The sequence below is a fragment of the Pantoea sp. Lu_F5_004 genome (assembly GCF_051136245.1).
Lineage (GTDB): Bacteria > Pseudomonadota > Gammaproteobacteria > Enterobacterales > Enterobacteriaceae > Pantoea > Pantoea agglomerans.
Genome location: NZ_CP194946.1, coordinates 1 through 57,671, shown reverse-complemented (window position 1 = coordinate 57,671; position 57,671 = coordinate 1). Strand labels below are relative to the sequence as shown.

Below are 57,671 nucleotides of genomic sequence, written 5' to 3'. Positions count from 1 at the left end.
GATTCAGGTACCCGTCGGTAAAGCGACCCTGGGCCGTATCATGAACGTTCTCGGCGAGCCAATCGATATGAAAGGCGAGCTGAAAGAAGAAGATGGCAGCGCAGTAGAGATCGCCTCTATTCACCGCGCCGCCCCTTCTTATGAAGATCAGTCTAACTCGCAGGAACTGCTGGAAACCGGCATCAAGGTTATCGACCTGATGTGTCCGTTTGCCAAAGGCGGTAAAGTCGGTCTGTTCGGTGGTGCGGGTGTAGGTAAAACCGTCAACATGATGGAACTGATCCGTAACATCGCGGCTGAACACTCAGGTTACTCAGTGTTTGCCGGTGTGGGTGAGCGTACTCGTGAGGGTAACGACTTCTACCACGAAATGACTGACTCTAACGTTATCGATAAAGTTGCACTGGTCTATGGCCAGATGAATGAGCCGCCGGGTAACCGTCTGCGCGTAGCACTGACCGGTCTGACCATGGCGGAAAAATTCCGTGATGAAGGCCGCGACGTTCTGCTGTTCATCGATAACATCTACCGTTATACCCTGGCCGGTACAGAAGTTTCTGCACTGCTGGGTCGTATGCCATCTGCGGTAGGTTACCAGCCAACGCTGGCAGAAGAGATGGGTGTGTTGCAGGAGCGTATTACCTCCACCAAGACCGGTTCAATCACCTCCGTACAGGCCGTTTACGTCCCTGCGGATGACCTGACTGACCCATCACCAGCAACCACCTTTGCGCACTTAGACTCAACGGTAACGCTGAGCCGTCAGATCGCCTCTCTGGGTATCTACCCGGCCGTTGACCCGCTGGACTCTACCAGCCGTCAGCTGGATCCGCTGGTTGTCGGTCAGGAGCACTATGATGTTGCACGTGGCGTTCAGTCACTGCTGCAGCGTTATCAGGAACTGAAAGACATCATCGCCATCCTCGGTATGGATGAGCTGTCTGAAGAAGACAAACTGCTGGTGGCACGTGCGCGTAAGATTCAGCGCTTCCTGTCTCAGCCGTTCTTCGTTGCAGAAGTATTCACCGGTTCACCGGGCAAATACGTGACGCTGAAAGACACTATCCGTGGCTTTAAAGGCATCATGGAAGGTGAGTTTGACCACCTGCCAGAGCAGGCCTTCTACATGGTTGGCGCCATCGAAGAAGCCGTGGAAAAAGCGAAGAAACTGTAATAACGGTTTCCCGGGAGGAAGATTATGGCTATGACTTATCACCTGGATGTGGTCAGCGCAGAGGAGCAGTTGTTCTCTGGTCTGGTACAGAAAATTCAGGTGTCAGGTAGCGAAGGTGAACTGGGGATTTTCCCTGGCCATGCGCCGCTGCTGACTGCCATTAAGCCTGGAATGATCCGTATCGTGAAACAGCATGGCGAAGAGGAGTATATCTACCTCTCTGGCGGCGTGCTGGAAGTGCAACCGGGCAGCAGCACCGTTCTGGCCGATACCGCTATCCGCGGTACCGATCTGGATGAAGCGCGCGCTCTGGAAGCAAAACGCAAAGCAGAAGACCATATGAACAGCAGCCACGGCGACGTGGACTATGCTCAGGCCTCTGCCGAGCTGGCGAAAGCCATTGCTAAACTGCGCGTGATCGAACTGACCAAAAAAGCGATGTAATCCAGCTTTATGCGTCATGAAATGCCAGCCCTCGGGCTGGCATTTTTTTTGTCTGCTGCGCCTGATCTGCCTGTCCGCCTAATTTCGGCCTGAGAAAAATGTAGTAATCTCAATCCCAAACCGTTTTACTTTCACCCGTAAAAATTCACTCAGGATAGTTATGTCTAACAGTGCGATGAGTGTGGTGATCCTTGCTGCTGGCAAGGGCACCCGTATGTATTCCGATCTGCCTAAAGTTCTGCATACGCTGGCAGGCAAACCCATGGTTCAGCATGTGATTGACGCGGCTAAGGGGCTGGGTGCACAGCAGGTTCATCTGGTTTATGGTCACGGCGGCGATCGCCTGAAGGCGACCCTCACTGACAGCACGCTCAACTGGGTGCTGCAGGCCGAGCAGCTCGGCACTGGCCATGCGATGCAGCAGGCAGCGCCCGCATTCGCTGATGATGAAGATATCATGATGCTTTACGGCGACGTGCCGCTCATCTCTCAGGCGACACTACAGCGACTGCGCGAAGCCAAACCGCAGGGCGGCATTGGCTTACTTACCGTGGTACTGGACGACCCAACCGGTTATGGCCGCATTGTGCGTGAGAACGACACCATCACCGGTATTATCGAACAGAAAGATGCCAGCCCGGCACAGCTCACCATTAAAGAGATTAACACCGGCATTCTGATCGCCAACGGCGGCGATTTAAAACGCTGGCTGGCGCAGCTCACCAACAATAATGCGCAGGGTGAGTATTACATCACCGATATTATCGCGCTGGCGCATCAGGAAGGTCGTGTGATCAACGCGGTTCATCCTGCACGCATCAGTGAAACTGATGGCGTCAATAACCGGCTGCAGCTGGCGACATTAGAGCGCACTTACCAGGCTGAACAGGCGGAAAAACTGCTGCTGGCTGGCGTGATGCTGCGCGATCCGGCCCGTTTTGACCTGCGCGGGACGCTGACGCACGGGCGGGATGTTGAAATTGACACCAACGTCATTATTGAAGGCCAGGTCACGCTGGGTGCACGCGTCAGAATCGGCGCAGGCTGCATTATCAAAAACAGCGTGATTGGAGATGACTGTGAAATCAGTCCCTATTCGGTGATCGAGGATGCGAATCTCGCCACTGCCTGCACCGTCGGACCTTTTGCCCGTCTGCGTCCTGGCAGCGAACTGGCCGATGCCGCCCACGTGGGCAACTTCGTCGAAATGAAGAAAGCGCGTCTGGGCAGAGGATCGAAAGCGGGGCACCTCTCCTATCTCGGTGATGCGGAGATTGGCGACAACGTAAATATCGGTGCAGGCACCATTACCTGCAACTACGACGGTGCGAACAAATTCAAAACCGTGATTGGCGATGATGTGTTTGTGGGCTCAGATACCCAGCTGGTGGCGCCGGTCAGCATCGCGGCAGGGACCACCATTGCGGCGGGCACGACCATCATGAAAGATGTGACCCAGGCCGGTCTGGTCTATAACCGTAAAGAGCAGAATCATAAAGCGGACTGGCAGCGTCCGGTGAAGAAAAAATAAATTTTTAACGGCCCGCTTTAATGCGGGCCGATGCAGTGCAGTGCCAAAACTATAATCCCCACTCTCTACAAGGCTCGGGGAACCGGCAAAGCCGGATATCAGGTCGCATGACAACAGAAGTGGCGAAAAGCCATGTAGTCAGGAAAACATCATTATGTGTGGAATTGTTGGTGCAGTAGCGCAACGTGATATCGCAGAGATTCTGCTGGAAGGTCTGCGTCGTCTTGAATATCGCGGATATGATTCGGCCGGTCTGGCCGTGGTCGATCGTCAGGGGCACGTCACGCGCCTGCGGCGTTTAGGGAAAGTGCAGAAACTGGCGGAAGCCGCTGAGCAGCAACCGCTGATTGGTGGCACCGGCATCGCGCACACGCGCTGGGCTACCCATGGCGAACCGTCGGAAGCGAACGCGCATCCGCACGTCTCAGAGCACATCATCATCGTGCACAACGGCATCATTGAAAACCATGAGCCATTGCGCGCTGAACTGATCGCGCGCGGTTACGTCTTTGCCTCTGAAACGGACACCGAAGTGGTGGCGCATCTGGTTCACTGGGAGCAGAAGCAGGGCGGTTCGCTGCGTGAAGTGGTGCTGCGTGTGATTCCGCAGCTGCGCGGTGCCTATGGCATGGTGATCATGGACAGCCGCGATCCGTCACTGCTGGTGGCGGCCCGTTCCGGTAGCCCACTGGTGATTGGTCGTGGCATGGGCGAAAACTTTATCGCCTCGGATCAGCTGGCTCTGCTGCCGGTGACCCGTCGGTTCATCTATCTGGAAGAGGGTGATATCGCCGAGATCAGCCGTCGCGATGTCACGGTGATCGACCGTGAAGGCAACACCGTGACCCGTGCCGAGATCGAATCGAACCTGCAATATGACGCCGGTGACAAAGGCATTTACCGTCACTACATGCAGAAAGAGATCTACGAACAGCCCATGGCGCTGAAAAGTACCCTGAGCGGTCGGTTCAGCCAGGGTCAGGTTGATCTCAGCGAACTGGGCGCGGGCGCAGAAGCGCTGCTGAGCCAGGTTGAGCATATCCAGATTATCGCCTGCGGCACCTCCTATAACTCCGGCATGGTGTCACGCTACTGGTTTGAGTCGCTGGCAAACCTGCCCTGTGATGTCGAGATTGCCTCGGAGTTCCGCTATCGCAAATCAGCCGTTCGCAAAAACAGCCTGCTGATCACCCTGTCGCAGTCGGGTGAAACGGCAGATACCCTGGCGGCGCTGCGTCTCTCTAAAGAGCTGGGCTACCTGGGCTCGCTGGCGGTCTGCAACGTGGCCGGTTCGTCACTGGTGCGGGAATCTGACCTGGCACTGATGACCAAAGCGGGCACCGAAATTGGCGTCGCCTCTACCAAAGCGTTCACCACCCAGTTAGCGGTGCTGCTGATGCTGGTGGCGAAACTGGGCCGTCTGAAAGGGATGTCTGCCGAGACTGAACATGAGATCGTTCATGCACTGCAGGCGTTGCCGAACCGGATTGAGCAGATGCTGGCGCAGGATAAGCTGATTGAAAATCTGGCAGAAGGCTTCTCTGACAAGCATCACGCACTGTTCCTGGGTCGTGGCGATCAATATCCGATTGCCATGGAAGGGGCGCTGAAGCTCAAGGAGATCTCCTACATTCATGCGGAAGCCTACGCCGCAGGCGAGCTGAAACATGGCCCGCTGGCGCTGATTGATGCGGACATGCCGGTGATCGTGGTGGCACCTAACAACGAACTGCTGGAGAAGCTCAAATCCAACATCGAAGAGGTACGCGCACGCGGTGGCCTGCTTTATGTCTTTGCCGATCAGGATGCGGGCTTCAGCGACAGTGACGGAATGAAGATTATCCCGTTGCCGCATGTCGAAGAGGTCATTGCGCCCATCTTCTACACGGTGCCGCTACAGCTACTCTCCTATCACGTCGCCCTGATCAAAGGGACCGACGTCGATCAGCCACGTAACCTGGCAAAATCGGTTACTGTGGAATAACCGGGTGGGCCCCGTCGCGGGCCCACTTTGCTCCGGCCCTTTGTCATATAACTGTCATATTTCGTACATTTCACTGTCATCAAACTGTCCTATTTTCCCTCCTGCAGCAATCACAGATTCTTACTAAAACGGCCCCAAGCCTGACTTTTCTCCCCTGGAGGGAATATGACACTGATGCGTAGCACCGTAGCCCGAATCCTCGCCACCACCTTCGCCGTAAGCGCGGTATCTGCTTTTGCGGCAACCGATCTCACTGGCGCAGGCGGGACGTTCCCGGCGCCGGTTTATGCCAAGTGGGCAGCAGAATATCAAAAAGCCACCGGTAGCAAAGTTAACTACCAGGGTATCGGTTCATCTGGCGGCGTGAAACAGATCATCGCCAAAACCGTCGATTTCGGTGCATCCGATGCGCCAATGAAAGATGAAGATCTGCAGAAAAATGGCCTGTTCCAGTTCCCGACCGTGATCGGTGGCGTGGTACTGGCGGTTAACCTGCCGGGTATCAAGTCAGGTCAGCTGACGCTGGATGGCAAAACCGTCGGTGATATCTACCTTGGCACCATCAAAAAGTGGAACGACCCGGCGATTGCCAAACTTAACCCAGGCGTGAAACTGCCAGAGACCAACATCAACGTGGTACGTCGCGCTGATGGTTCAGGCACCTCGTTCGTCTTCACCAGCTATCTGGCGAAAGTGAACCCGGACTGGAACAGCAAAATTGGTAAAGGTAACACCGTTAACTGGCCGGTCGGTCTGGGCGGTAAAGGCAACGACGGCGTCGCCGCCTTTGTTCAGCGTCTGCCGGGTTCAATCGGCTACGTGGAGTACGCCTACGCTAAACAGAACAACCTGACCTACACCAAACTGATCGATGCTGATGGCAAAGCGGTTGCCCCAAGCGAAACCAGCTTCAGTAATGCCGCGAAAGGCGCTGACTGGAGTAAATCGTTCGCGCAGGATCTGACCTTCCAGAAGGGCGCTGATGCCTGGCCAATCTCGTCAACCACCTTTATTCTGATCTACAAAGATCAGGCTAATGCGGCCAAAGGCGCTGAAGTACTGAAATTCTTCGACTGGGCTTACAAAAGCGGCAGCAAAACCGCCACAGCGCTGGATTATGCTGCGCTGCCAGAGAGCGTGACTGAACAGATTCGCGCCGCCTGGAAAGCCAACATCAAAGACAGTTCTGGTAAAGCGCTTTATCAGTAATTGACCGACCCTGACCGGACAGCAGTCCGGTCAGACTCAACGGGCGGCGTCATGCCGTCCTGATAACTTCTGAAGACTGAGACTTCTATGGCTGCAACGAAGCCGGCATTCAAAGCCCCAGGCAAACAAGGTGACAGAATTTTTGGCGCGCTGGTCAGGCTGGCTGCGCTGATTGTCCTGTTACTGATGGGCGGCATTATTGTCTCCCTGATCATCTCCTCGTGGCCCAGCATCCAGAAGTTTGGTTTCGCCTTTTTGTGGACCAAAACCTGGGATGCGCCCAACGAACAATTTGGTGCACTGGTACCGATCTACGGCACCCTTGTGACCTCCATTATTGCCCTGATTATCGCAGTACCGGTGAGTTTTGGTATCGCGCTGTTCCTGACCGAACTTGCGCCAGGCTGGCTGCGTCGCCCGCTGGGCACCGCCATTGAGCTGCTGGCGGCCATTCCCAGTATTGTTTATGGCATGTGGGGTTTGTTTGTTTTCGCGCCGCTGTTTGCCGAATACTTCCAGACACCGGTCAATGACGTGCTATCGGGCATTCCGATTGTCGGCGAGCTTTTCTCCGGCCCCGCTTTCGGTATCGGCATCCTTGCGGCGGGTGTGATTCTGGCGATCATGATCATCCCTTACATCGCCTCGGTCATGCGCGACGTCTTTGAGCAGACCCCGGTGATGATGAAAGAGTCAGCCTACGGCATCGGCTGCACCACCTGGGAAGTGATCTGGCGCATCGTACTGCCCTTTACCAAAAATGGCGTGATTGGCGGCGTGATGCTCGGACTGGGTCGTGCGCTGGGTGAAACCATGGCGGTGACTTTTATTATCGGCAACACCTACCAGCTCGACAGCCCGTCGCTGTTTATGCCGGGTAACAGCATCACCTCGGCGCTGGCCAACGAGTTCGCTGAAGCCGAATCGGGCGTGCATGTCGCCGCGCTGATGGAGCTGGGACTGATCCTGTTTGTGATTACCTTTATCGTGCTGGCGATTTCAAAGCTGATGATTATGCGGCTGGCGAAAAGTGAAGGAGCTCGCTCATGACCACAATTGAAATTCAGGCGCGCGCCGAACTGGACGCATCACGCCGCAAAATGCAGTCCTGGCGCAGCACTAAAAATAAAATTGCGCTGACGCTGTCGCTGCTGACCATGGCTTTTGGCCTGTTCTGGCTGGTGTGGATCCTGTTCACCACCGTATCGCGCGGCGTGGATGGGCTCTCCTGGTCACTGTTCACCGAATCAACGCCGCCACCCAATACTGCGGGCGGCGGGCTGGCTAACGCCCTGGCGGGCAGCGGATTACTGATTTTCTGGTCTACCTTCTTCGGCACACCGCTGGGCATCATGGCGGGTATCTATCTGGCGGAATATGGGCGCAAGTCGCCACTGGCAGAAGTGATCCGCTTTATTAACGACATTCTGCTTTCGGCACCCTCGATTGTGGTCGGCCTGTTCGTCTACACCCTTGTGGTGTCGCAGATGCAGCACTTCTCCGGCTGGGCCGGGGTGATTGCGCTGGCGCTGCTGCAGGTGCCGATTGTGATTCGTACCACCGAAAATATGATGCGACTGGTGCCAGACAGCATGCGTGAAGCGGCTTACGCGCTGGGTACGCCCAAGTGGAAGATGATCGCGTCTATCACCCTGAAAGCGTCGGTCTCCGGCATCATCACGGGTGTGCTGCTGGCGATTGCCCGCATTGCAGGTGAAACGGCACCGCTGCTGTTTACGGCGCTCTCGAACCAGTTCTGGAGCACCGACATGATGCAGCCGCTGGCGAACCTGCCGGTCACCATCTTTAAGTTCGCCATGAGCCCGTTCGCAGAATGGCAGAGCCTGGCCTGGGCGGGCGTGCTGATTATTACCCTGTGCGTGCTGGTGCTGAACATCGTGGCGCGGGTGATTTTCGCCAAAGGTAAACACGGTTAATTTCCGGCGCGGCCCTGTGCGGCGCCGTATAAGAGAGATGAATTATGAGTATCGCGACAGCATCAGCCGATAAAATTCAGGTCCGTAATCTGAACTTCTATTACGGCAAATATCATGCGCTGAAGAACATCAATCTGGATATCGCTAAGAATCAGGTGACCGCGTTTATCGGGCCATCGGGCTGTGGTAAGTCGACCCTGCTGCGGACCTTCAACAAAATGTACTCGCTCTATCCTGACCAGCGGGCTGAAGGGGACATTCTGCTGGATGGCGAAAATATTCTGGCGACTCAGCAGGATATCGCGCTGCTGCGCGCCCGGGTCGGCATGGTGTTTCAGAAGCCTACGCCGTTCCCGATGTCGATCTATGACAACATCGCCTTCGGCGTTCGCCTGTTTGAAAAGCTGTCGCGTGCCGATATGGATGCGCGCGTACAGTGGGCACTGACCAAGGCGGCGCTGTGGAATGAAACCAAAGACAAGCTGCATCAGAGCGGTTACAGTCTCTCCGGCGGCCAGCAGCAGCGGCTGTGCATTGCCCGCGGTATCGCGATTCGCCCGGAAGTGTTATTGCTGGATGAGCCCTGCTCTGCGCTTGATCCTATCTCCACCGGCCGTATTGAGGAGCTGATCACCGAGCTGAAACAGGATTACACCGTGGTGATCGTGACGCACAACATGCAACAGGCTGCACGCTGCTCTGACCATACGGCTTTCATGTATCTGGGCGAACTGATTGAGTTCAGCGATACCGACACGCTGTTCACTAAACCCGCCCAGAAGCAAACCGAAGATTATATAACTGGCCGCTACGGCTGATCTGACAGGAGATCGACATGGATAATCTTAATCTGAATAAGCACATCTCCGGTCAGTTCAATGCCGAGCTGGAGCATATCCGTACCCAGGTGATGATTATGGGCGGTATGGTCGAGCAGCAGCTGACTGATGCGATTACCGCCATGCATAATCTGGATGGCGAACTGGCGCAGCGGGTGATCGACGGCGACCAGAAGGTCAATATGATGGAAGTGGAGATTGATGAAGCCTGCGTGCGCATCATCGCCAAACGTCAGCCAACCGCGATCGATTTGCGACTGGTGATGGCGATTATCAAAACCATTTCTGAGCTGGAGCGCATTGGCGACGTGGCGGAGAAGATCAGCCGCACGGCGCTGGAGAAGTTTGGTCAGCAGCATTTGCCGCTGCTGGTCAGCCTTGAGTCACTGGGTCGTCACACCGTGCAGATGCTGCATGATGTGCTGGACGCTTTTGCACGCATGGATCTCAATGAAGCGATCACTATCTACCGTGAAGATAAAAAGGTGGATAAAGAGTATGAAGGCATTGTGCGTCAGCTGATGACCTACATGATGGAAGATCCGCGCACCATTCCCAGCGTGCTGACGGCGCTGTTCTGTGCCCGCGCCATTGAGCGTATCGGCGATCGTTGCCAGAACATCTGCGAAATCATCTTCTATTTCGTCAAAGGTCAGGATTTCCGTCACGTTGGCGGTGACCGGCTCGATGAATTACTGTCGGGCGATGACGGCAGCAACAGACCTTCCTGATAAATCTTCTTCCTGCGCCTGATCGGCGCAGGGATAAGCCTTTTCAATTGGTCACATCCTGAACTCTCTCTATAATTGCGGCACTTTTCATTATGAGGTGCGCAACAATGTCCCCTTCTCCCCAATCTAAGCCCGGCGTAACGCCAGGCAAAGCGATGCTGGCTGCGGTCAGCGGTTATGCCATGGATGGATTTGACCTGCTGATACTCGGCTTTATGCTGCCGGCTATCAGTGTTTCGCTGGCGCTCAATCCATCGCAGGCGGGATCGCTGGTGACCTGGACGCTGATTGGCGCGGTTATCGGTGGCATTGTGTTTGGTCATCTCAGCGATCGCTATGGTCGCATCCGCATGCTCACCGTCACGATTCTGGTCTTCTCGGTCTTTACCGGGCTGTGCGCGGTGGCGCAGGGCTACTGGGATCTGCTCGCCTGGCGAACGCTGGCGGGTGTCGGTCTGGGTGGCGAATTTGGTATCGGTATGGCGCTGATTGCCGAAGCCTGGCCTGCTGAGAAGCGCAACCGCGCATCAGCGTGGGTCGGCATCGGCTGGCAACTCGGGGTGCTGATGGCGGCCTTTATCACACCGCCGCTGCTGACTATCATCGGCTGGCGCGGCATGTTTCTGGTCGGCTTGTTGCCTGCGCTGGTCTCGTTTGCCATTCGTCGCGGCATGGGTGAACCGGAGGCGTATCAAAGGCAGGTTAAACATGTGCCGTCACTCTCTTTTCCGGCGCGCCTGAAACTGCTGGTGCGCGATCGCGCCACCGCCAAAGCCAGCCTGGGCATTTTTATCCTCTGTTCAGTACAGAACTTTGGTTACTACGGGCTGATGATCTGGATGCCGAGTTACCTCTCCTCCAGCTTTGGCTTCAGCCTGACGAAGTCGGGCCTCTGGACCGCGGTGACCGTGGTCGGGATGACCTTTGGCATCTGGCTGTTTGGCATACTGGCCGACCGCTTCGCACGCTGGAAAATCTTCCTGCTCTATCAGTTTGGCGCAGTAGTGATGGTGGTGGTTTATGCTCAGCTGCGCGACCCGAACATCATGTTATTTACCGGCGCGATCATGGGGATGTTTGTTAACGGCATGATTGGCGGCTATGGTGCGCTGATTTCCGATACCTTCCCGCCGCAGGTGCGTGCCACCGCGCAAAACGTCCTGTTCAACCTTGGCCGCGGTGTGGGCGGCTTCGGCCCGGTGGTGATTGGTCTGCTGGCGAGCCAGTTCTCGTTTACGGCGGCAATTACCCTGCTGGCGCTGATTTATCTGCTGGATATTGCGGCGACGCTGTTCCTGCTGCCGAAGAAACAGGGTCAGGAAGATACGCTGGGCGCGATTGGCTGATGCTGCCGTGAGAGTGATGCTGGGATACTCGTGATCCCAGCAATTATGGATCAGTGACACTTCTGCTATTAGCGTTTTCATCACCTGAACGCCTGACTTTATGTGACAGATAAAATCCTGGCATAAATTTAACCTGAAAGCGTTATGCTTTAACGCGATAAAAGTAGACGAGTAGTTTTGCTGAACGCTACTGTTAAGTGATACAGGAGAGGCGTGTTTTGCGTTTCAAGGGCATTTAAAACGGGAAGAATCGACCAGGGATGGAATAGTGTTAAATAATAAATCAGGTTGTTATAGTTAGCTTATAACAACCTTAATTATCAGTGTTACCAATCAGATAATGGTGATAATTTATCTATTATGCTGCTGTGTTAAATGAAGACAGAAAGTTATACAGACCTGTCATATGAACAGAGGCGATGCTCAGGCCAAATTGCTTATGGCTCAGTCCGATGGTCTGACCGGTGCTGGTGGAAGCCTCAAGCGCTGTAGTGGTGTCAGTCAGTGCAGTGTTAACATGACCAATCGCCTTATTCAGGCCAGCCAGAAACTCGGTCAGACCAGCGCCGCTCACCATTTCGATTTCGCTGTTATTTAATTCTTTCATTGTTATATCCTTATTTACGTTATCTCCTGAAGTGGAGTGGCTTATTTATAACGCAATCAAAAAATAAGTAAACATCAAATAAATAAAGCGTAATTTTGTCAGCATTAATTGCTAATTAACGGGATTGTGAGATAGTAAAAAATCCATTTTTAAATTCAGGCTGCACAGATATTTTAAAGTAAGTCAATGTTTGTTGCCTGACGCATTTTGTTCTGCGTGAATAATCTTAAAATATTAAAGATCTCTTAGAGAAAAAGGAAATTTTTTATTATTCTGCCTGCAGGTGAAATAAAGAATATGCCTGTCTCTGAAAGTCTGCCCCACCAGGTTAAGTAGGGAGAACCGGACGCGAAGCCTGTTATCAGGCAGAGCGTCCGGGCTTGTTTACTTCATCAGCGGCAGGAGCTGTTGATACAGCGTTGCAAAGGTCTCCCGACGCGGCTGGTAGTGCGCTACCCGGGCGGGATCCGGCTGGTGTCGCTGCACCAGAACCGGGGGCGGCACGGTGACCTCTGCATCCAGCGCCTGCTGTGCCAGCCTTGCGGCCCCCAGCGCCGGGCCAACCTCCCCACCATGGCAGTAGTCGAGCGTCTGGCCACTGATATCCGCCAGCATCTGACGCCACAGTGCACTGCGTGCGCCGCCGCCGATCAACATAATGCTCTTTGGCTGAACGCCGCAGTCGTGCAGCGCGTCCATGCCCTCCGCCAGCGCAAACCCTACGCCTTCCAGCACCGCTCTGGCCAGCTCGGGACGGCCATGCTGGTGGGTAAAACCAAAGAAAGCACCCCGGGCATTCGGGTTATTGTGTGGCGTGCGCTCACCGGAAAGATAGGGCAGAAACCACAGGCCGGGCACGTCATCGCGTGCGCGTTCAGCTTCAGCCAGCAGCTCAGGAACATCACTGCAACCGGTCAGCGTCGCTGCCCAGTCCAGACAGGAGGCTGCGCTGAGCATCACCGACATCAGATGCCAGCGCTGAGGTAACGCATGGCAGAAGCTATGCACAGCGCGCTCCGGATTGCTGAGATAGCCGTCGCTCACCACGAAATAGACGCCCGACGTACCCAGCGACAGCATGCCCTGGCCCGGTTCAGTCATGCCGACACCAATCGCACCCGCAGCATTGTCGCCGCCGCCCGCCGCCAGCGGCACTGCGTTCATCTTCCAGCGTGTGGCCAGTTCAGCATGTAAGGTGCCGGTCAGGGCATTGCCTTCATAGAGTTGCGGCATCTGATCGCGGCTGAGGTCGCAGGCGTGCAGCATCGCATCGCTCCAGTCACGCTGCGCCACATCCAGCCACATTGTGCCTGCTGCATCTGACATATCAGTGGCGAAGTCGCCACTTAATCGCCAGCGCAGGTAATCTTTGGGCAACAGCACGTGAGCAATCTGACTGAATATTGCCGGTTCATGTTGCTGAACCCACAACAGCTTGGGAGCCGTGAAGCCGGGCATCATCAGGTTGCCGGTGATCGCCCGCGAATCCGGCACTTTCTGTTCCAGCTCCCGGCACTGCGCCTCGCTGCGCCCATCATTCCAGAGCATGGCCGGTCGTAATACCTGGTTTGCACTGCCGAGCAGCGTTGCACCATGCATCTGTCCGCTCAGCCCGATGGCCTGCACCGCGCGCAGATCCTGCTGCGCGCTCAGCGCCTGCATGGCCAAATCCAGCGCCTGCCACCAGCTTTCGGGATCCTGCTCGCTCCACAATGGCTGCGGACGCGAAACCTGCAGCGGCGCTGTTTCTGTCGCCACCACGTTGCCTTGTGCATCCATCAGCACCACTTTGACGCCAGAGGTGCCTAAATCGATCCCGATAAACATGCTCTGCTCCTGAAGGGTTAGAAATCAAACAGGTAGTGATTCACCAGATTTTCCAGCTGCTCCTGACGTCCGCTCTGATGCTGCGGATTGAGCTGCTGCTGCTGAGCATGCGCCGCCAGCGCCTCCAGTGAAAACTCACCTTTCAAAATTTGCTGGCCGAACTCACCATTCCAGCCGCTGTAGCGCTGTGCCACACGCTTATCGAGTTCACCATCGCTGATCATGCGAGCGGCGACTTTCAGCGCCAGCGCCATGGTATCCATCGCGCCAATATGACCGTAAAAGAGATCGTATTTATCAGTGCTCTGACGACGCACTTTGGCATCAAAGTTTAAGCCGCCAGTGGTAAAGCCGCCCGCCTTGAGAATTTCGTACATCACCAGCGCATTCTCTTCCACGCTGACCGGGAACTGATCGGTATCCCAGCCGCACTGCGGATCGCCGCGGTTGGCATCCACTGAACCAAAAATGCCCAGCGCAATGGCCGTCGCAATTTCATGATGGAAAGAGTGACCCGCCAGCGTGGCGTGGTTCGCCTCAACGTTAACCTTGATCTCTTTCTCCAGTCCGAACTGTTTCAGGAAGCCATAAACCGTCGCGACATCATAGTCATACTGATGTTTGGTCGGCTCCTGCGGTTTCGGTTCGATCAGCAGCGTTCCCTGGAAGCCAATTTTGTGTTTGTGCTCGACCACCATCTGCATAAAGCGGCCAATCTGCTCGCGCTCCTGGCGCAGATCGGTATTCAGCAGAGTTTCGTACCCTTCGCGTCCGCCCCACAACACATAGTTTTCGCCGCCCAGGGTTTTGGTCGCCTGCATGGCGCTGCAGACCTGCGTCGCTGCCCAGGCAAAGACTTCAGGATCGGGATTGGTGGCAGCCCCGGCTCCGTAGCGCGGATGGGTAAAGCAGTTGGCCGTGCCCCACAGCAGTTTCACGCCGGTCTCCTGCTGTTTCTCCAGCAGTTTATCGGTCATGGCGGCAAAATTCTCTTTGTAGCTGTGCAGCGAATCGCCTTCTGGAGAGACATCAACATCATGGAAGCAGTACCACGGCACATTCAGCTTGTGGAAAAATTCAAAGGCCACATCCGCTTTCAGTTTTGCCTGCTGCAGTGCATCTCCGCTTTTCTGCCACGGACGATCAAAAGCGCCGACACCAAACATATCCGCGCCATTCCAGCAGAAGGTGTGCCAGTAACAGGCGGCAAAGCGCAGATGCTCCGCCATGGTCTTGCCGAGGATCACCTCATCGGGATTGTAGTGGCGGAAAGCGAGAGGATGAGTCGACTGGGTGCCTTCATAACGAACCCGATCGATCTGATCGAAATAAGCGTGCATGGTTTGCTCCTTAGCATCAGTACCCGGATGGCCTGCGTTGAAGCAATATTTGATATTGGCTGCTGTCTCATCTCAATTACGATATTTCACTACGGGTGTCAGATAATTATTATTTGTGCGCTGGCTCGCAAAATAATGTTATTTACGGGGTGGTTTATCATTATCGCTCTCTTGTCCGAAAAAGATGAAACCTCGATCGCGCTCATAAAAAATGAAATAAACCAAAAAACGTAATAGCCGGATAAAAATCAGTAATTGCTGTAACAGGAAAATAAGGGCAACAATTCATCCGCCTGGTTTATAGGCCTGAAACGACAATAGCCTCAACCTACAGGATGATCACAATGAAGATGAAACATGCACTGCTCGCCGCCTGTGCGGCGCTGGCGCTGTTCAGCCAGACCAGCGTGGCAAAAGAAGTGAAGATCGGCATGGCGATTGACGATTTGCGACTCGAGCGCTGGCAGAAAGACCGCGATATTTTCGTAAAACAGGCTGAGACGCTGGGCGCTAAGGTGTTTGTTCAGTCAGCCAACGGCAACGAAGAGACACAGATGTCGCAGATTGAAAATATGATTAATCGCGGTGTCGATGTGCTGGTGATTATTCCCTACAACGGTCAGGTATTGAGTAACGTTGTCGCTGAAGCGAAACGGGAAGGCATTAAAGTGCTGGCCTATGACCGAATGATAAATAACGCCGATATCGACTTTTATATCTCTTTCGATAATGAAAAAGTGGGCGAGTTGCAGGCCGAAAGCATTGTGAAACAGGTGCCTAAGGGTAACTATTTTTTAATGGGCGGATCGCCTGTGGATAATAACGCACGCCTGTTCCGTGCCGGACAGATGAAGGTGTTAAAACCCTATATTGATAACGGCAGCATTAAAATTGTTGGCGACCAGTGGGTCGATGCCTGGCTGCCGGAAAATGCCCTGAAAATTATGGAAAATGCCCTGACCGCCAACGGCAATCATATTGATGCGGTGGTGGCCTCTAACGATGCCACCGCAGGCGGCGCGATTCAGGCTCTGAGCGCGCAGGGGCTGGCAGGAAAAGTGGCGATCTCCGGTCAGGATGCCGATCTGGCAGCCATAAAGCGTATCAAAGCGGGCACCCAGACCATGACGGTTTACAAACCGATCACTGAGCTCGCCACCGAAGCGGCGAAAATTGCCGTCGAGCTGGGCGAGGGCAAAACACCTGCCAGCAACAGCACGCTGAACAATGGTCTGAAAGAGGTTCCGTCACGGCTGCTGAAGCCGATTCCGGTCAACAAAGACAATATTGAAAGCACCGTGGTGAAAGACGGTTTCCACAAACAGAGCGAACTCTGACTGCGCATAGCGTGAGGGAGAACAGTCGATGCTGCTGGAAATGAAAAATATCACCAAACGTTTCGGTGCCGTGAAGGCGCTGAATGATGTCAGCCTGCAACTTGAGGCGGGCGAAGTGATGTCGTTGTGTGGTGAGAATGGATCGGGCAAATCGACGCTGATGAAAATCCTGTGCGGACTCTATCCGCACGGCGATTTTGAAGGGCAGATTCACTTCTCTGGCGACGACATTCAGGCGCAGACCATTCGCGATACCGAGCGTAAAGGCATTGTGATTATTCATCAGGAGCTGGCGCTGGTGCGGCAACTGACGGTGATGGAGAACATCTTCCTCGGTGCCGAACTGAGCCGTTTCGGCATGGTGGATGATGAAACCATGACCCTGCGCTGCCAGCAACTGCTGGCGCGGGTCGGGCTGAACGTCTCTCCCGCCACCCGGGTCGGTGAGTTAGGCCTTGGGCAGCAGCAACTGGTGGAGATTGCCCGCGCACTTAACAAACAGGTCCGGCTGCTGATTCTGGATGAGCCGACCTCTTCCCTGACGGAGCAGGAAACGGACGTGCTGCTCGGCATCATCCGTAATCTGCGTGAACACGGCATCGCCTGCATCTACATCTCGCACAAGCTGAATGAGGTTAAGGCGATCTCCGACACCATCTGCGTGATTCGTGACGGTCAGCATATTGCTACCCGTCCGGCAGCGGGCCTGAGCGAAGATGACATCATCACCATGATGGTGGGGCGTGAGCTGACCGCGCTCTATCCCCACGCGCCGCATCAGATTGGCGACGTGATACTGAAAGTTGAAAACCTCACCGCCTGGCATCCGATCAACCGCCACATTCGCCGCGTTAACAATGTCTCATTCACGCTCAGACGCGGTGAAATCCTCGGCATCGCCGGGCTGGTGGGTGCGGGCAGGACTGAAACGGTGCAGTGTCTGTTTGGCGTCTGGCCGGGGCGCTGGCAGGGCGATATCTGGATCAATGGCAAACCGGTCAACATCACCGATTGCCGCGCCGCCATTGCGCACGGCATCGCTATGGTGCCGGAAGATCGTAAAAAAGATGGCATCGTGCCGCTGATGGCGGTGGGCAAAAATATTACCCTGGCGGCGCTGGACCAGTTCAGCCACCGACTCTCAACGCTGGATGAAGCGCAGGAGCAGCAGGCGATCAACGACGCGATCACCCGCCTGCGGGTGAAAACCTCCTCCTCAGAACTGCCGATTGGTCGTTTGAGCGGCGGCAACCAGCAGAAAGCGATTCTGGCGAAATGTCTGCTGCTCAATCCAAAAATCCTGATCCTCGATGAACCGACGCGCGGCATTGATGTGGGCGCACGTCAGGAGATCTACCTGCTGATCAATGCGCTGGTTCAGCAGGGTATCGCGGTGATTGTGATTTCCTCTGAGCTGCCGGAAGTACTGGGCCTGAGCGATCGGGTGCTGGTGATGCATGAAGGGCAGATCAAAGCCGATTTGATTAACGATAACCTGACTCAGGAGCAGGTGATGGAAGCTGCCCTGCGGAGTGAACATTATGCTTAAAAGTGAAAGTACCCAAAGCCGCCTCGCCGGCACGCCGGGCAAACCGTCACCGGGCAGGTTCACACTGCCCAATCTGCAGGTTCTGGTGATGCTGGGCGCAATTGTGCTGATTGCATTGTTCTTTACCTGGACCACAGACGGCTCGTGGCTCAGCGCGCGTAACGTCTCCAACCTGCTGCGCCAGACTGCCATCACCGGCATTCTGGCCGTGGGTATGGTGTTTGTGATTATCTCGGCGGAGATCGACCTGTCAGTGGGCTCCATGATGGGGTTGCTGGGTGGCGCGGCGGCTATATTCGACGTCTGGCTCGGCTGGCCTCTGCCGCTGACCATCGTGGTAACGCTGGTGATGGGATTACTGCTTGGCACGTGGAATGGCTGGTGGGTGGCCTACCGTAAAGTGCCTTCGTTTATCGTGACGCTGGCGGGGATGCTGGCTTTCCGCGGTGTTCTGGTCGGGATTACTGATGGCACTACGGTTGCGCCGATCACGCCGGGCATGTCGCAGATTGGTCAGAGTTATCTGCCGGGCGGCGTCGGTTTCGGCTTTGGCGTTGCTGGTCTGGCGCTGTTTACGCTGTGGCAGTGGCGGCTGCGGCTGCGTCGTCAGCAGCTCGGACTGGCGCAGGGCGCAGCCAGCGGCACTGTCGGGCGTCAGGCGATCACCGCCATCTTAGTGCTGGGGGCCATCTGGTTGCTCAACGACTATCGCGGCGTGCCGACGCCAGTGTTACTGCTGGCCGTGCTGTTGCTGGCGGGCATGTTTATGGCAACCCGCACCGCGTTTGGCCGTCGTATCTACGCCATCGGCGGCAACATTGATGCTGCGCGCCTGTCTGGCATTAACGTGGCACGTACCAAGCTGGCGGTGTTTGCCATCAACGGTGTGATGGTGGCGATTGCCGGGCTGATCCTCAGTTCACGACTGGGCGCAGGCTCGCCGTCGGCGGGTAACATTGCGGAACTCGACGCTATCGCCGCCTGTGTCATCGGCGGCACCAGCCTGGCGGGCGGCGTGGGTTCGGTTGCGGGCGCAGTCATGGGGGCGTTTATTATGGCCTCGCTGGATAACGGCATGAGCATGATGGATGTGCCGACTTTCTGGCAGTACATCGTTAAAGGCGCGATTCTGCTGCTGGCGGTGTGGATGGATACGGCAACGCGGCGTCGGGTGTAATCGCGCGGGCGATCACATTGTGGCGCAAACAATTTTTTTTGCCCCTTTCAGCCGTGTTATGCAATGCGCTGAGGATTTAAGGGAACGCGCCATCATGCATGAGAAACGCTATCGCATTACCCTGCTGTTTAACGCCAACAAAGTGTATGACCGTCAGGTTGTGGAGGGCGTCGGTGAGTATCTGCAGGCGTCGCAGACTGACTGGGATATCTTCATCGAAGAAGATTTCCGCTGCCGCATCGACAATATCCGGGAGTGGCTGGGCGATGGGGTGATCGCCGATTACGACGATCGCTCCATCGAAACCCTGCTGTCCAATGTCTCCGTGCCGATTGTCGGCGTTGGCGGCTCTTATCACCGGCAGGAGGATTATCCGCCGGTGCACTATATCGCGACTGACAACGCCGCGCTGGTGGAGAAAGCCTTTCTGCATCTGAAAGAGAAGGGCATCAACCGCTTTGCCTTCTATGGTTTACCGGCCTCCAGCGGCAAGCGCTGGGCACAGGAACGTGAACAGGCGTTTCGCCAGCTGGTGGGACGTGAGCGCTATCAGGGCGTGGTCTATCAGGGCATGGAAACCGCGCCGGAAAACTGGCAACACGCCCAGAACCGTCTCGCCGACTGGCTGCAGACGCTGCCGCCGCAAACCGGCATTATCGCCGTCACGGATTCACGGGCGCGACACCTGCTGCAGGCGTGCGAGCATCTGAAAATACCGGTGCCGGAGAAGCTTACGGTGATCGGGATTGATAATGAGGAGCTGACCCGCTATCTGTCACGCGTGGCGCTCTCGTCCGTGGCGCAGGGCTCACGGCAGATGGGCTATCAGGCGGCCAAACTGCTGCATCGGCTGCTGGATAAGCAACCCTTACCGCTTCAGCGCATCCTGGTGCCGCCGGTGAAAGTCATCGCCCGGCGCTCTACCGATTTCCGCTCGCTGCGCGATCCGGCGGTGATTCAGGCGATGCACTACATCCGCTTCAACGCCTGTAAGGGGATTAAAGTGGAGCAGGTGCTGGATGCCGTCGGGCTGTCGCGCTCTAATCTGGAAAAACGCTTTCGGGATGAGACCGGCGACACCCTCCATGCGATGATCCACCGTGAAAAACTGGAAAAAGCGCGCGAGCTGCTGGCCTCTTCATCACTCAACATCAATGAGATCTCGCAGATGTGCGGCTATCCTTCGCTGCAATACTTCTATTCGGTCTTCCGCAAAAGCTACGACACCACGCCAAAAGAGTATCGCCAGCATTTTGGGGAGAATGTGTTGTAAAGAGATTGTTTTCTGTAAGTCTGTTGTGAGTGGGGTGGGGTACGCAGCATAATGATGAGGTTGAAAAATATTAATGTGAGACCAGATTTGACTCCTGTGGTTTTCCGTCACTGTTCTTCCGAAATCATCCTTGTTGATTTTTAATTTCTTTTAAAACAGCTGCATAACGACATGCGTTATCCGTATAAGTCCTAAAGCATCTGCTAGGATCCTGAAAAATATGTTTAATGATGCGTATAGTTTTTATTCACCCTTTAGACTTATACACACGACACTTACAGGCATATAGATTCGACGCGCAAAACCCCAAGAAAAGCCTTAACTCCTTAGCGCCGGCCTCGGGCCGGCTTTACTCATCAACACAGATGGCAGCAAGGGCTGGCGCTTTCGTTACCGATTCAACGCTAAGGCTAAGCTTATGTCGTTTGGTTCTTATAGCCTTGTTTCACTCGCTGAGGCTCGTGAGGAACGCGATATCGCTCAAGCAGGTAGTAAATGGCGTTGACCCCGTTGAGGAAAGCTAGGCTCAAAAGCTTGCGTTTAAAATCTCTACTGAAAACTCTATCAAGTTTATAAACCTTGAATTGCAGGAGAATAAGGCTGATCACTAGATGGTCGCTTATCGCAAAAAGATCATTAAATCTTTGAGCAAGATGTGTTCCCCTTCATCAGTAATCGCCCTATATCGGAAATTAAGCCGATGGTACTGCTTGAAGTGCTTCGTTATGCTATCATTGCCGGTCAAGCTGGGTACAATCCAGAACGTGATTTGTCCATGGCGCTGACCGTTCAAAAACGAAAAAACTATCCTTTTGTATCAGCGGAAGAGTTACCTCATTTTGTTCGAGATCTAGAAGCTTACACTGGCATTGGCAGCATAATTACCAAAAACGCTCCCAAAATAGTTATGCTGACAGGGGTCAAGACTCAGGAGATGGGCTTTGCAATCTGGTCTGAGGTTGACCTTGAGAACGGTATTTGGGTTATACTAGATGAAAGAATGAAGATAAGAAGACCTCATATTGTCTCCCTATTAATCTAAGTAGTTGCTCTTTTCAGGCAATTGAAGCCCATTACCCGTCAATACTCCTATATTTTCATTAATAGAAAAAATCGTAGCAAACCGATCTCTAAGGAGGTAACTTCCCAACTTATTGATTTACTGGGTTATAAAGGCCATGCTACTGGTCACGTCTTGCGACATACGTTGTCGAAAATTTTGCATGAGCAAGCTTGTGATAGTGCTTGTATTCAAATGCAATTAGCCCATGCCGATAAAAATATCATTAGATCTATTTACAATCATGCTACTTATGAGATAAACAGAAGATAAATGTTGCAATGGTATGTGAATTTTCTATTAGGAGAGATTTAAATCATGAGTGAACTAATTGGCTATATAATAAAAAATAAAGAGTGGATTTTCTCTGGAATTGGAATTCCAGTGCTATTGTTTTTGCTTAAAATATTATCATCATCTAAAAGCAGCGGTACCAAAAAAAACAAGCAAAAAACATCCACGCTTATTATAGGTAGCAATAATAAATCCAAAGTAAATCAAAAAAATGGCCAATAGTAATTCTCAACACTCTAAAGTTACTGTTTTAGGAACAAACAATGAAACTGTTGTCAACCAGATTAATATCTCAATTTTTTCAAATGATCACTCATCATTAACTGATGATCTTAAGAAAGAGATAAGAAGTGTCTTAGAAGGTGAGCTTATTAACTCAGAGCTTAGAGTTTTTTTATGTTATCCCAACATAAATAAAGATGAAGAAAGCACTTCATGTATTGAGAACTTGAGAAATGAACTTAACAGTATTAATGCTGTGGTTTTTGAGGGGGAGGAAAGCAGAATTTACCAGATACAGAAAGTGTATACATACACATAGCAGAGCTAGATTTTATAAAAAGAAATTGCGATAGCATAGTAATTTTCGCACTAGATGAGATAACTCTATCTCAAATAACCTTGATTAGTTACTACAAAATAACAAGAGAAGTAAAATCTCCTGACCTAATAGTCATCTATAATAATCATGTAAAAAGTCTCGATAGATTCTTTTCATTAGGTGTATTTCAATATTGCGACGACAACAATATTAAGATATTTGATATAGCTGACGTACAAGATCAAAAAATTGAAGTTCTAATACGAAGAATAAAAAACAAAAAACTAATTTCAAAAGATAAAGGTCTACTAGGAGGCTAAATGTCTATTTCAATAAACTTTCGATTATTGTTGTGGTCAACATCAATTGTACAACCTGCTAACGCCATTGAAATATTAACTTATTTAAAGTTAGTGCTAAAAGATGATGGGACACTTCCTGATGAGGCTTCGATAAAACAATATTTAAAAGAACTTAAGGAAATTGGATATATAGAATTGACATCTGTCAAAGGTGAGCTCTATTCAATCACACCTAGCGGTGATGAAAAACTCACATCCAATTTACGGCACCTTAGAGATAAACTCCGCATTTTTATGCTTGACAAATGTCACAAATATTCTAAATTAATGTTGCTAGCCTCTACTGAAACAAAGAATATGGGCGGCGATTCGCCGTCTTTAAAGTTAAGGCATGATTTAAAAGAGGTTCCGCACCCAGGCCTGTCTTGGGCGTCCGGGACCTTGCCCAGCCGCCCAAGACAGGCCTGGGTGCGGATCTTTGAGCAATTACAAATTGGTTCAATGTCCAGTAGTCAGGCTAGCAATCCTACAGATGATTCAAAAAATCTATTTGCCAATTTTTTATCGGTACCTGCACCAACATTCTATTCTTATAAATCACTAAACAATCCTTTGTTCGAAGAAAATGGTGTTCTATCTATCGCCTCATGCATTGGAATTACCCCACGATTAATCAGCTCAATGATTAAAAATCCCGAAAGATACTATCGTAATTTTGACTTATCAAAAAAAAATGGTGGTATTAGAACAATATCAGCCCCGCGAAAGTTTATGAAAGTAACTCAATATTGGTTAAATGATTACTTACTTAATAGACTAAAAGTTCACTCAGCATGCTTTTCATATAGAAAAGGAGTGAGTATTCATGATAACGCTCTTCAACATGCTAATAAGAAATTCGTAGCCAATATGGACATTGAAAATTATTTTGGTTCTATTAATAAGACAATGATCAAAACTTGTCTTCTTCGAAATAATTTCTCAGAACATTTAGTTAACACTATAGCTGGACTAACTACGCTTTACGGTACGTTACCACAAGGTGCTCCTACAAGCCCCAATATCTCAAATGCAATTTTATATGAATTCGACCAAGCTATGGCCAACCAGGCTATGGTGAGAGAATGTGTGTACACGCGCTACTCTGACGATATCACTATAAGTGGAGATTCCAAAAGTGATGTCGAGGAATTAACAAATATTGCAAGAATAAAAGTATCAGCGATGGGGTTTAGCCTAAACGATCATAAGTTTAGATTATTATCTTATAATAACAGACAATTAGTAACGGGTATTCTAGTTAATGGCGCATTGCGCCCCCCAAGAAAATACCGTAGAAAAGTTAGAGCAGCTTTTCATAAAGCAATAAAAGCCAATGACAATAGCCCCTTGACAATAAATACTTTAAAAGGCCACCTTAACTATTTATCCTCATTTAAAGAGTACGGCTTTCAATTTGAAGAGGAAAAGTATCTTTGTATAATAAAACATCTTAAAAAAACACAATGAAAACACTGCTGTCTAATAGCCAAAATGAATCAATTCCTCATTCTGCTAATTTCCTTTCCGTTTATGCTCTTATTTACTACTTAAACGAAATACTTAGATCACAGTCATCAGTACAACCCTCCGCGCACGTTCGTACCCCGCCACGCCTGTCCGCTTCATGCAGTGGTTTTCATGCGCCTGAATGAATGGCGCCGCACTTGGCATGGCCTGAACGAGCATAAGCGGGGTGCAAAAACTTATGCGTTCTCATGCAGCATAGACATGCACTCAAGAGCAGAGATGCCAGCTAGGAAAAAGAGGCGTGAAAAAACCGGCGCAGTGGCTGGCTTAGGAAAAGATCGGGCGGTTTCAGGCAGATGGCTGCTGCCGGCTGGACAGTGTACTGGCAGAACCATAGCGACCCAGCGTCTGCGGCTGGCGCGCCGCGCTCAGCATTTCCGTTTTGGGTGCCGGCTTGGCAGGCTTCTTGGGCTTCATGATGATTTTCTCAACGCTCTATAGCGCGTTGAACTTGCAGGAGCGGTCAAGGTTGGTGCGCTGATAACAAGTGCGCTTGATGATCGCAGACTTGTAGGCGCTGGTGCGGGGGTGTGCGGTGGTGCCGCACTCAGGGCATTTCATGGCCATTACGTCCCTCCTGCGGCAGCCAGCTAAGGCGCTGCGTAAAGCGCAGGTGCTGTGCGGGCGTGTAGCCGCCCTGACAGTTGCGCAGCATCCGGGCTTTCGGAGAGACGGTTCGTTTCGGCCAGAGCGTCCTTGTAAGCTGTCCCTAACGCCAGACGCGCCCGTTGCAGCTGCCGGGTGGCCACCTCCAGCCTGCCGGGGCCTTTAAGGGAACGAAGTCCGGGATACAGATCAACATCGACCTGACGGACGACTGAAGTGCCAACTGGCTTCCGAGCCGAAGTGTGGCGAACTGACAGTATTCTGGTTAACGCGAACCAGCGAAAGCCGTTTTTTTACATTCATGCATCACCCATTCATCATCACCTAAGTTACTGTTTTTTTTATAAAAAATGAAATCTGAAATAGTGCGAAAATTTTTTATAAAATCTTTTCATTGAGAAATATTTAAGTGTTGAGTATTTATATACTCTACTGAACCTTTACAATCTTGATTTTATTTGAATTAACTAATTTTAGTGGTGATTACATATGGAAAATGCTGTTGGAATAAAAATAGATTATGAAAAGAACAGAAATAATCCAGAGCAAATTTTTTCTGCTATGGCTCTCTACATTTCCGCCTATAAAAAATATTGCAATTTAATCGCAAAGGAGGCTGGGTCAGAATTAAATTACAACTTATGCCTGAAAGATATAGAAAAAGGCTCAATCAAAGCTCTTCTTGGTTCAATCTCGAGCTGTTTTCACTCCCTGATTACTAAGCAGTCAAATGGCCTTTTCGAAGATTTAACAGATGAAGATGACATAATCTCCCCTAATCAAGTAGACTCTTTGGCTCGTAAACAAGAAAATAAAATGGAGAAAATAAACGGAGATATCTCCTTTTACATAGACAGAGTTGAATTTGCTAAAATATTACAAGAAATATCCGCTGCAAATGAAATGCTTTATCGTGATGAGAGAGCTGAGATTGAAACCTTTGGAAATAGTGGTAATAACATTATACTATTAAATACCAAAATGCGTTTTTTTGGTGATCCGGAAACGATGTTTGATGAACATAACATCATGTCATACCGTGGTCGAGATAGTTTAGACATAATAAAGCCAGTAAACTTTGGCGATTCTCAATGGCAAGTCCGTAGCAGAACGACACATAAAACCTTTATGGCTACTATTGGGGATAAAGAATGGCTTAAACTTTACCAAAATGGAGAAATCCCCATAATTACAGCCAAGTATTGCATGTTGGTTGATATGTATTGCGAATTAGACAAGAAAAACAAAAAACCCATCATAAAAAAAGCTTTAATAATCAAAGTAATTAAGGTGATTCCAAGTTCAGAGGCTCAGGATGCTTTACTCTAACCATCTGAAGTCTTTAATGGCATCATATTTATTTGTGCTATTGCCATTTACTATACTTTGCTTCGTTAAATTTATTGATGGAAAATGGCAAGATGTTTTTTTAGCTAGTGATTGGTCAATTGCTAGTTTTATTATTTTTGGTCAGTCATTAACTTCTTTATCTTCTGCACTTGTCCTGTCGCCAAAGAATAAAAAACAATATGGTTGGGAACTGCACGTCGCGAAATTATTCATAACTGGCATCGCTCCAAGTATGGTGTTATATATTTATATGCTCAATCAACCCACTTTAACATTGGGTATATTTCAAATCCTAATGTTTATTTATGCATCTTATAGATTCTTTGTCGATGGGCTAACTGCCAAGCGGCTAACCGATACACAACAGTCCGGCTAAGATTTTAATGTATAAAAATGTGTATACTCAACTGAGAGAATAAAATATTTAATTTATTACAACAGTAAGTTAGATAGCAAATCTCACTCCTGTGATCAACCAACCCGCTGCTCACTCTTCTCCAGCACCGCCAGCGCCAGCCCGTTGGCCGGATCGATCCGCTGCTCAGGAAAGTGCAGCAGGGTATGTGCGGCGGTAAAGGCCAGCGCGTTGCCGTGTGCGGTAGTGCGCACCGCCTTGCAGAAGACTTCACTGGCGTTCCACGGACAATCAATGATGATGGTGGCGGGATTGAGCAGCAGCATAATCTGACTCAGCGCCGCACCCAGATAGCCACCCGCCTGCGCCATCACCTCATCCACCACCCGTGGCGCGCTGTCGCGGTTCTGCCAGCTCAGGCCAGGCTGACGCTGCGCCAGCTGCTGTTTAACCGCAGGCTGGCTGACCAGCGCTTCCAGGCAACCGCGGCGGCCGCAACTGCAACGCGGGCCGTCGGGCTGGACAACCAGATGTCCCGCCTCGCCCGCCGTCCAGCTGTGCCCGGTAAATACTTCGCCATGCTGTACCAGTGCGCCGCCAATTCCCTCGGAAATACGCAGATAAAAGTGACCGCTCTCCACAGATAATCCACGCAGCTGTACCGCCAGCAGCGCAGCGGCTTTGACATTATTCATAATGCGGATGGGGAGACTGACGTGCTTACTCAGCGCGCCCAGCAGGTCAACATCCTGCCATTCGAGGGGCAATGAAATATGCATCCAGCCGCGCCGGGGATCGACGATCCCGGGAAAACCCAGGCCAATGCCGAGCAAATCAGGATAGCTTTTCACCAGTTCCCGGCACAGCATCGCCAGCTCAGCCAGCAGTCGGGTCGGGTTACTGGTATCGGTGCGCAGCGTCTTTTCAGCCAGCACCTGTGAAAAATAGTCGCAGACCCGCCAGTGGATGACGTTGCGTTCCACCATGATGCCTGCGCTCTTGAGCTTTTCCGGCCGCAGGGTAATCCCGATTTTAGGCCGTCCGGCCGCCGCCACGCTGACCGGCCCCAGCTCCTCTATCAGGCCCTGCTCCAGCAGGTCATCAATGATTAAGGATACGGTGTTTTTGCTGAGTGTCAGCGTCTCCGCCAGATCCTGACGCGACGTCACGCGCAGCTTACGCAGCTGAGTCATCACCCGTTTCTGGTTATTCAGTCGCAGTAGTGCAGGGCCTTTGCCGTTCGTTTTCATTACGGGTTCACTCAACAGAGGAGTAAGAATTGAGTGTATCAGCCCATACGTATTCCACATCCCACACTTTTGCGGGCGGTTTCACACAACCCGATCGCCTGTGGCTAAGATCGTGACCGCGATCAGATCGTGGGATTAATACCGGGTTTTCTGCTGCACCAGTGGCCGGGCGTCGGGATGATCCTGACTCAGCGTGTCCGGCTGCGCCGGCATGGGCGGAAGGACAAAAGCGGTGTTGCTCGTCGTTGTGACGAGGGGCTTCAGGCCCGATGAGCGCAGTGACCCGGCGCTGCCGGGTCACTGTTTAATATTCGTCGCCGCGTACCCGGCTACGATAGCTTTCCCAGTCGAAGCGCACCCACAGGCTGTTGCCGAGGCGCATACGATCCATGACACGTTCGCCCAGCAGCGTATTCATGCCCGCATGGTCGAGGTTGGATAACATGCCGGTCGGTCGTTTCGATGAAGAACGGCGATCGACAATCTGGTTAATAATCACTTTTTCGTAGCGCGATTCGCTCTGCATACCGATCTCATCAATCACCAGCAGATCAACACTGCTGAGATCCTGAATCAGCCGCTCTTCGGTAATGCCACTGCTGCCGCTGAAGGTGCCCTTCATGCTCGACATCAGATCGGCAACCGTCACGATCAGCACGCTTTTACCGCGCAGGATAAGGTCATTACCAATCGCGGCTGCAAGATGGTTTTTACCGGTGCCGGGACGGCCTGAAAAGACAAAACTGGCGATGCTGCCATCAAATTCAGCGGCATACTGTCGCGCCAGTTCCAGCGCCTTGCGCTGCCCCTCGTTCTCCACCCGGTAATTATCAAATGAGCAGTTCATATGCAGCTCGCGAATGCCGGAACGGCCCATTACGCGCTGCATTTTCATTGCGCGGTTCTCACGCACAATCGCCTCTGATCGCAGGCGACCCTGCTCCTGATTCCACGCCAGCAGCTCTTCGCCATTGGCAAATTTAGGACGGGTGCCTGCGGGCATCATTTTTTTCAGACGGTTAAAGAGATCGTTTGGCGTTTTCATCATTCACCTCGGAAACCATCGGGAATGGTACGGTCAGGATCGGGCAACTGCGTGATATCACGCTTCGGTTGCCCGCCGTTTGCGGCACGGTTCATCTGAATGCTGCGTGCCAGTTTCTGTTGCCACTGTACATGATGGAACATCCGGCCTTCCGCCTGCCAGTAGGCCACAAAGGCCGCCAGCTCGCTGGGGGTCACCGGTTCACCCAGCGACACACCCCAGATCGCGGCCTGGCGCGTAAAGTCGGCATCCGGCTGCCAGCCCTGATACATGGCGAACTTACCTGCCGGCGTATGGATCGCGGCGGGGGAATCGTCATACAGGCTGTCATCCAGCGCCACATCATTCGGCTGCCGGGCGGCGGCTTCCAGCGCCAGCAGCTCAGCCAGACGCGCCGGGGTGATGGCGTACATCACCGGCGCATAATTATCTAACACCGCCAGCGTGCCCTTTTCCGCCTGCTGCAGGGCAGTCAGCGGATCCTGTCGGAAGGCATCCAGGCCAATGAGCGTTGAAGTTAAGATTTTAGCTGACATGAAAAGACCTGAGGTTAACGAACACCTTGCGCCGGGAACCCGTCGCCGACGCAGAAGTGTTTATTGTACCTTTTTTAATGATGCGGATCGCTTAAAAAGCAAGAGTGCGGATCAGTGCGAGGTGACCGGAGAAGTGGCGTGACGGGCCGGTGCAGATTCGGTGGCCCGCACGCTGACAGCCGCGGCGGCCGGGCGGGTCTGCCATAGATAGCGAACCGAGGCCAGCCAGCACAGGCCGTAACCCAGCAGTTCGGTACCCTCTTCGGCCATGTTTTTCACCACGCGGTTGTAATCCCCCAGCATCAGGTGCTGCCACAGCGCATGAATACCAAACAGTCGTGAAAAGACCAGCACCACTAAAAAGCCGGAGGCCATCACCGGCCAGCTGCGGTGTTGCAGCAGCCTGGCCAGCGCGTGCAGCGTTTTTTTCGGCGTTCGCAGCGCGACGGCCAGGCAACCGGCCGTCACCGCCAGGGCGAACCAGATCCAGCTGCCATGCTGGATGGCATCAAACACAAAGTCGAGCTCACGGATTAGCATACAGCTATAGAAGCCCGCCACTAAGGTCAGCGCGCCGCGCTGAGCCGGACGGCGCTGGGCAGCAATAAAGAACAGGGCGGCAATCACCGCCAGCATGATTTCCTGGGTAGTTTCAGTAAAAGAGGTTTCGTGCAGCGCATCATTCATCCAGGCCACATCAATATAGATGGGCAATATCATCAGAGCGAGAAAGAGTGCTGCCAGTATGAAGACCGTCATTTCGCGGCCAATAATTGTCAAATCGTTGCGCATAGTGTTACCAGTATAATGATTAGCGGACTCATTATATTTTAAACGCCCGATTCCCTTTCTCTTTTCATGCCCCGGTCAGAAGCTGGCGCTGAAGCCAAAGGTGTAAAGTTGCTGCTCCTGGTTATTCAGCGCTTCGCTTTGTGAAAACGCGGCGAAAGCCGCCAGATTATCGTTCAGAGGCATTTGTGCACCGATGCTCAGATCGATGCCTTCGGACTGATCGGTGCCGTTCGTCGCCTCACGCCGGGGATTCTGCGGCGTGTCTGCCAGCAGATAGTGATAACTCAGCTGCGCCCAGGGCGATATCCATCCCTGCTGCGAATCGATGCGCCAGCCGACGCTGGCGCTCTGCTCACGACTCTGTTGATCGCTGTAGTCACATTGCAGACAGTTCATCTGCTGCGGATCAACGGCATACTGCGCCACCGGCCCGGTGGTAAATGACGGGGCAATGGGCAGGTCAACCCCAGCCCGATAGCGTTTTCCCAGCGGGGTAGTGCCTACGCTGCCGGTTTCACTGTGGAGTGCGATGGGGGACGCGGTGGGAGAGTTGATGGCGGCTTCAAACAGGGCGCGGCTCTCATCGCTGAAGGCGAGTGGCGTCAGGGCGATCTTCTCCGCCAGAATCGTATCGTAGTCGGGCAGAAAGTCGGGATGCTGAGGCGCAGAGATGCCGCCGCGCGCAAAAGTCGGTTGCGTTAAGATTAACAGCCATACAGCACAGCAGATCCGCAGACCTTTCCAACCGCTTCTCGGCAACATCGCTTCTCCAGGCAAGGCTGAAGTTATTATCCGGCGTTTAAATTAAATTTCGGCCCGTCTCTGTTATTTAACCGGTGATCGTTTAACTATCAACCGATTAATTCTAAGATCAAGCGGACCGCTAAAATATTCTCGTTATAAAGGAACAGAGCGATGCAACGATGTGGTTGGGTAACGCAGGATCCCCTCTATCTGGCTTATCATGACAGGGAATGGGGTGTGGCGCAGAGAGACAAGCGTTCGCTGTTTGAGATGCTCTGTCTGGAAGGACAGCAGGCGGGGTTATCCTGGATAACCGTGCTGAAAAAGCGCGAAAACTATCGGGCGGCGTTTCACCAGTTTGATCCGCAGGCGATTGCACAGATGGATGCGGCAGAGATCGACACGCTGATGCTCAACAGCGGCATTATCCGCCACGCCGGTAAAATCGCGGCAATTATCGCCAACGCCCGTGCTTATCTCCAGATGGAAGCGCAAGGAGAGGATTTCAGCCACTTCGTCTGGCAATTTGTCGATAACGTACAAATCGTTCACCATTATCCTGACTATAGCCAGGCTCCCACCACCTCAGAGCAGGCCATTGCGCTCTCGAAGGCGCTAAAGCAGCGTGGTTTCAAATTCATCGGCCCCACAATTTGCTACTCCTTTATGCAGGCCTGCGGGCTGATAAACGATCATCAGAGCAACTGTTTTTGCCATCCTGACAATCAAAAGGCGTAATTCCCGCTAAATCAGGATTTTTCCTCACTACATTCCCGGCCACCAGGCGGCATAATCGTGCCACTTATGGGAAAGGTTTTCCCCTGTGTGTCGAATGTAAGGGAACAAAAATGCAGAAGAAATTAATCGCCATCACCTTGTTACTAAGCGGCAGTCTGGCCCTGCCAGGTTGTACCACCAATCCTTACACCGGCGAATCTCAGGCGGGTAAGTCAGGTGTGGGCGCAGGCCTGGGTGCGTTAGTGGGTGCCGGTGTCGGCGTACTCTCCTCGTCGAAGAAAGATCGCCGTAAAGGTGCGCTGATTGGTGCTGCAGGCGGAGCCGCACTGGGCGGTGGCGTGGGCTACTACATGGATGTGCAGGAAGCGAAACTGCGCGACAAGATGCGCGGTACGGGCGTCAGCGTGACCCGTAATGGCGATAACATCGTCCTGAATATGCCAAACAATGTCACCTTCGACTCCAGCAGCAGCAATCTGAAACCTGCCGGCGCGAACACCCTGACGGGTGTTTCAATGGTGCTGAAAGAGTATCCAAAAACCGCGGTAAACGTAGTGGGTTATACCGACAGCACCGGCACCCGCGCACTGAACATGCGTCTGTCACAGCAGCGTGCTGAAAGCGTCGCCAGCGCGTTGATCGTGCAGGGTGTCGCCAGCGATCGCCTGCGCACGCAGGGCGCAGGCCCGGATAACCCGGTTGCCAGCAACAGCACCGAAGCAGGCAAAGCACAAAACCGTCGTGTTGAGATCACGCTCAGCCCGCTGGGATAAACGCGGTCGCCCCCGCCTGGGGGCACCTTTTTTCTGTAAAGCAACGCGTTAAAAGTATCAGTAATGTTTCTGCGAATAGAGCCAGCAGAGGCTTTATGATAGTCTGATCAAAAATCGATCAATGGATGCCTTCCCATGTCTCTTAAAGCCATCGCTGCGGTTTTAGGTCTTTCCGTAACGACCGTCAGTCGCGCCCTCAACGGTTATCAGGATGTCGCTCAGGAGACGCGTAAACGCATCGAAGAAGAAGCGCAGCGGCGTGGCTACCGGCCTAATGCGGCGGCCCGGCGTCTGAAAACCGGCCGTGCTAACGCGGTGGGATTCGTCTACCCGATCAGTGCCTCTCCCCTGAATGGCAGCGACTTCAGCGACATGCTGCTGGCGCTGGAGCATCACCTTGCCCGTTATGACATTAACCTGTTGTTGCTGGCGGATAAGCAGCAGAGTCAGTCGACTCTGACACGCCTGCTGCGCAGTGGCGTAGTTGATGCCCTGATCGTCGGCCACACCACGCCAGAAGACAGTCGGCTTCATGCTTTGCTCCAGACCAATTTTCGTTTTCTGGCGCTGGGCCGCAGCGATCTGCCATCGACCTATGCGTGGTTTGATGTTGATCACCTTGCCGGTTCACAGCTGGCGGTGGGCTGGTCGCTGGCGCAGGGACGGCAGCGGATAGCCTGGCTTGGCAGCAATGAAAACAGTACGCGGGTGCGTGACCGGCGTCAGGGTTATCTGACGGCGCTGGGGGAGGTTACGCCTTATGCGATGGCGGCGGTGGCGCCGTCGCGTCGCGCCGGCTATCAGCAAACCCGGGAGTGGCTGGCAGAGGGGCCAGCACCGGAAGTGATCATCACCGACTGCGCTGCGCTGGCTGAAGGCGCGGCTCTGGCGCTGCAACTGGCCGGGCGTGCAGCGGGCGAGGGTGCCATTCTGCTGGCGGGCTGGGAAGGATTGCCGCGAGATGCGATTCTCGATCATCCCATTGTCGCCATTCGTCAGGCGACGCCGCATCAGGCCGGTGAACAGGTGGCTGAAATGGTCATCCAGCTGATTGATGGCGCACCGCCGGAGACGTTACAGACTCTGTGGCAACCCTGGCTGCAATTACCGGCGTAGCGCTTTTTGCGCCGGGCTTTGCTTGTGCTAGTCTCTGCCTGGTTTCTTATTACGCAGGATATCTCATGAAAATCAGGCCGCCTCGCGCCACCATCAGCGATGTTGCTCACGCGGCACGAACCGGTAAAACCAGCGTTTCACGCTATCTCAATGGTGAACTGCATCTGCTCTCTGCCGGTCTGAAAGCGCGGATCGAACAGGCTATTGCTGATCTCAGCTATCGCCCGAGTCAGATGGCGCGCGGCCTGAAGCGCGGACGTACCCGCCTGATCGGGCTGATTATCGCCGATATCACCAATCCCTATTCTGTTGATGTCATGAGCGGTATTGAAGCCGCCTGCCGCGAGCAGGGCTTCACGCTGCTGATGTGTAACACCAATAACGAAGTGGATCTGGAGCAGCACTATCTGCAATTGCTGAGCAGCTATCAGGTTGAGGGCATTGTGGTTAACGCCGTCGGGATGCGTGAAGAGGTGCTGAACCATCTGCAACAATCCCTGCTGCCGATGGTGCTGATTGACCGTAAAATCCCCGATTTTCCCTGCGATGTGGTGGGCCTGAACAATGCCGAGGCAGCCGAAACGGCAACGCGGCATCTGGTCGACAATGGCTACGATGCGCTGCTGTTTCTTAGCGAGCCGCTGGGCAGCGTCAACACGCGCCGTGAGCGCCTGCAGGCCTTCCGCCAGCTACTGGCGGAGCATCCGCAGGTTGAGCATGAGAATACGGAAGTGGCGCTGCATCAGCCCGCTGCGCTGGATCAGGCGCTGCTGGCCTTTCATCAGCGTCACACCGGCAAACGTTGCGCAGTGATGGTCGCCAACGGGGCGCTGACGTTGCAGGTAGCGCGATCGCTACAGCGACTCAATCTGCACTGGGGCCGCGATATCGGCCTGCTCGGTTTTGACGAACTGGAGTGGGCGGCGCTGGCCGGTGTGGGTATCACCACGCTGAAACAACCCACCTGGCAGATTGGCTTCAGTGCGCTGGAACGGCTGATTGCGCGCATCGAGGGCAGCGGATTACCGGTTGCCGAGCAGGTCTTCTCTGGCGAACTTATCGTTCGCGGCTCCAGTCAGCCTCTTAACTGAATTTCAGATTTAACCTTCCGTTTACGTGCTCGCTTCGTGAGCACGATCATAATTTCACAGTTTGCTGCTTTGCTTTGGAACCGGTTCCATTTAGGGTTTTTGTATTCGTTATGGGCAGAACCCTGCCATGGAGCAGAACATGAAACCTGACATCATCGTGGTGACCGCCGCATATGGCCACGCACAGATCACCGCTCTCGGCGGTCAGCGTGCGCTGCTGCCGATTATCCAGCAGGCGGGCGCAGACGGGGTCGAAATCCGCCGCGAACTGCTTGATGACGCGGCGCTGGCCGATCTGCCGGCGCTGGCCCGGGCGGTGGCGCAGCATCAGCTGCACAGCAGCTATTCGGTGCCCGATACGCTGTTTTGTGACGGCGGCGAAATCAATCCTCGTATAACCCACTACGTTGAAGAAGCACGCCAGTTAAACGCTCAGCGGCTGAAAGTGGCGCTGGGAGCGTTCACCGGTGCGCTGCCTCGCGAAGCGTTGCAGGCGCTGCTGGCGGATCTGCCGTTTCAGCTGACGGTGGAAAACGACCAGACTGAACATGGCCGACTGGCTCCGTCAGTTGCGTTTTTCACGGCGGTGAGGGAAGCGGATCTGTCGATCAGCATGACCTTTGATATGGGTAACTGGTGCTGGACCGGTGAGGATGCCGATCAGGCGGCGCAGCAGCTGGCTGCGCAGGTGGGCTATGTGCATGTCAAAGCTGCCGTGGCGCACCAGGATAGCTACCGCGCGATTGCGCTGGATGAGGCTGATGACCACTGGCGCACACTGCTGCAACAGTTGCCCGCACAGGCACCGCGCGGTATTGAATTTCCGCTGGAAGGCGACGATCTGACTGCGGTGACACGCCACTACGTGTCGCTGCTGCGTAACGTGTAAGGAGTGAAGATGACCACGCATCACACTATGCATCACAACGGTCCGCTTGATGTTGTCACTATCGGTGAAGCGATGGCGATGTTCATCGCCCGTGAAACCGGCGACCTGGCCGCAGCAGAGACCTTTGTTAAACGCGCGGCGGGCGCTGAACTCAATGTGGCGACCGGCCTGGCTCGTCTTGGCCTGAAAGTGGGCTGGGTCAGTCGTATTGGCGATGACGCGTTTGGCCGGTTTATCTGCCAGCAGCTGGAAAAAGAGGGTATCGACCACGCCCGGGTGACGGTCGATAAGCGCTATCCCACCGGTTTTCAGCTCAAGTCCAAAGTCGATGACGGCTCTGATCCGCTGGTGGAATATTTTCGTAAAGGCTCGGCGGCCAGCCATCTGTCGGTCGACGATTTTGACGCGGACTATTTTGGTTCGGCGCGTCATCTGCACCTGAGCGGTGTGGCGGCGGCGCTGTCAGAGAGTTCGCTGGAGCTGCTGAAGCACACGGCCAAAGAGATGCGCGCGCGTGGTAAAACTATCTCGTTTGACCCTAACCTGCGGCCGGTGCTGTGGCGCAGCGAAGAGGAGATGCGTAAGCAGCTCAATCTGCTGGCGGAGTATGCCGACTGGGTACTGCCGGGCGAAAAAGAGGGGCTGATTCTGACCGGCTATCGTCAGCCAGAAGCGATCGCGGATTTCTATCTCGATAAGGGCGTGAAAGCGGTCGTGATTAAAACCGGTTGTGACGGTGCCTGGTATAAAACGGCGCAGGGCGAGCAGGGCCAGGTTGAGGCGATCAAAGTCGACAACGTGGTGGATACCGTGGGCGCCGGAGACGGCTTTGCCGTTGGCGTCATCAGCGCCCTGCTGGAAGGTCAGTCGCTGCCGCAGGCGATTCGTCGCGGCAACAAAATTGGTTCGATGGCGATTCAGGTCATTGGTGACAGCGAAGGTCTGCCGACGCGTCAGCAACTGGGCGACGTGTAGTTCGCGCCCCTCTACAGTCACAGGAGTTCCCGATGAAAAAGCAGACAATCGCGCCAAAACGCTGGTGGTTCATCATGCCCATCGTGTTTATCACCTACAGCCTGGCGTATCTCGATCGTGCAAATTTTAGCTTCGCTTCTGCTGCCGGGATTAATGACGATCTCGGCATCACCAAAGGCATGTCCTCGCTGCTGGGTGCGCTGTTCTTCCTGGGTTACTTCTTTTTCCAGATCCCGGGTGCAATTTACGCCGAACGGCGCAGCGTCAAGAAACTGATCTTCTGGTGCCTGATCCTGTGGGGCGGCTGTGCCTCACTGACCGGCGTGGTCAGCAACATTCCGATGCTGGCGGCCATTCGCTTTATTCTGGGCGTGGTGGAAGCCGCGGTGATGCCCGCGATGCTGATCTACATCAGCAACTGGTTTACCAAATCGGAACGTTCACGCGCCAACACCTTTCTGATTCTGGGTAATCCGGTCACGGTGTTGTGGATGTCGGTCGTGTCAGGCTATCTGATCGAATCGTTTGGCTGGCGTGAGATGTTTATCTTCGAAGGGATTCCGGCGGTGGTCTGGGCGATCGCCTGGTGGTTCCTGGTGCAGGATAAGCCGGCGCAGGCGCGCTGGATGAGCGATGCCGAGAAAGCGGCATTGCAGGCTGAACTGCAGAAAGAGCAGGAAAATATTAAAGCGGTGCGCAACTACAGCGAAGCGTTCCGTAACCGCAACGTGATCATTCTCTGCCTGCAATATTTTGCCTGGAGCATCGGCGTCTATGGCTTTGTGCTGTGGCTGCCGTCGATTCTGCGTAACGGCACGCAGATGGGCATGGTAGAGGCGGGCTGGCTCTCCGCGGTGCCTTATCTGGCGGCGACCATTGCGATGGTGGTGGTCTCCTGGGCGTCGGATAAAACCCAGAACCGTAAGCTGTTCGTCTGGCCGCTGCTGCTGGTGGGCGCGCTGGCGTTCCTCGGCTCTTATCTGGTGGGATCGAACAATTTCTGGATGTCCTACACCCTGTTAGTGATTGCCGGAGCCGCGATGTATGCGCCTTACGGGCCGTTCTTCGCCATTATTCCTGAAATGCTGCCACGCAATGTCGCCGGTGGCGCAATGGCGCTGATCAACAGTATGGGTGCGCTGGGGTCGTTTATCGGTTCATGGATTGTCGGCTATCTTAATGGAGCCACCGGCAGCCCGTCCGCGTCCTACATCTTTATGGGATCGGCCCTGCTGGTTTCGGTGTGGCTGACGCTGATTGTGAAACCGGCGCAGAACAAAGCGCCGCCGCTGCAGGGTGCAAAACCCGCCTGAAAGCGTAAACGTTAGCCTCTATTTCTCCGGGCGGCCTGCAAGCCGCCCGCTACTTATTGACCGGGAGCCACCGAATGAAACCCGCTGTAATTCTCTATAAAAAACTACCCGACGATCTTTATGCTCGCCTGGCTGAACAGTGTGACGTGACGGAAATCAGCGATCTCTCGCCGGAAAGCCAGCAGGAACATGCTGCGGCGTTCCGGCAGGCAGAAGGTCTGCTGGGATCGGGCGGTAAAGTGAATGGCGAACTGCTGGCGAAGATGCCCAATCTGCGCGTCTGCTCCAGCGTCTCTGTAGGTTATGACAATTTTGATGTGGATGCGCTGAATCAGCGTCACGTGGTGCTGATGCACACGCCGACCGTGCTGACCGAAACCGTGGCGGACACCATGATGGCGCTGGTACTGAGCACCGCCCGTCGGGTGCCGGAACTGGATGCCTGGGTCAAAGCGGGCAACTGGCAGAAGAGCATCGGTCCGGCGCAGTTCGGCATCGATGTGCACCATAAAACGCTGGGTATTCTCGGCATGGGACGTATCGGGATGGCGCTGGCGCAGCGCGCCCACTTTGGCTTCGGCATGAAAATCCTCTACAACGCCCGCCGCGAGCATGAAGAGGCACAGTCGCGCTTTAGCGCACAGCGCTGTGAGCTGGAGGCGCTGCTGAAGCAGAGTGATTTCGTCTGCATCAGTTTGCCGCTGACTGAAGAGACGCACCATCTGATCGGTGCCGCCGAGCTTGAACTGATGAAGCCGGATGCGGTGCTGATCAACGCCGGTCGCGGGCCGGTGGTGGATGAGAATGCGCTGATCGCCGCGTTGCAGGCGGGCAAACTGCATGCCGCCGGGCTGGATGTGTTTGAGCAGGAGCCGGTCTCTGCCGACTCTCCGCTGCTGTCGCTACCCAATGTGGTGACGCTGCCGCATATCGGTTCTGCCACCCATGAAACCCGCTACGGCATGATGCAGGATGCGGTAGAAAATCTCCTCGCTGCACTCGGCGGAAGCGTCGAGAAAAACTGCGTGAACCCGCAGGCGCTGAAGTAATCCCCTCGCCTTTCCATTGCGCCCGCCCATGGCGGGCGTTATGGTGGACCCCCGATTCGCTATCACAAATATTTAACCGCTATGTCTTTTTCTCAGTTCGGCGACAAATTTACCCAACATTCCGGCATCTCACGTCTGATGGAAGATATGGGCGCGGGCCTGCGAACGCCCGGCACCATCATGCTGGGCGGCGGTAATCCGGCGCAGATCCCGGCCATGAACGACTACTTTCAGCAACTGCTGCAGCAGATGCATGAGGAAGGCAAACTCAGCGAGGCGCTGTGCAATTACGATGGCCCGCGCGGTAAAGCGACGCTGCTGGCGTCGCTGGCCGGGCTGCTGAGCGATCAGCTTGGCTGGCCCATCACCGCACAGAACATTGCGCTGACTAACGGCAGCCAGAGTGCCTTCTTCTATCTGTTTAACCTGTATGCGGGTCGCCGGGCCGATGGCAGCAAAAAGCGGGTGCTGTTCCCGCTGGCGCCTGAGTATCTTGGCTATGCGGATGCCGGCCTGGAAGAGGGGCTGTTTGTATCGGCGAAGCCGAACATTGAGCTGCTGCCGGAAGGTCAGTTTAAATATCATGTCGATTTCGAGCATCTGCCGATGAACGAGGAGGTCGGGCTGATCTGCGTATCGCGTCCGACCAACCCCACCGGCAACGTGATCACCGATGATGAGCTGATGCAGCTCGATGCGCTGGCACAGCAGCATGATGTGCCGCTGCTGATCGACAATGCCTATGGCGTGCCGTTCCCCGGTATCATCTTCAGCGAGGTGCGCCCGCTGTGGAATCCCAACATCATTCTCTGCATGAGTCTGTCGAAGCTCGGCCTGCCGGGTGCGCGTTGCGGCATCATTATCGCTGACGAGAAGACCATCACCGCGCTGAGCAATATGAACGGCATCATCAGTCTGGCGCCCGGAAGTATCGGTCCGGCCATTGCCAATGAGATGATCCGTCGCGGCGATCTGTTGCGGCTCTCCGAAGAGGTGATTAAGCCGTTCTATCAGCAGAAGGTGCAGCAGACCATTGCGATACTGCGGCGCTATCTGCCGGAAGACCGTTGCCTGATCCACAAGCCGGAAGGGGCGATTTTCCTCTGGCTCTGGTTCCGCGATCTGCCGATCACCACCGAATTGCTTTATCAGCGGCTGAAAGCGCGCGGCGTGCTGATGGTGCCGGGACACTTCTTCTTCCCGGGACTGGAACAGGCGTGGCCGCACACCCATCAATGTATGCGGATGAATTACGTGCCGGACGCAGAGAACATCGAGCGGGCGGTGCAGATTCTGGCGGAAGAGGTTGAGAACGCCTGGCGCGACAGCTAATCCTGCGAATCGGTTAACGACAGCTGGCACCACTGTGCCAGCTGCTGAATCGCCTGTTCCACTTCCGCATTCCAGCCAAAACCGGCATTCAGCCGGAAGCAGTGATCGTAGCGCTGATCGGTGGCAAAAATATGGCCCGGCGCGATGCCGATGCCCGCATTACGCGCTTTCAGAAACAGCTCGCGCACGTTCAGCGCCTGGCGAGGCATCTCAACCCACAGCACATAGCCTCCTTCCGGATCGGACACCCGGGTTCCCGCCGGAAATTCTCGTAACACCGACTGACGCATTTCACGGATTTGTCGTGCCAGCTCACGCCGCAGCTTACGCAGATGAGCATCATAGCCGCCGCTGCGCAGCAGTTCCGCCACCGCCGCCTGCGACAACACCGAGGTGCCCATGGTTGAGGTATATTTCAGTGAGGCGATTTTGCGCATGTAGTTGACGCTGTGAACCCAGCCGATACGAATGCCTGGCGCCACGGTTTTAGAGAAGCCGCTGCAGAGAATGGCGTTGGGGCTGAAGGCGCGCATCGGGAAAGGGCGGCGTTCACCAAAAGCGGTATCGCCAAAAATATCATCCTCGATGATCACCACATCGTTTTCATCCGCCTGCCGCGCAATATAGGCCTTATGCTCGTTGGGAATGCTCTTGCCCAGCGGATTGTTGACGTTGCACAGGGTGAGAAAGACCCGCACCGCCTTGCGCTGAAACAGCCCGGTGAGCTTCGCGACATCGACATACCCTTCCGGCCCGGCTTCCACTTCAATCACCCGTAAATTGAGGTTATGCAGCATCTGCAGCAGCACGAAATAGCAGGGTGATTCCACGGCGACCACATCGCCCGGCTGGGTCGTGGCGCGCAGCGACAGCGAGATCGCCTCAATGCAGCCGTTGGTGATCAGAATATCGTCAGCGCTGATATTGCAGCCGTAACCCACTGCCCGACGGGCAATCTCTGTTTTCAGCGGCGCATAGCCGGTGCCCTTCACCGTATTCCCGAGCAGGGCCGGTTTGCTGTAGCCCATCTGACGCATCAGCAGGCCGATGCGCTTGACCGGATAGAGTGCGCTGTCGCCGTTGGCCAGATCGAGACGCACCCGGCAGTCTGAGCCGAGCATCGCCAGATGGAGTTCTGTCTGCTCATCAAGCGGCGCGATGGCGCGCGGCTGTTCGCTGACGGCGGGCAGTTGACGGGAAGAGGGCCGCTGCGGCGCAACAAAAAAGCCCGATTTGGGGCGGGCAACGGCGTAGCGCTCATCTTCCAGCGTGCGCAGTGTCTTCAGGGCGGTGGTGAGGCTGACATTGTACTGCGTCGCCAGCGTGCGCACCGACGGCAGACGGCTGTCAGGGGCCAGTGAACCGGCATGAATGGCCTGCTTGATCTGTTCTGCGATCTGGCGGTAACGACTGCTTTGACTCTCCTGTTCCCCGATAATATCGGCCATCTGTTCCACCCCATATCGCGCTGATCTGTGCATATTCAACAGAGTACATTCAAAGTACTTTAGGCTGCATCTCTTAATTATTCATAACGCTAAACGGCCCGCAGACCCCGTCAGCCGCCGGGCTTCAGACCATAAAGTGATTCTGTTCACCTGAGGAAAACGTGAGAAATGAATAATCTGCCCGCCATGATGAAGGAGATGGAAGCGTATCTGTCACCCGCCATCATTGAGTCCGCTCAGCGCTGCTCTCTTCGCCTGCTGGCAGCGTTGCCGGATCAGCAGCAGCTGGAGAATAACCGTGTGCTGCTCGCCTATGGCGGGGGAAAAGACAGCAGCTACATGGTGGCTTACGTGCGTTACATTCAGGGGCTGATCTGGCAGCAGCAGGGCAGCACCTTTCATCTGCGGATCAGCACCAACCGCCATGCGGCGATGAATCAGAGCGTCATGGAGAATATTCACCGCGTTTATCAGTCGCTGGCGATGCATGACGATGAACGGGTGGAGTGTCTGGTAGTGGATGGCCTGCTTATCCGGCCGTTTGACCGCGACCTGCCGATGCCGGAGAGCGTGCGGCAGCAGAACCGTAATGACGTGCTGATGAATGGCCACCGGTTTCGCGCCGACGCGCGCTCGACCTTCTGCAATGCCTGTAATCTCAGCATGGTGAACTCCTTTGGCCTGGCGGCAGACTACAACGGTGGCGTGGATCTGATTATCACCGGCGACTCGCCACAGGAGCAGGCCGCCTATGTCGCCTGGGCGCGGCACCTCTCACGGCTGTTTGATGCGCCGGTGGCGGATAAAAACCGGGGCTTCAGCGGGTTTCTGCAGACGCTGGATGGCGTGGCAGAGCGCTACTTCAGCGATGTTTATGGCGCCGATCAGCTGACGCCTGCGCACCGCATCACCCACCAGCTGGCGCGTAATCCACTGTTCTTCAACATCTATCAGGACACCGCCTATGAAGCGGGCGCGCACTGGGCACTGCTCAGCGAATTTATGCGCTTCCGTTTTGATGCGCTGATGTTCAGCTTCTCCGAGTCCGACTGCGGTAATCCGACACTAATGGCGCACCTGCGCGGATTGCGGGCAGAAACGCTGCTGCAGCGCCACTATGCCGAAGGGATCCGCGAATATGTGCGCTTTGCGCTGGGACTGATGGTGAAGAAAGATTTTCCACCCGCGCTAATCGATGAGATGGCGGCGCGCTATCAGGATGACGCCGCGATCCAGCAGCAGCGGCAGCGCGCGGCAGACTTTGCCATACAGGCGTTTGACCTCAGCGAAGATCAGCTGATCTGCATGATCTACTCCCCGTTCCTGGCGCAGGGAGAGCAGCTCGGACACTGGCTGATGCAGCAGCAGATTACGCTGGATGAGGCGGCCATCCGCGACCTGCTTGAGCAACGCAGCGAGGATAGCGCGCTGGCACAGCAGTTAACCCGGCTCTCCGGCATGACGCTGACGCAGATGCGGCACTGCTGGCAGAGCAAGCCGGTCAGTTCGCTGCTGGAGGGCAAAAGCGCCGATCCGCTGTCGCGCGTGCTGCGTTTTGATCCCCACAAAGCGGTGATTCAGGTCAATAACGGTGTGCTCAATGACATCGTGACAGAAATCATTTCCGGGCGTTAACCCGGTAAGGCGAGGCGATGAAAAAGATTTTTCTGCAAATTGGCGCCACCCGCGACGGGCAAAATCCTTACTGCGCAGTGGCGAAGCGCGACGGCTATTTTACCGTGCTGGCTGAAATGGGTGATTTCGTCGATTACCAGTCGTTAAGCCTGGCCCTGCCGTTTGATCTGATCATTCGCCTCGATCGCCCTGAGAATCCCTGGGAGGTGATGCAGGCCTATCTGCACGCCGGTTTACTGGCGCATCCGCTGGTGGTGCTGGCGGGCTTTGAAGCTTACAACGCCAGCGCCGGACGACTGCGCGAGATGCTGGCCGGGCCGGATGCGCCCGCTGCCTTTATTCCGCTGGATAAATATGCGCAGCGCATGGCGCTGAAGAAAGCCTGGCCGCGCTTCCCGCAGCCGGAGTTCCGCTTTTTCGCCTCGCCGCTCAGCATTCTGGATGCCGGAGAGGCGCTGATCTATCCCTGCGTTGTGAAGCCGGTGGATGGCGGCGGCGGCCTGGGCATCTGGCTGATTGAGCATGCCGATCAGCTGCATAGCGTGGTGAAACAGCTGGTACAGACCATGAACTACGGCGGCCGCGGCTTCAGCGGCTTTATTGTGGAAAGCGCCCTGATCGGCGATGAGTTTTCGTTGCAGGGCGTGGTGCATCAGGGACACCCCCAGGCGCTGACCTGCTGCCAGAAGGTGATTGAGCAGCACCGGGATGCTGAGGGCTGCGTCAGCTTTTATGAGTCGGGGCATGTGGCGATGGCGGCAGCGGCCCTGCCGGCCTCGTTCAGCAGCCTGATGACATTCTGTTGCGAAACCTTTGGCTACCGTCAGGGTGCATTTCATATCGATTTTATTGTGGTCAACGGCGTGCCGCATTTCCTGGAGATGGGGTTCCGGCTCTCCGGCATGGGCGTGGCGACGCTGGTGCAGGAGGCGACGGGCATCAACTGGGCGGAAGTCACCTTCCGGTTAGAAGTGGGCGGCGCGTTACCCGTCTTTGCCTTCACCACACCCGGTGCGGTCGGCCAGCTGCGGTTGCGGCAACCAGCGCAGCTGCAGGCTGCCGAACGCTGGATCGATCAGCATCAGCAGGGCGCACTGTTACCGCCACTCAGATTGCCTGCGTTACAGGTTTCGTCACGCTCCTCGCTCTATGCCGACCTGACGCGTCACGCGGGCATTCTGGCCACGTTCAGCCTGACGGCCACAGCGCGTGAGCCGATTATGACCACTTTTCAGCAGGTGATTGCCGCGCAGCCGGTGGCGGCCGGGAGAGATAAAGTATGTGCAGGATGATTCTGGCGCATGGCCGGTTCGACAGCGCAGAGATTCTGGAGGCGGCGCGCGCCATGAGCTGCGGTGAAAGCGCCGAACACGATGGCCCGATCAAATCACACCCTAACGGCTGGGGCTGTCTGTGGCTCGAAGAGGGCGAGATTCGTACCCTGCACGGCACCGGCGCGTTCGCAGAAGCGCTGCCGGGTATCGATGTGGATCGGCTGCGCAGCCGGTTTCTGGCGGTGCATGTGCGGCACGCCACGCTGAGTAAAAATCAGGGACTGGCGTTTTCTCATCCGCTGTGGCGCAACAGCGCCGGACATCAGTGGTACATGATGCATAACGGCTTTCTGCCGACGATTTACCGCCAGCTCGGTCTGGCGGAATCGCGCTTCGATTCAGAAGAGTATCTGCATTATCTGGTGGATCAGACCACGCCCGCCGATTTCACCCGCGACTATCTGCGCGCAAAGATGGCGCAGGTAGAGCCGGGCGGTAGCGCAGGCAATGCCATTTTCGTCACCCGTGACAAAGCCTGGGCATGGCAGTGGTATCCGCACGACACGCCCTGGCCCGACTATTTTACGATGCATTTTCAGCAACAGGATGGTTGCACGCTGATCGCCTCTGAACCCGTGGCAATACCAGGCAGCGCTGGCAACTGGCGGCGAATGAACAATCATGAACTCTATGAAATACCGTTTAGGGAGTGATAAACATGGCAATTTTCAATCAGTTCCGCGTGATTAATCCCAACATGTTTGTGGAATCGACCTGGCTGGATGACATCGTCACCGCACGGGTGCCGCTGCTGGTGCTGCGTAATTTCCTGACGCCAGAGGTGCGGGAAGCGGTGGTGACTGACCTGCAGAGCTGCCGGGAAAAGATCCGTGTCTCCCACTATCCCAATGGCGCGCTGACCACGCTCGGCCCCTATCTGGCGCGTCATACTGCGGCTCCCGATAACTACTTTACTGAGCTGCGCGATATCCAGCCAGCGTTGCCGCCATCGCTGAATACGCTGCGCGAACAGATTTACCGCTGGGTTCAGCATGCGCTGCGGCTGGAAAGCTTACGCATCGCCCACGAACCGGGTTGTGGAGACTACGCCGGTTCTATCGTGCGCTTTCATGCCAATGGCGTCGCGAACCCGCTGCATAACGACAATATCGTGCGCGACGCCGCAGAGACTTCGCTGGTGGTGACGCAAATCCTGCATCAGCTCAGCTGCGTGGTCTGCCTGCAGGAGTGCAACGCGGGTGGGGCACTGCGTATCCACAACAAAAAGTGGTCGCCGGAGGATGAGCAGTTCAAAACCGTCGGGGAGCTGGGTTATCGCAGTGGGGTGATCGAAAACAGCGAGATCTGCGAATTTTCACCACGCAGTGGCGATATCTATCTGTTTAATCCTGCGTTTTATCATGAGATCGATCGGGTCGAAGGCGATACCCGTATCACCATGGGCTTCTTTTTCGGGCTGACCGATAAAAAAATGAAACACGCTATCGCCTGGAGCTAAGCCGGGCTGTGCCAGAACAGGAGAAGGGAATGACGACGTTTGAAAAAATCACTGCGCTGCTGGATCAGCAGCAGGCCAGCTACCACGTGGTGCAACATGAAGCGATAGGGCAGACCGAACAGATCAGCCAGATACGCGGTAACCTGCTGGGCCAGGCGGCCAAAGCGATGGTGCTGGAAGTCAGCATGCCGGATGGTGCGCCATCGCGTCAGCTGCTGGCGATAGTGCCGGGCGACTGCCGGATCAATTTCAAAAGTGCGGCGCGCGCCATCGGCGGCAAAAAATCCTCTTTCGCCGCTCCGGAGCTGGCGCAGGCGCTGACGGGCTGTGTGATGGGCGCGGTGCCGCCGTTTAGTTTTGATGACCGGCTGGCGCTGCGGGTGGATACCCGGCTGCAACAGGTCGGAACGTTATGGTTTAACGCGGGCGAGCTGGATAAGTCGATCGCGCTGGCTGTAGATGATTATTTTCGCATCGTGGGTGAAGGCTGCTGTGCCGATATCGCGACCCCGATTGCGGTCACCGCCTGACGGCAGGACAAGGAGTTTCTGATGTCGGTAAAAGATATGCTGTTAGCGCTGTGCGTGGTGGTGGCGTGGGGCGTCAATTTTGTGGTGATCAAGCTGGGGCTACAGGGTATGCCGCCTTTTTTGCTCGCCGGGCTGCGTTTTACCCTGGTCGCCTTTCCCGCCATTTTCTTTGTGCGCCGCCCGCCGATTCCGCTGCGCTGGCTGGTGGTTTATGGCATGACCATCAGTTTTGGTCAGTTCGCCTTTCTGTTCCTGGCGATCAAGCTCGGCATGCCTGCCGGTCTGGCCTCACTGGTGCTGCAGGCGCAGGCATTCTTTACCCTGTTGCTGGGCGCGCTGTTGCTGGCGGAGAAGCTGCGCTGGAATCATATCGTCGGGATTATCATCGCTACGCTGGGGATGTTTTTGCTGGCGACGGCAGGCATGGAAGGGCAGACCAGCGCCGGTATTACGCTGACCACCATGATGCTGACGCTGTCGGCGGCGCTCTCATGGGGGCTGGGTAATATCACCAATAAGATTATTATGCGAAACCGTAGCGTACCGATCATGTCACTGGTGGTCTGGAGTGCGCTGGTGCCGATCGTTCCTTTCTTTGCCTGTTCGCTGCTGTTTGATGGTCAGGCCGCCATCGTTAACAGCCTGCTGCATATCGGCCTGCAGACCGTGCTGGCGCTGTTCTATCTGGCGTTTGTCGCCACCATTGTGGGTTACGCTATCTGGGGGAATCTGCTGAGTCGCTACGAAACCTGGCGCGTCGCGCCGCTGTCGCTGCTGGTGCCGGTGGTGGGGATTATTACCGCCGCGCTGGTGCTGGATGAGCATCTCTCCGGGCAGCAGATGCTGGGTGCGGTGGTGATTATACTGGGGCTGCTGGTCAATGTGTTTGGTGGCGTGCTGGGTCAGCGCTTAGCGATGCGAACGCAGTCGTAAGGACAAGTCCGCCTTCAGATATAAGGGCAAAAAAAACGCCGCTAACGCGGCGTTTGTCATGGTTACTTCAGAATCTCAATACGGCGTGGTTTCGCCTCTTCCGGCACCAGTCTTTCAAGATCGATGCTCAGCAGACCATTCTCGAGACGGGCATCGCGCACCACAATGTGGTCGGCGAGCTGGAATTTACGCTCGAAGTTACGCTCGGCGATACCCTGATACAGGTATTTACGCTCGGTCTGCTCTTCAGGATGGGCACCCCGCACGATCAGCACGTTATCGTGCGCCGTGATATCCAGTTCGCTCTGAGCAAAACCGGCCACCGCAATAGTAATGCGATAGTGATTTTCATCGACCAGTTCAACGTTATAGGGAGGATAGCCGCCATTGCTCTGATTCTGATTAGATTCGAGCAGGTTAAACAGGCGATCAAAACCGATAGCAGAGCGATAAAGTGGGGTGAGATCAAAATTACGCATATTAAGACTCCTGAATTTCAGCAAGTTTTGGCAACCTTCCACTACTGGACAGGCTGGATACGGCACCCCACTGTCCCTTGCGGCAACGGTGAGTGCGTCCGTAAACTAAAAATGGGTGCCACAAGACCATTTTCAAGAGGGCGAAATGCAATTTTTTTCGCCAAATTGTGGAAATGGCATACACTCAGGACTACTTTTGCCAGACCCAGACGGACTTCGCCCCAGAGTGTTGACGTTGTCTGGCAAGCAAACTCAGCCAGGCTTATGCCATGACTGAAGGGATGATGATGATGAAATTGATGAAGACCTTACCTCTGGCTGGAGTGGTGTGCTGCGCAATGGCAACAACCGGCTGTTCCAGCGTGATGTCTCACACAGGTGCGAGTCAGGGCTACTATCCAGGCACCCGTGCCAGTGCTGATATGCTGTCCGATGGTGATACCAGCTGGGCGCTGAAGCCGCTGGCGTTAATCGATCTTCCTTTCTCTGCCGTGCTGGATACGCTGCTGCTGCCGTGGGACTACTACCGCAGCGACAAAGATAAATCTCTCGACTCTCCACGTGAACGCATCCTGCAGAGCGAAAGGCTGGCGCATACGCAGGAAAGCCTGGCGCAGGCGCAGCCTATGCCTCCTATGCGGTCACTGCCGCAACCGTAAAGAGTTGCCGCCAGCCATTCACCTCACGCATATAAGCAATCTGTGTACCATCAGGTGACCAGACCACCGCGTCACCTGATGGCGCCTCTTCCGTTCTGCGGGTCAGACGCTGACACGCGCCGCTCTCAACGTCACATCGCATCACGCTGTTATCGCAGATAAAAGCGATCGCCTGGCCGTCAGGATGCCAGCTAAAGGCGGACTGAATGCTGTGGCTGAGTCGGGTGATCTGACGCGGTTCGCCGCCGTTGGGGGAGACCGTCCAGAGCTGGATCACCTCTGCGGCATCCGCCATCAGAAATGCTATCTGGCTGCCATCCGGTGCGGTGCGCAGCCAGTGGCGAGGTTGCAGAGCCACACCACGGCTGTGCGTCAGGCGACGCTGCTGCACGCCAGCCGGTGGCGCAGGTAGCTGCTGGCTGCTGCCCTCCAGCGGCATCTCTCCGGCGCGGGCGTAATCCTCCAGCGCATCAGGCAGATCAACAATAAAAACTTCAGGCCGTTTTTCACCCTGCGCCGTCAGCGTGTCGCCAATAAAGGCGATCGCCCAGCGCTGCCAGCTGCCGTCCGGCTTCTGGTAGCCACGCTCACCGACCCAGCACTCCTCACAGGCACGATTAATCTGGTCACTGCCTGGCAGCGGTTCCGCATGCGTCTGGCTCACCAGCAGGCAAAAAAAGGTGCCGTCATATTCGCGCGGATGCTGCTTTTCAGGCGTTACAGCGCAAAGGGGCACCGCGATGCCGACGTTGCGCAGATCGAGCCGGCTATCCAGTTCGTGCATCACGTGGTCATTGTAGGTAAAGCTCAGGCGAGAACCGTCGGGACTGAAGACATGTACATGCGAGCCGCCACGCAGCGCGCCAGGAGTAAACGGTGGCGTGATATCGCAGGCATCCAGATTCACCGCCGCACCGCTCTGAACGATCACCCCGCGCCTGTGGTGGAAGTCATACCGCCAGCTGGCATCGGGATGTTCCGGGCCATGAATGCAGACGTAGCGCGGTGGCAGATCGGGACTGACCGTGACGACGCCGACATGGGCACCATGCCGGGCCTGATAGAGCACCTCCACCTCACCGGTCATCACATTGACCCGCTCAATGGTCTGGCTGGTAAACGACGCGCCCGATGGACGAACGTCAAACGCCAGCCACTGACTGTCGGCAGTCCAGACATTAATATTGGTGAGCTGATGCTGACGGGCAGCAAAGGTGATCTGTTTTTCTGACATGATGAAACCCGCGGAGAAAGAGTTGCCCGACAAATTACGCGATTCTGTTTTGCGGTGCAGCTTTTTTGCCGGGTTAAGGGAGCCGGGCCGTAGTGGCCCGGCAGAGAACGGGCCGTTACAGCACTAACTCTTCGATGGCATGCGCGACGCCATCTTCCATATTGGTTTTGGTGATGAACTGAGCAATTTTCTTAACAGAGTCAATGGCATTCCCCATTGCGACACCCGTTCCTGCGTATTCAATCATCGCCAGGTCATTCTCCTGATCGCCAATCGCCATCACTTCTTCCTGCTTCAGGCCGAGCTTCTCAGCCAGCATTTTAACGCCCTGGCCTTTATTCACCCGACGATCGAGGATTTCGAGGTAATAAGGCGCGCTCTTCAGGATGGTGTAGGTCTGCTGAGCATGCCCGGGCAGGCGGGCAATCGCCGCGTCGAGCAGGGCGGGCCGGTCGATCATCATCAGTTTCGGGAAGCGCATGGCACGATCCATCTCCTCCACCGCGCGGTAGCGCACCGGAATGCCGGTCAGGCTCGCTTCATGGATGGTGTATTCGCTGATGTCTTTGTTAGGGGTATAGAGATGGGTTTTGTCGAATGCCTGGAAATGTACGCCAAGCTCACGTGCCAGGTTCTCGATGTAGAGGTAGTCGTCAAAGGTCAGCGTCACTTCCGCCACGCACTCACCATCTTCGGCCTGATGAACCAGCGCACCGTTGTTGCTGATCGCGTACTGGCCGGGCGTCTGCATATCCAGTTCCATGAGATAGCGCTGGATACCCACAAATGGCCGGCCGGTGGTCAGAACAATCGACACCCCTTGCTGACGGGCGCGATCCAGGGCGGATTTCACCGCCGGTGTGATCTCATGTTGCGGGTTGAGCAGGGTGCCATCCATGTCGATAGCGATCAATTTAATAGCCATAGAGTCCTCGTAGCGTCTGGGTTTTATTCAATGCTAGCGCGATTCAGCGCACATTGACCAGTTTCATGGCAGGCGAGAACGGCCAGCTGATAGCCAGCTTCAGGCGGTAAAGAGATCGCGGTGGATTTTAATCACGGCTTTTCGGATTGTTGCGGGTTCGCCAGGGGCGCAGCAGGGACGATGAATATCGTGCGGGAAAAAGAGCGCGAACATGCCGGGCATCAGCGTAATCACTGACTCATTCAATATCTTCTGATAAAAAACGACGTCTCGCTGCTGGGCAAAATCTTCGGTGATTTGCTGGTCGGGATGGGCGCGGGCCACGCCAATATTTTCGGTGCCTGCCAGCAGATACTGAATATCGATGTAGTTGAAGTGGGACTCCGCTTTGCGTGCGCTGGCCGGTTCGGTCATCATCTCCTGCACCAGACAGAACATTTTGTTGTCGGGCAGGATCTCATATTTGCCGGTTTCCAGCTGGCTGAAATCTGTGCTGGCAATCCAGCTTATCGCCTGATCGACCACCGGATGAAAGGCGTGACGTTCTCTGTCCCAGTCGTGACGATCGCAAACAATCATGGTGTAACTCCCTGTGTTGAATGGTGCGCGGTAAATGCGCAAAGAGGGGCAAGAGTAAGGGAGCTGACCGGGTTAAAACGTGATCGGGATCGCAGCCTGTGGGCAGCAGGACGCGGCCTGGCGGGTTTCCGCTCGTACGGCACAAAAAAAGGCCATCACCTGGGTGATGGCCTTTCATCTCTGATGCCGGTTAAATATCGATATTGGCGGCTTTCAGCGCATTTTCTTCGATGAAGGCGCGGCGCGGTTCGACCGCATCGCCCATCAGGGTCGTGAACAGCTGATCAGCGCCAATCGCATCTTTAATGGTGACGCGCAGCATACGACGGCTGTCTGGATCCATGGTGGTTTCCCACAGCTGCTCCGGGTTCATCTCGCCCAGACCTTTGTAACGCTGGACCGAGAGGCCGCGACGCGACTCTTTAATCAGCCACTCAATCGCCTGTTCGAAGCTTGCCACTGGCTGACGACGCTCGCCACGCTCGATGTAAGCATCTTCTTCCAGCAGACCACGCAGTTTGCCGCCCAGGGCGCAGATTTTGCGGTACTCAGGACCCTGAATGAAATCAGCATCCAGCGGATAGTCAGTATCTACACCGTGGGTACGGACGCGCAGTACCGGCTCGAACAGGTTTGATTCGCGGTTTTCACGCACCTGTGCCAGATAGGTGCTGCCATGCGCTTCGCGTTCAGTCAGATAGCTCACCAGACCATTCAGCCAGGTTGTAACCTCCGCTTCATTGCTCAGGTCGCTCAGCGTGTCGTGATAAATCATCGCACGCAGCATGGCCATCGGATAACGGCGCTCCATACGCTTGATCATCTTCTGGGTGCTGTTGAAGTCAGTGACCAGCGTCTCCAGCGGCTCACCGCCCAGCGCCGGCGCGCTGGCATTGGTGTGCAGCGTCGCACCATCAAGGGCGATAGCGATCTGGTATTGATCCATCGCTTCATCATCCTTGATGTACTGCTCCTGCTTGCCTTTCTTCACTTTGTAGAGTGGCGGCTGGGCGATATAAACATGGCCGCGCTCAATGATTTCAGGCATCTGACGATAGAAGAAGGTCAGCAGCAGGGTACGGATGTGCGAACCATCGACGTCGGCATCGGTCATGATGATGATGCTGTGATAGCGCAGCTTGTCCGGGTTGTACTCGTCGCGACCAATACCGCAGCCCAGCGCGGTGATCAGCGTGGCCACTTCCTGGGAGGCGAGCATCTTATCGAAACGCGCTTTTTCAACGTTAAGAATCTTACCTTTCAGCGGCAGAATCGCCTGGTTTTTACGGTTACGGCCCTGTTTGGCCGAGCCGCCTGCGGAGTCACCCTCCACCAGGTAGATTTCAGACAGCGCCGGGTCGCGCTCCTGGCAATCCGCCAGTTTGCCTGGCAGACCCGCCAGGTCCAGCGCGCCTTTACGGCGGGTCATTTCACGGGCACGGCGTGCCGCTTCACGGGCACGGGCGGCGTCGATGATTTTGCCGACTACAATTTTGGCGTCTGATGGGTTTTCCAGCAGGTATTCAGCCAGCAGTTCATTCATCTGCTGCTCAACCGCTGTTTTCACCTCGGAGGAGACCAGTTTATCTTTGGTCTGCGAGGAGAATTTAGGATCCGGCACTTTCACCGAAACCACAGCGATCAGACCTTCACGGGCATCATCACCGGTGGCGCTGACTTTAGCCTTCTTACTGTAACCCTCTTTTTCCATATAGGCATTGAGGGTACGGGTCATCGCTGAACGGAAACCGGCGAGGTGTGTACCGCCATCGCGCTGTGGGATGTTGTTGGTAAAGCAGTAGATATTTTCCTGGAAGCCGTCGTTCCACTGCAGCGCCACTTCCACACCAATGCCATCTTTCTCGGTAGAGAAATAGAATACGGTAGGGTGAATCGGGGTTTTGTTTTTGTTGAGGTACTCAACAAACGCCCGGATACCGCCTTCATAGTGGAAGTGATCGCTTTTGCCATCACGCTTATCATCCAGACGAATCGACACGCCGGAGTTCAGGAATGAGAGTTCACGCAGGCGTTTCGCCAGGATGTCATACTCAAAATCGCGCACGTTGGTAAAGGTTTCGTGGCTCGGCCAGAAACGCACACGGGTCCCGGTAATGTCGGTCTCACCCGTCACCGCCAGCGGTGCCTGCGGTACGCCATGGACGTAAATCTGCTGATGCACTTTGCCTTCGCGACGAATGGTCAGCTCCAGCTTCTGCGAGAGGGCGTTAACCACGGAGACGCCCACGCCGTGCAGGCCGCCGGAGACTTTATAGGAGTTATCATCGAACTTACCACCAGCATGCAGCACGGTCATGATCACTTCAGCGGCAGAGATGCCCTCTTCTTCGTGAATACCGGTAGGAATGCCGCGTCCATCATCCTGCACCGATACGGAGTTATCGGCATGGATGGTGACCACAATGTCACTACAGTGACCAGCGAGCGCTTCGTCGATTGCGTTATCCACGACCTCGAATACCATGTGATGCAGACCGGTACCGTCATCGGTATCGCCGATATACATGCCCGGGCGTTTGCGTACTGCATCAAGTCCTTTCAGGACTTTAATACTTGAGGAGTCATAAGAATTCGACATCAACGTTTCTCGCTCATTTTAATCTTCAGGTTGAACCGCTATTTTACCCTGTTCCACGCGGAACATCTTGCCCTTTTCGTCGGTCATGTCGATTACATGTCCGGCAGAAATTGCGCTGACAAACACCTGAGCCTGAGTGGCTTTTAACCGTTCCGCCAACAGGCGTCGGCAGCTCTCATCCAGCTCAGAAGCAAAGTCATCAATGAGGTAAATACAGCGGCGTCCGCTCTGGCTTGTCAGGAACTCGCCCTGTGCCAGACGCAATGCACACATCAGCAGTTTTAACTGCCCGCGTGAGAGTAAATCTTCTACCGGCGTCCCTTCAGCCCGAATACGAAAATCCGCTTTATGGGGGCCGCTGGCGGTATAGGTCAGCGCGCGATCGCGCTCGAAGTTACGTTCCAGCAGTTCGGCGTAGTCGCTCTCTTTGTCCCAGCCACGCTGGAATGAGAAGCGCAGCTCAAATTCCGGCAGAAACTGGCCACAGGTGGCGGTGATTTCCGCGGAAATCGCCGCACTGTATTCCGCCCGCCACTGGCTGATCTGTTCAGCCAGCGGGACCAGCTCCTGATCCCAGGGACGAATCTGGCTGTATCGTGAGACCTGGCGCAGCGCCGCGTTCCGCTGTTTAAGCAGGCGGCGCATGTTGTTCCAGGCGTTAAAAAAGCCGGGGGTGTTATGAAAGCAGCCCCAGTCGACATAGGCTCTGCGATATTTGGGGCCGCCATTCAGCAAACTAAAGCCTTCAGGGGTGATTAACTGCATCGGCAACAGCTGCGCCAGCTCCGCGACCTTGTGACCATCGCTGCCATCAATGCGCACTTTGCTGTCACCGGCCCGGTTTTTGGTCAGCCCGACTGAAATTTCCCGCTCTTTGTTTTCCAGACGTCCATGCAGCACAAACGCCGCCTCATCGTGACGAATCACGCGCCCCGCCTGCAGGCTGCGAAACGAACGGCCATGCCCCAGAGTATGAATCGCTTCTAAAACGCTGGTTTTACCACTGCCGTTGGCACCCACCAGGAAATTAAAGCCGGGTGCCAGCTGCAGGTCAGCCTGCTCAATATTACGAAAATCTTTGATAAGAAGGCGGGTTAAAGCCATGAATCAGTCCAGCGTGAAGGGCAATGATCGGGATGAAATGGTTTTGCCTTGTAAAAATTCAGGTCTTACCTTTAACAATCCAGGGCGTCGACGGCGAAGCAAGTTTGCGCACGGCCAGCGCACAGGCCCTGGGAGCATACTGAAGTATGTGACCAGGGACGAGCACTGCCCGGGCGCAAAATGGCGAGTAAGTTAGCCCGGCACAGACTATAGACGCATGGGCATGACGACATAGGCCGCTGCCGGGCTCGCCACATCCTCAATCTGCACGCTCGACACCGAATCGGTCAGCAGTAGACGGACGTTTTCGCACTTCAGCGCGTTCAGCACATCCAGCACGTAACTGACGTTGAAGCCAATCTCCAGTTCCGTGCCGTTGTAGCTGACATCCAGCATCTCTTCCGCTTCTTCCTGTTCAGGGTTATTGGCGGTGATCTTCAGCTGATTTTCGGTGATATAGAGGCGAACACCGCGGAACTTCTCGTTAGAGAGGATAGCGGCGCGGGCAAAGGCCTGTTTGAGCAGATCGCAGCCCGCTTCCAGTGCTTTGTCCGGATTCTTCGGCAATACGCGACGATAATCGGGGAAACGGCCATCAACCAGCTTAGAGGTAAAGATGTAGTCGCCGACATGCGCACGGATATTGCTGCCGCCAATCTGAACCTGCAGCGGGGTATCGCCGCCATCCAGCAGACGCAGCAGTTCAATCACGCCTTTACGCGGCACAATCACCGAATGACTCGGCAGCGCCTGACCAATCGGCATGGAGCAGACAGCCAGACGGTGACCGTCAGTGGCCACGGTGCGCAGCTCTTCCCCTTCGGTTTCGAACATCATGCCGTTGAGGTAGTAACGCACATCCTGATGCGCCATCGAAAATTGGGTCGCTTCAATCAGCCGTTTCAGCGTTGCCTGCGGCAGGGTAAATTCAACTTCACTCTGCCAGTCGTCAAGATTCGGGAAGTCACTGGCGGGCAGGGTCGACAGCGAAAAACGGCTGCGGCCAGAGCGCACCAGCATGCGATCGCCTTCCAGTGCCAGAGTAATTTCTGCGCCATCCGGCAACCCGCGACAGATATCGAGGAATTTACGCGCCGGAACGGTGGTGGATCCAGGCTCATGTGCCTGAGTCAGCGCCACGCGTGCGACCATCTCCATTTCCAGATCGGTACCGGTCAGCAACAGCGAACCTTCAGTTACCTGCAGCAGCAGGTTTCCGAGGATCGGCAGCGTCGGACGACCACCCAGGGGGCCACTTACTTGTTGCAGCGGCTTCAGCAGCTGCTCACGTTCAACAATAAATTTCATAGCGTCAGGAAGATAATGTTCTGATGAGATTAGAGAAATCTTCTTTGATATCGTGGCTCTCTTCACGCAGCTGCTCAATCTTGCGGCAGGCATGAAGCACCGTCGTATGGTCGCGACCCCCAAAAGCATCGCCAATTTCTGGCAAGCTATGGTTGGTTAACTCTTTCGCCATCGCCATCGCCATCTGGCGCGGACGTGCCACCGAGCGCGAACGGCGCTTGGAAAGCAGATCCGCCACCTTAATTTTGTAGTACTCAGCCACGGTCTTCTGAATATTATCGATGGTGACCAGCTTTTCCTGCAGCGCCAGCAGATCGCGCAGCGCTTCGCGCACGAAGTCGATGGTAATCGCCCGGCCAGTAAAGTTGGCATTGGCGATCACGCGATTCAGCGCGCCTTCCAGCTCACGCACGTTAGAGCGTAACCGCTTGGCAATAAAGAAGGCGACTTCACCCGGCAGACGGATGTCGTTCTCATCCGCTTTTTTCATCAGGATCGCCACACGCGTTTCCAGCTCAGGCGGCTCGATCGCCACCGTTAAACCCCAGCCGAAACGTGATTTAAGACGATCTTCCACCCCGTTGATCTCTTTTGGATAGCGATCTGAGGTGAGGATGATCTGCTGGTTGCCCTCTAATAAGGCATTAAAGGTGTGGAAGAACTCTTCCTGCGATCGCTCTTTATTAGCAAAGAACTGAATGTCATCGATCAGCAGCGCATCTACCGAACGGTAGTAGCGTTTGAACTCTTCAATCGCATTGTTCTGCAGTGCTTTAACCATGTCCTGTACGAAGCGCTCGGAGTGCATATAAACCACTTTTGCATTGGGTTTACGGGCAATGATGCCGTTGCCCACCGCATGCAACAGGTGCGTTTTACCGAGACCGGTGCCGCCATACAGAAAAAGCGGGTTATAAGCGCCGCCTGGATTATCCGCCACCTGACGTGCCGCCGCGCGCGCCAGCTGGTTAGATTTACCCTCGACGAAGTTATCGAAGTTATGACGGTTGTTCACATTTGAGCGATAGGTGACGTCGGCCGGAGCCGGGACATTATCCCAGCTGGGACGCATGATCTGCGTCGGGGCCGGACGAATATGGCTCTGTACGGGCATCACGGGCGCGCTGACGCTGGCCATTACGGGCTGGCTGACCGCTGCCGCCTGCTGCTGAACCGGGCGCGTTCCCACTTCAAAACGCAGGGCGGGCACGTTTGGACCGCAGAATTCATTCAGCAGTGCATTGATACTATTAAGGTATTTGTCCCGAACCCAGTCGAGTACGAAGCGATTTGGAGCATACAAGGCAAGCGTATTGTCGTTTAACTCAGCCTGTAGTGGACGGATCCACATGCTGAATTCGGTGGCAGGAAGCTCATCCTGCAAACGGGCAAGACACTGTTGCCAAAGCGTAAGTGACAC

Annotated in this window: 51 protein-coding genes and 2 pseudogenes (1 of these 53 running past the window's edge); 35 read left to right on the top strand and 18 right to left on the bottom strand. The window is 54.8% G+C overall.

What is annotated here, in order from left to right; genetic code table 11:
• The 10 genes from atpD to ACR8BN_RS00220 all read left to right on the top strand — a co-directional run.
• Positions 1-1,174 carry the 3' portion of a F0F1 ATP synthase subunit beta gene (gene atpD, locus ACR8BN_RS00265; RefSeq protein ID WP_010258870.1) on the top strand. 224 nt of this gene lie to the left of the window's left edge, so 1,174 of the gene's 1,398 nt are visible here — the last part of the coding sequence; its start codon lies off the left edge, out of view; its stop codon occupies positions 1,172-1,174.
• 24 nt (positions 1,175-1,198) lie between these two features.
• Positions 1,199-1,618 (top strand): F0F1 ATP synthase subunit epsilon, encoded by a 420-nt coding sequence (locus ACR8BN_RS00260; protein WP_031590994.1) that lies wholly within the window; start codon positions 1,199-1,201, stop codon positions 1,616-1,618.
• A gap of 160 nt (positions 1,619-1,778) precedes the next feature.
• Positions 1,779-3,149: a bifunctional UDP-N-acetylglucosamine diphosphorylase/glucosamine-1-phosphate N-acetyltransferase GlmU gene (gene glmU, locus ACR8BN_RS00255; protein ID WP_031590995.1), complete on the top strand. Its 1,371-nt coding sequence runs from the start codon at positions 1,779-1,781 to the stop codon at positions 3,147-3,149.
• Positions 3,150-3,303: 154 nt separating this feature from the next.
• Positions 3,304-5,133, top strand: a complete 1,830-nt coding sequence (gene glmS, locus ACR8BN_RS00250; protein ID WP_010672188.1) for a glutamine--fructose-6-phosphate transaminase (isomerizing) — start codon at positions 3,304-3,306, stop codon at positions 5,131-5,133.
• A 165-nt stretch (positions 5,134-5,298) separates the two neighbouring features.
• Positions 5,299-6,342 (top strand): phosphate ABC transporter substrate-binding protein PstS, encoded by a 1,044-nt coding sequence (gene pstS, locus ACR8BN_RS00245; RefSeq protein ID WP_010258875.1) that lies wholly within the window; start codon positions 5,299-5,301, stop codon positions 6,340-6,342.
• An 87-nt stretch (positions 6,343-6,429) separates the two neighbouring features.
• Positions 6,430-7,392: a phosphate ABC transporter permease PstC gene (gene pstC, locus ACR8BN_RS00240; protein WP_022624789.1), complete on the top strand. Its 963-nt coding sequence runs from the start codon at positions 6,430-6,432 to the stop codon at positions 7,390-7,392.
• Entirely contained in the window at positions 7,389-8,279 is an 891-nt protein-coding gene (gene pstA / locus ACR8BN_RS00235; protein ID WP_010258878.1) for a phosphate ABC transporter permease PstA, read from the top strand. The genes pstC and pstA overlap by 4 nt, the downstream gene beginning before the upstream one ends.
• Before the next feature lie 44 nt (positions 8,280-8,323).
• The gene (pstB, locus tag ACR8BN_RS00230; RefSeq protein WP_010258879.1) at positions 8,324-9,097 is read left to right on the top strand and encodes a phosphate ABC transporter ATP-binding protein PstB; all 774 of its coding nucleotides are present in this window, start codon (positions 8,324-8,326) and stop codon (positions 9,095-9,097) included.
• A 17-nt stretch (positions 9,098-9,114) separates the two neighbouring features.
• The gene (gene phoU, locus ACR8BN_RS00225) at positions 9,115-9,849 is read left to right on the top strand and encodes a phosphate signaling complex protein PhoU (protein WP_009088225.1); all 735 of its coding nucleotides are present in this window, start codon (positions 9,115-9,117) and stop codon (positions 9,847-9,849) included.
• 107 nt (positions 9,850-9,956) lie between these two features.
• Entirely contained in the window at positions 9,957-11,195 is a 1,239-nt protein-coding gene (locus ACR8BN_RS00220; protein WP_115758633.1) for an MFS transporter, read from the top strand.
• Positions 11,196-11,553: 358 nt separating this feature from the next.
• Here ACR8BN_RS00220 and ACR8BN_RS00215 read toward each other — a convergent pair whose 3' ends face one another.
• The 3 genes from ACR8BN_RS00215 to xylA form a co-directional block, all read right to left on the bottom strand.
• Entirely contained in the window at positions 11,554-11,802 is a 249-nt protein-coding gene (locus ACR8BN_RS00215; protein WP_083070454.1) for a hypothetical protein, read from the bottom strand.
• A gap of 384 nt (positions 11,803-12,186) precedes the next feature.
• Positions 12,187-13,629, bottom strand: coding sequence for a xylulokinase (gene xylB / locus ACR8BN_RS00210; protein WP_083070453.1), 1,443 nt, complete (start codon positions 13,627-13,629; stop codon positions 12,187-12,189).
• Between the two features lie 17 nt (positions 13,630-13,646).
• Positions 13,647-14,969 (bottom strand): xylose isomerase, encoded by a 1,323-nt coding sequence (xylA, locus tag ACR8BN_RS00205; protein WP_003849568.1) that lies wholly within the window; start codon positions 14,967-14,969, stop codon positions 13,647-13,649.
• Positions 14,970-15,313: 344 nt separating this feature from the next.
• On the opposite strand from xylA, the gene xylF reads away from it, so the two are divergent.
• The 7 genes and pseudogenes from xylF (at position 15,314) to ACR8BN_RS00170 (ending at position 24,011) form a co-directional block, all read left to right on the top strand.
• The gene (gene xylF, locus ACR8BN_RS00200; RefSeq protein ID WP_010258888.1) at positions 15,314-16,306 is read left to right on the top strand and encodes a D-xylose ABC transporter substrate-binding protein; all 993 of its coding nucleotides are present in this window, start codon (positions 15,314-15,316) and stop codon (positions 16,304-16,306) included.
• A gap of 28 nt (positions 16,307-16,334) precedes the next feature.
• Positions 16,335-17,855: a xylose ABC transporter ATP-binding protein gene (locus ACR8BN_RS00195; RefSeq protein WP_031591001.1), complete on the top strand. Its 1,521-nt coding sequence runs from the start codon at positions 16,335-16,337 to the stop codon at positions 17,853-17,855.
• On the top strand, positions 17,848-19,032 hold the full coding sequence (gene xylH / locus ACR8BN_RS00190) for a xylose ABC transporter permease XylH (protein WP_031591003.1): 1,185 nt from the start codon (positions 17,848-17,850) through the stop codon (positions 19,030-19,032). Before ACR8BN_RS00195 ends, xylH begins: the two co-directional genes overlap by 8 nt.
• A 94-nt stretch (positions 19,033-19,126) precedes the next feature.
• Positions 19,127-20,305, top strand: coding sequence for a D-xylose utilization transcriptional activator XylR (gene xylR, locus ACR8BN_RS00185; protein ID WP_010258893.1), 1,179 nt, complete (start codon positions 19,127-19,129; stop codon positions 20,303-20,305).
• 289 nt (positions 20,306-20,594) lie between these two features.
• Positions 20,595-21,638, top strand: a pseudogene (locus ACR8BN_RS00180) (tyrosine-type recombinase/integrase).
• 45 nt (positions 21,639-21,683) lie between these two features.
• The gene (locus ACR8BN_RS00175; protein WP_434747233.1) at positions 21,684-21,881 is read left to right on the top strand and encodes a hypothetical protein; all 198 of its coding nucleotides are present in this window, start codon (positions 21,684-21,686) and stop codon (positions 21,879-21,881) included.
• A 639-nt stretch (positions 21,882-22,520) separates the two neighbouring features.
• On the top strand, positions 22,521-24,011 hold the full coding sequence (locus ACR8BN_RS00170) for a retron St85 family RNA-directed DNA polymerase (RefSeq protein WP_434747232.1): 1,491 nt from the start codon (positions 22,521-22,523) through the stop codon (positions 24,009-24,011).
• A gap of 348 nt (positions 24,012-24,359) precedes the next feature.
• Here ACR8BN_RS00170 and ACR8BN_RS00165 read toward each other — a convergent pair.
• Positions 24,360-24,638, bottom strand: a pseudogene (locus ACR8BN_RS00165) (ogr/Delta-like zinc finger family protein).
• Positions 24,639-25,166: 528 nt separating this feature from the next.
• Between ACR8BN_RS00165 and ACR8BN_RS00160 the strand changes: the two are divergent.
• Both ACR8BN_RS00160 and ACR8BN_RS00155 read left to right on the top strand, forming a co-directional pair.
• Positions 25,167-26,006 carry a hypothetical protein gene (locus ACR8BN_RS00160; RefSeq protein WP_434747231.1) on the top strand — a complete coding sequence of 280 codons (840 nt, stop codon included), beginning with the start codon at positions 25,167-25,169 and terminating at the stop codon, positions 26,004-26,006.
• Positions 26,007-26,022: 16 nt separating this feature from the next.
• Positions 26,023-26,403: a hypothetical protein gene (locus ACR8BN_RS00155; RefSeq protein WP_434747230.1), complete on the top strand. Its 381-nt coding sequence runs from the start codon at positions 26,023-26,025 to the stop codon at positions 26,401-26,403.
• Between the two features lie 95 nt (positions 26,404-26,498).
• Here the strand turns inward: ACR8BN_RS00155 and ACR8BN_RS00150 are convergent, their stop codons facing one another.
• From ACR8BN_RS00150 to ACR8BN_RS00130, 5 genes are all read right to left on the bottom strand, one after another.
• Entirely contained in the window at positions 26,499-27,632 is a 1,134-nt protein-coding gene (locus ACR8BN_RS00150) for an ROK family protein (RefSeq protein WP_434747229.1), read from the bottom strand.
• A gap of 304 nt (positions 27,633-27,936) precedes the next feature.
• Positions 27,937-28,677 carry a DNA replication protein DnaC gene (gene dnaC / locus ACR8BN_RS00145; RefSeq protein ID WP_010258898.1) on the bottom strand — a complete coding sequence of 247 codons (741 nt, stop codon included), beginning with the start codon at positions 28,675-28,677 and terminating at the stop codon, positions 27,937-27,939.
• Positions 28,677-29,213, bottom strand: coding sequence for a primosomal protein DnaT (gene dnaT / locus ACR8BN_RS00140; protein WP_069025553.1), 537 nt, complete (start codon positions 29,211-29,213; stop codon positions 28,677-28,679). Before dnaT ends, dnaC begins: the two co-directional genes overlap by 1 nt.
• Before the next feature lie 111 nt (positions 29,214-29,324).
• Positions 29,325-30,005 carry a hypothetical protein gene (locus ACR8BN_RS00135; protein ID WP_031591008.1) on the bottom strand — a complete coding sequence of 227 codons (681 nt, stop codon included), beginning with the start codon at positions 30,003-30,005 and terminating at the stop codon, positions 29,325-29,327.
• A 75-nt stretch (positions 30,006-30,080) separates the two neighbouring features.
• Positions 30,081-30,767 carry a hypothetical protein gene (locus tag ACR8BN_RS00130; RefSeq protein ID WP_064703223.1) on the bottom strand — a complete coding sequence of 229 codons (687 nt, stop codon included), beginning with the start codon at positions 30,765-30,767 and terminating at the stop codon, positions 30,081-30,083.
• A gap of 153 nt (positions 30,768-30,920) precedes the next feature.
• Here ACR8BN_RS00130 and ACR8BN_RS00125 point away from each other — a divergent pair, with 153 nt between their 5' ends.
• From ACR8BN_RS00125 to ACR8BN_RS00085, 9 genes are all read left to right on the top strand, one after another.
• Positions 30,921-31,487, top strand: a complete 567-nt coding sequence (locus ACR8BN_RS00125) for a DNA-3-methyladenine glycosylase I (RefSeq protein ID WP_069025555.1) — start codon at positions 30,921-30,923, stop codon at positions 31,485-31,487.
• Positions 31,488-31,597: 110 nt separating this feature from the next.
• On the top strand, positions 31,598-32,260 hold the full coding sequence (locus ACR8BN_RS00120; RefSeq protein ID WP_010258904.1) for an OmpA family lipoprotein: 663 nt from the start codon (positions 31,598-31,600) through the stop codon (positions 32,258-32,260).
• Positions 32,261-32,395: 135 nt separating this feature from the next.
• Positions 32,396-33,376, top strand: coding sequence for a LacI family DNA-binding transcriptional regulator (locus ACR8BN_RS00115; RefSeq protein WP_031591013.1), 981 nt, complete (start codon positions 32,396-32,398; stop codon positions 33,374-33,376).
• Positions 33,377-33,441: 65 nt separating this feature from the next.
• Entirely contained in the window at positions 33,442-34,467 is a 1,026-nt protein-coding gene (locus ACR8BN_RS00110) for a LacI family DNA-binding transcriptional regulator (protein WP_031591015.1), read from the top strand.
• A gap of 139 nt (positions 34,468-34,606) precedes the next feature.
• A complete protein-coding gene (locus ACR8BN_RS00105; protein ID WP_425018399.1) occupies positions 34,607-35,356 on the top strand; it encodes a sugar phosphate isomerase/epimerase in 750 nt (249 codons plus the stop codon).
• A gap of 9 nt (positions 35,357-35,365) precedes the next feature.
• The gene (locus tag ACR8BN_RS00100) at positions 35,366-36,331 is read left to right on the top strand and encodes a sugar kinase (protein ID WP_010671602.1); all 966 of its coding nucleotides are present in this window, start codon (positions 35,366-35,368) and stop codon (positions 36,329-36,331) included.
• A 32-nt stretch (positions 36,332-36,363) separates the two neighbouring features.
• Positions 36,364-37,644, top strand: a complete 1,281-nt coding sequence (locus ACR8BN_RS00095) for an MFS transporter (protein ID WP_010258909.1) — start codon at positions 36,364-36,366, stop codon at positions 37,642-37,644.
• Between the two features lie 74 nt (positions 37,645-37,718).
• Positions 37,719-38,693 (top strand): glyoxylate/hydroxypyruvate reductase GhrB, encoded by a 975-nt coding sequence (gene ghrB / locus ACR8BN_RS00090; RefSeq protein WP_425000865.1) that lies wholly within the window; start codon positions 37,719-37,721, stop codon positions 38,691-38,693.
• A gap of 81 nt (positions 38,694-38,774) precedes the next feature.
• On the top strand, positions 38,775-40,025 hold the full coding sequence (locus ACR8BN_RS00085) for a valine--pyruvate transaminase (RefSeq protein WP_010258911.1): 1,251 nt from the start codon (positions 38,775-38,777) through the stop codon (positions 40,023-40,025).
• Here ACR8BN_RS00085 and ACR8BN_RS00080 read toward each other — a convergent pair.
• A complete protein-coding gene (locus ACR8BN_RS00080) occupies positions 40,022-41,473 on the bottom strand; it encodes a PLP-dependent aminotransferase family protein (protein ID WP_010671605.1) in 1,452 nt (483 codons plus the stop codon). The genes ACR8BN_RS00085 and ACR8BN_RS00080 overlap by 4 nt on opposite strands.
• Before the next feature lie 168 nt (positions 41,474-41,641).
• On the opposite strand from ACR8BN_RS00080, the gene ACR8BN_RS00075 reads away from it, so the two are divergent.
• The 6 genes from ACR8BN_RS00075 to ACR8BN_RS00050 are packed head-to-tail and all read left to right on the top strand — an operon-like array spanning position 41,642 to position 47,364.
• On the top strand, positions 41,642-43,108 hold the full coding sequence (locus tag ACR8BN_RS00075; RefSeq protein ID WP_143790279.1) for a hypothetical protein: 1,467 nt from the start codon (positions 41,642-41,644) through the stop codon (positions 43,106-43,108).
• 17 nt (positions 43,109-43,125) lie between these two features.
• Positions 43,126-44,400: an ATP-grasp domain-containing protein gene (locus ACR8BN_RS00070; protein ID WP_434747228.1), complete on the top strand. Its 1,275-nt coding sequence runs from the start codon at positions 43,126-43,128 to the stop codon at positions 44,398-44,400.
• Entirely contained in the window at positions 44,388-45,095 is a 708-nt protein-coding gene (locus ACR8BN_RS00065; RefSeq protein ID WP_031591025.1) for a class II glutamine amidotransferase, read from the top strand. Before ACR8BN_RS00070 ends, ACR8BN_RS00065 begins: the two co-directional genes overlap by 13 nt.
• A 5-nt stretch (positions 45,096-45,100) precedes the next feature.
• Entirely contained in the window at positions 45,101-45,901 is an 801-nt protein-coding gene (locus ACR8BN_RS00060; protein ID WP_235764683.1) for a 2OG-Fe(II)-dependent halogenase WelO5 family protein, read from the top strand.
• A 29-nt stretch (positions 45,902-45,930) separates the two neighbouring features.
• Positions 45,931-46,431 (top strand): YbaK/EbsC family protein, encoded by a 501-nt coding sequence (locus ACR8BN_RS00055; protein ID WP_163658226.1) that lies wholly within the window; start codon positions 45,931-45,933, stop codon positions 46,429-46,431.
• Between the two features lie 21 nt (positions 46,432-46,452).
• Positions 46,453-47,364: an EamA family transporter gene (locus tag ACR8BN_RS00050; protein ID WP_031591030.1), complete on the top strand. Its 912-nt coding sequence runs from the start codon at positions 46,453-46,455 to the stop codon at positions 47,362-47,364.
• A 62-nt stretch (positions 47,365-47,426) separates the two neighbouring features.
• Here ACR8BN_RS00050 and ibpA read toward each other — a convergent pair whose 3' ends face one another.
• Positions 47,427-47,843 (bottom strand): small heat shock chaperone IbpA, encoded by a 417-nt coding sequence (gene ibpA / locus ACR8BN_RS00045; RefSeq protein ID WP_010258920.1) that lies wholly within the window; start codon positions 47,841-47,843, stop codon positions 47,427-47,429.
• Positions 47,844-48,133: 290 nt separating this feature from the next.
• Between ibpA and ACR8BN_RS00040 the strand changes: the two genes are divergently transcribed.
• Complete coding sequence (locus ACR8BN_RS00040; protein ID WP_223564587.1) at positions 48,134-48,502, top strand: YceK/YidQ family lipoprotein; 369 nt, start codon at positions 48,134-48,136, stop codon at positions 48,500-48,502.
• On the opposite strand, the gene ACR8BN_RS00035 is transcribed toward ACR8BN_RS00040, so the two are convergent.
• The 7 genes from ACR8BN_RS00035 to dnaA all read right to left on the bottom strand — a co-directional run bounded on the left by ACR8BN_RS00035 (position 48,477) and on the right by dnaA (position 57,671).
• Positions 48,477-49,736, bottom strand: a complete 1,260-nt coding sequence (locus ACR8BN_RS00035) for a DUF3748 domain-containing protein (protein ID WP_083070463.1) — start codon at positions 49,734-49,736, stop codon at positions 48,477-48,479. The two genes, ACR8BN_RS00040 and ACR8BN_RS00035, sit on opposite strands and share 26 nt — an antisense overlap.
• Before the next feature lie 115 nt (positions 49,737-49,851).
• Positions 49,852-50,661: a sugar-phosphatase gene (gene yidA / locus ACR8BN_RS00030; RefSeq protein ID WP_010258924.1), complete on the bottom strand. Its 810-nt coding sequence runs from the start codon at positions 50,659-50,661 to the stop codon at positions 49,852-49,854.
• A gap of 99 nt (positions 50,662-50,760) precedes the next feature.
• Positions 50,761-51,240: a YhcH/YjgK/YiaL family protein gene (locus tag ACR8BN_RS00025; protein WP_031591036.1), complete on the bottom strand. Its 480-nt coding sequence runs from the start codon at positions 51,238-51,240 to the stop codon at positions 50,761-50,763.
• A gap of 190 nt (positions 51,241-51,430) precedes the next feature.
• Positions 51,431-53,839 carry a DNA topoisomerase (ATP-hydrolyzing) subunit B gene (gyrB, locus tag ACR8BN_RS00020; protein WP_031591038.1) on the bottom strand — a complete coding sequence of 803 codons (2,409 nt, stop codon included), beginning with the start codon at positions 53,837-53,839 and terminating at the stop codon, positions 51,431-51,433.
• A gap of 18 nt (positions 53,840-53,857) precedes the next feature.
• Complete coding sequence (gene recF / locus ACR8BN_RS00015) at positions 53,858-54,943, bottom strand: DNA replication/repair protein RecF (protein ID WP_434747227.1); 1,086 nt, start codon at positions 54,941-54,943, stop codon at positions 53,858-53,860.
• A gap of 207 nt (positions 54,944-55,150) precedes the next feature.
• The gene (gene dnaN, locus ACR8BN_RS00010; protein ID WP_010258930.1) at positions 55,151-56,251 is read right to left on the bottom strand and encodes a DNA polymerase III subunit beta; all 1,101 of its coding nucleotides are present in this window, start codon (positions 56,249-56,251) and stop codon (positions 55,151-55,153) included.
• 4 nt (positions 56,252-56,255) lie between these two features.
• Complete coding sequence (gene dnaA / locus ACR8BN_RS00005) at positions 56,256-57,671, bottom strand: chromosomal replication initiator protein DnaA (RefSeq protein WP_031591042.1); 1,416 nt, start codon at positions 57,669-57,671, stop codon at positions 56,256-56,258.

Excerpts from the sequence above, each read along its gene's own strand:
- ACR8BN_RS00260 (WP_031590994.1), top strand. The coding sequence starts at position 1,199 with ATGGCTATGACTTATCACCTGGATGTGGTCAGCGCAGAGGAGCAGTTG.
- glmU (WP_031590995.1), top strand. The coding sequence starts at position 1,779 with ATGTCTAACAGTGCGATGAGTGTGGTGATCCTTGCTGCTGGCAAGGGC.
- glmS (WP_010672188.1), top strand. The coding sequence starts at position 3,304 with ATGTGTGGAATTGTTGGTGCAGTAGCGCAACGTGATATCGCAGAGATT.
- pstS (WP_010258875.1), top strand. The coding sequence starts at position 5,299 with ATGACACTGATGCGTAGCACCGTAGCCCGAATCCTCGCCACCACCTTC.
- pstC (WP_022624789.1), top strand. The coding sequence starts at position 6,430 with ATGGCTGCAACGAAGCCGGCATTCAAAGCCCCAGGCAAACAAGGTGAC.
- pstA (WP_010258878.1), top strand. The coding sequence starts at position 7,389 with ATGACCACAATTGAAATTCAGGCGCGCGCCGAACTGGACGCATCACGC.
- pstB (WP_010258879.1), top strand. The coding sequence starts at position 8,324 with ATGAGTATCGCGACAGCATCAGCCGATAAAATTCAGGTCCGTAATCTG.
- phoU (WP_009088225.1), top strand. The coding sequence starts at position 9,115 with ATGGATAATCTTAATCTGAATAAGCACATCTCCGGTCAGTTCAATGCC.
- ACR8BN_RS00220 (WP_115758633.1), top strand. The coding sequence starts at position 9,957 with ATGTCCCCTTCTCCCCAATCTAAGCCCGGCGTAACGCCAGGCAAAGCG.
- ACR8BN_RS00215 (WP_083070454.1), bottom strand. The coding sequence starts at position 11,802 with ATGAAAGAATTAAATAACAGCGAAATCGAAATGGTGAGCGGCGCTGGT.
- xylB (WP_083070453.1), bottom strand. The coding sequence starts at position 13,629 with ATGTTTATCGGGATCGATTTAGGCACCTCTGGCGTCAAAGTGGTGCTG.
- xylA (WP_003849568.1), bottom strand. The coding sequence starts at position 14,969 with ATGCACGCTTATTTCGATCAGATCGATCGGGTTCGTTATGAAGGCACC.
- xylF (WP_010258888.1), top strand. The coding sequence starts at position 15,314 with ATGAAGATGAAACATGCACTGCTCGCCGCCTGTGCGGCGCTGGCGCTG.
- ACR8BN_RS00195 (WP_031591001.1), top strand. The coding sequence starts at position 16,335 with ATGCTGCTGGAAATGAAAAATATCACCAAACGTTTCGGTGCCGTGAAG.
- xylH (WP_031591003.1), top strand. The coding sequence starts at position 17,848 with ATGCTTAAAAGTGAAAGTACCCAAAGCCGCCTCGCCGGCACGCCGGGC.
- xylR (WP_010258893.1), top strand. The coding sequence starts at position 19,127 with ATGCATGAGAAACGCTATCGCATTACCCTGCTGTTTAACGCCAACAAA.
- ACR8BN_RS00175 (WP_434747233.1), top strand. The coding sequence starts at position 21,684 with ATGAGTGAACTAATTGGCTATATAATAAAAAATAAAGAGTGGATTTTC.
- ACR8BN_RS00170 (WP_434747232.1), top strand. The coding sequence starts at position 22,521 with ATGTCTATTTCAATAAACTTTCGATTATTGTTGTGGTCAACATCAATT.
- ACR8BN_RS00160 (WP_434747231.1), top strand. The coding sequence starts at position 25,167 with ATGGAAAATGCTGTTGGAATAAAAATAGATTATGAAAAGAACAGAAAT.
- ACR8BN_RS00155 (WP_434747230.1), top strand. The coding sequence starts at position 26,023 with ATGGCATCATATTTATTTGTGCTATTGCCATTTACTATACTTTGCTTC.
- ACR8BN_RS00150 (WP_434747229.1), bottom strand. The coding sequence starts at position 27,632 with ATGAAAACGAACGGCAAAGGCCCTGCACTACTGCGACTGAATAACCAG.
- dnaC (WP_010258898.1), bottom strand. The coding sequence starts at position 28,677 with ATGAAAACGCCAAACGATCTCTTTAACCGTCTGAAAAAAATGATGCCC.
- dnaT (WP_069025553.1), bottom strand. The coding sequence starts at position 29,213 with ATGTCAGCTAAAATCTTAACTTCAACGCTCATTGGCCTGGATGCCTTC.
- ACR8BN_RS00135 (WP_031591008.1), bottom strand. The coding sequence starts at position 30,005 with ATGCGCAACGATTTGACAATTATTGGCCGCGAAATGACGGTCTTCATA.
- ACR8BN_RS00130 (WP_064703223.1), bottom strand. The coding sequence starts at position 30,767 with ATGTTGCCGAGAAGCGGTTGGAAAGGTCTGCGGATCTGCTGTGCTGTA.
- ACR8BN_RS00125 (WP_069025555.1), top strand. The coding sequence starts at position 30,921 with ATGCAACGATGTGGTTGGGTAACGCAGGATCCCCTCTATCTGGCTTAT.
- ACR8BN_RS00120 (WP_010258904.1), top strand. The coding sequence starts at position 31,598 with ATGCAGAAGAAATTAATCGCCATCACCTTGTTACTAAGCGGCAGTCTG.
- ACR8BN_RS00115 (WP_031591013.1), top strand. The coding sequence starts at position 32,396 with ATGTCTCTTAAAGCCATCGCTGCGGTTTTAGGTCTTTCCGTAACGACC.
- ACR8BN_RS00110 (WP_031591015.1), top strand. The coding sequence starts at position 33,442 with ATGAAAATCAGGCCGCCTCGCGCCACCATCAGCGATGTTGCTCACGCG.
- ACR8BN_RS00105 (WP_425018399.1), top strand. The coding sequence starts at position 34,607 with ATGAAACCTGACATCATCGTGGTGACCGCCGCATATGGCCACGCACAG.
- ACR8BN_RS00100 (WP_010671602.1), top strand. The coding sequence starts at position 35,366 with ATGACCACGCATCACACTATGCATCACAACGGTCCGCTTGATGTTGTC.
- ACR8BN_RS00095 (WP_010258909.1), top strand. The coding sequence starts at position 36,364 with ATGAAAAAGCAGACAATCGCGCCAAAACGCTGGTGGTTCATCATGCCC.
- ghrB (WP_425000865.1), top strand. The coding sequence starts at position 37,719 with ATGAAACCCGCTGTAATTCTCTATAAAAAACTACCCGACGATCTTTAT.
- ACR8BN_RS00085 (WP_010258911.1), top strand. The coding sequence starts at position 38,775 with ATGTCTTTTTCTCAGTTCGGCGACAAATTTACCCAACATTCCGGCATC.
- ACR8BN_RS00080 (WP_010671605.1), bottom strand. The coding sequence starts at position 41,473 with ATGGCCGATATTATCGGGGAACAGGAGAGTCAAAGCAGTCGTTACCGC.
- ACR8BN_RS00075 (WP_143790279.1), top strand. The coding sequence starts at position 41,642 with ATGAATAATCTGCCCGCCATGATGAAGGAGATGGAAGCGTATCTGTCA.
- ACR8BN_RS00070 (WP_434747228.1), top strand. The coding sequence starts at position 43,126 with ATGAAAAAGATTTTTCTGCAAATTGGCGCCACCCGCGACGGGCAAAAT.
- ACR8BN_RS00065 (WP_031591025.1), top strand. The coding sequence starts at position 44,388 with ATGTGCAGGATGATTCTGGCGCATGGCCGGTTCGACAGCGCAGAGATT.
- ACR8BN_RS00060 (WP_235764683.1), top strand. The coding sequence starts at position 45,101 with ATGGCAATTTTCAATCAGTTCCGCGTGATTAATCCCAACATGTTTGTG.
- ACR8BN_RS00055 (WP_163658226.1), top strand. The coding sequence starts at position 45,931 with ATGACGACGTTTGAAAAAATCACTGCGCTGCTGGATCAGCAGCAGGCC.
- ACR8BN_RS00050 (WP_031591030.1), top strand. The coding sequence starts at position 46,453 with ATGTCGGTAAAAGATATGCTGTTAGCGCTGTGCGTGGTGGTGGCGTGG.
- ibpA (WP_010258920.1), bottom strand. The coding sequence starts at position 47,843 with ATGCGTAATTTTGATCTCACCCCACTTTATCGCTCTGCTATCGGTTTT.
- ACR8BN_RS00040 (WP_223564587.1), top strand. The coding sequence starts at position 48,134 with ATGAAATTGATGAAGACCTTACCTCTGGCTGGAGTGGTGTGCTGCGCA.
- ACR8BN_RS00035 (WP_083070463.1), bottom strand. The coding sequence starts at position 49,736 with ATGTCAGAAAAACAGATCACCTTTGCTGCCCGTCAGCATCAGCTCACC.
- yidA (WP_010258924.1), bottom strand. The coding sequence starts at position 50,661 with ATGGCTATTAAATTGATCGCTATCGACATGGATGGCACCCTGCTCAAC.
- ACR8BN_RS00025 (WP_031591036.1), bottom strand. The coding sequence starts at position 51,240 with ATGATTGTTTGCGATCGTCACGACTGGGACAGAGAACGTCACGCCTTT.
- gyrB (WP_031591038.1), bottom strand. The coding sequence starts at position 53,839 with ATGTCGAATTCTTATGACTCCTCAAGTATTAAAGTCCTGAAAGGACTT.
- recF (WP_434747227.1), bottom strand. The coding sequence starts at position 54,943 with ATGGCTTTAACCCGCCTTCTTATCAAAGATTTTCGTAATATTGAGCAG.
- dnaN (WP_010258930.1), bottom strand. The coding sequence starts at position 56,251 with ATGAAATTTATTGTTGAACGTGAGCAGCTGCTGAAGCCGCTGCAACAA.